Source organism: Mycobacterium bohemicum DSM 44277 (assembly GCF_001053185.1).
GTDB classification, from domain to species: domain Bacteria; phylum Actinomycetota; class Actinomycetes; order Mycobacteriales; family Mycobacteriaceae; genus Mycobacterium; species Mycobacterium bohemicum.
Genome location: NZ_CSTD01000003.1, coordinates 289,319 through 345,690 on the forward strand (window position 1 = coordinate 289,319; position 56,372 = coordinate 345,690).

Annotated in this window: 59 protein-coding genes and 10 pseudogenes (2 of these 69 running past the window's edge); 55 read left to right on the plus strand and 14 right to left on the minus strand. The window is 68.6% G+C overall.

The annotated features are described in order from the left end of the window. The 5 genes and pseudogenes from rpsL to BN971_RS25860 all read left to right on the plus strand — a co-directional run. Window positions 1-211 carry the 3' portion of a 30S ribosomal protein S12 gene (gene rpsL / locus BN971_RS15840; protein WP_007767794.1) on the plus strand. 164 nt of this gene lie to the left of the window's left edge, so 211 of the gene's 375 nt are visible here — the last part of the coding sequence; the start codon falls outside the window, past its left edge; the stop codon is at window positions 209-211. Then, complete coding sequence (gene rpsG / locus BN971_RS15845; RefSeq protein ID WP_085179213.1) at window positions 211-681, plus strand: 30S ribosomal protein S7; 471 nt, start codon at window positions 211-213, stop codon at window positions 679-681. The genes rpsL and rpsG overlap by 1 nt, the downstream gene beginning before the upstream one ends. 74 nt (window positions 682-755) lie before the next feature. Next, complete coding sequence (gene fusA, locus BN971_RS15850; RefSeq protein ID WP_085179212.1) at window positions 756-2,861, plus strand: elongation factor G; 2,106 nt, start codon at window positions 756-758, stop codon at window positions 2,859-2,861. Between the two features lie 110 nt (window positions 2,862-2,971). After that, window positions 2,972-4,162: an elongation factor Tu gene (gene tuf / locus BN971_RS15855; protein ID WP_085179211.1), complete on the plus strand. Its 1,191-nt coding sequence runs from the start codon at window positions 2,972-2,974 to the stop codon at window positions 4,160-4,162. Window positions 4,163-4,323: 161 nt separating this feature from the next. Continuing rightward, window positions 4,324-4,617, plus strand: a pseudogene (locus BN971_RS25860) (PE family protein); the annotation flags it as partial. Window positions 4,618-4,631: 14 nt separating this feature from the next. On the opposite strand, the pseudogene BN971_RS25865 reads toward BN971_RS25860, so the two are convergent. Then, a pseudogene (locus BN971_RS25865) lies at window positions 4,632-5,324 on the minus strand (cation:proton antiporter domain-containing protein); the annotation flags it as partial. Between BN971_RS25865 and BN971_RS25115 the strand changes: the two are divergent. From BN971_RS25115 to BN971_RS15885, 5 genes are all read left to right on the plus strand, one after another. Continuing rightward, window positions 5,265-5,564: a hypothetical protein gene (locus BN971_RS25115; RefSeq protein ID WP_170322166.1), complete on the plus strand. Its 300-nt coding sequence runs from the start codon at window positions 5,265-5,267 to the stop codon at window positions 5,562-5,564. The pseudogene BN971_RS25865 and the gene BN971_RS25115 overlap by 60 nt on opposite strands. A 48-nt stretch (window positions 5,565-5,612) precedes the next feature. Continuing rightward, window positions 5,613-6,446: a hypothetical protein gene (locus tag BN971_RS15870; protein ID WP_085179210.1), complete on the plus strand. Its 834-nt coding sequence runs from the start codon at window positions 5,613-5,615 to the stop codon at window positions 6,444-6,446. An 88-nt stretch (window positions 6,447-6,534) separates the two neighbouring features. Continuing rightward, complete coding sequence (locus tag BN971_RS15875) at window positions 6,535-7,362, plus strand: mycofactocin-coupled SDR family oxidoreductase (RefSeq protein ID WP_085179209.1); 828 nt, start codon at window positions 6,535-6,537, stop codon at window positions 7,360-7,362. Between the two features lie 9 nt (window positions 7,363-7,371). After that, window positions 7,372-8,583, plus strand: a complete 1,212-nt coding sequence (locus tag BN971_RS15880) for an NAD(P)/FAD-dependent oxidoreductase (protein WP_090350284.1) — start codon at window positions 7,372-7,374, stop codon at window positions 8,581-8,583. After that, window positions 8,580-9,566: a D-2-hydroxyacid dehydrogenase family protein gene (locus BN971_RS15885; protein ID WP_245836525.1), complete on the plus strand. Its 987-nt coding sequence runs from the start codon at window positions 8,580-8,582 to the stop codon at window positions 9,564-9,566. Before BN971_RS15880 ends, BN971_RS15885 begins: the two co-directional genes overlap by 4 nt. Window positions 9,567-9,577: 11 nt before the next feature. On the opposite strand, the gene BN971_RS15890 is transcribed toward BN971_RS15885, so the two are convergent. Continuing rightward, window positions 9,578-10,624: a DUF2332 domain-containing protein gene (locus tag BN971_RS15890; protein ID WP_085179207.1), complete on the minus strand. Its 1,047-nt coding sequence runs from the start codon at window positions 10,622-10,624 to the stop codon at window positions 9,578-9,580. Beyond that, on the minus strand, window positions 10,621-11,217 hold the full coding sequence (gene mftR / locus BN971_RS15895; RefSeq protein ID WP_169718542.1) for a mycofactocin system transcriptional regulator MftR: 597 nt from the start codon (window positions 11,215-11,217) through the stop codon (window positions 10,621-10,623). The genes BN971_RS15890 and mftR overlap by 4 nt, the downstream gene beginning before the upstream one ends. 95 nt (window positions 11,218-11,312) lie before the next feature. On the opposite strand from mftR, the gene mftA reads away from it, so the two are divergent. From mftA to mftG, 7 genes and pseudogenes are all read left to right on the plus strand, one after another. Further along, window positions 11,313-11,402 carry a mycofactocin precursor MftA gene (gene mftA / locus BN971_RS15900; protein ID WP_076061738.1) on the plus strand — a complete coding sequence of 30 codons (90 nt, stop codon included), beginning with the start codon at window positions 11,313-11,315 and terminating at the stop codon, window positions 11,400-11,402. A 16-nt stretch (window positions 11,403-11,418) separates the two neighbouring features. After that, the gene (mftB, locus tag BN971_RS15905) at window positions 11,419-11,691 is read left to right on the plus strand and encodes a mycofactocin biosynthesis chaperone MftB (RefSeq protein ID WP_085179206.1); all 273 of its coding nucleotides are present in this window, start codon (window positions 11,419-11,421) and stop codon (window positions 11,689-11,691) included. Beyond that, window positions 11,688-12,830, plus strand: a complete 1,143-nt coding sequence (gene mftC / locus BN971_RS15910; protein WP_428978062.1) for a mycofactocin radical SAM maturase — start codon at window positions 11,688-11,690, stop codon at window positions 12,828-12,830. Before mftB ends, mftC begins: the two co-directional genes overlap by 4 nt. Further along, window positions 12,754-13,836: pseudogene (mftD, locus tag BN971_RS15915) on the plus strand (pre-mycofactocin synthase MftD); the annotation flags it as partial. The gene mftC and the pseudogene mftD, both read left to right, overlap by 77 nt. A gap of 164 nt (window positions 13,837-14,000) precedes the next feature. Then, entirely contained in the window at window positions 14,001-14,732 is a 732-nt protein-coding gene (mftE, locus tag BN971_RS15920) for a mycofactocin biosynthesis peptidyl-dipeptidase MftE (RefSeq protein ID WP_085179203.1), read from the plus strand. Next, complete coding sequence (gene mftF, locus BN971_RS15925) at window positions 14,729-16,141, plus strand: mycofactocin biosynthesis glycosyltransferase MftF (protein WP_085179202.1); 1,413 nt, start codon at window positions 14,729-14,731, stop codon at window positions 16,139-16,141. The genes mftE and mftF overlap by 4 nt, the downstream gene beginning before the upstream one ends. Before the next feature lie 19 nt (window positions 16,142-16,160). Continuing rightward, complete coding sequence (gene mftG, locus BN971_RS15930; protein WP_085179201.1) at window positions 16,161-17,600, plus strand: mycofactocin dehydrogenase MftG; 1,440 nt, start codon at window positions 16,161-16,163, stop codon at window positions 17,598-17,600. Window positions 17,601-17,761: 161 nt separating this feature from the next. Here mftG and BN971_RS26475 read toward each other — a convergent pair. Together BN971_RS26475 and BN971_RS15940 are read right to left on the minus strand one after the other, a co-directional pair. Continuing rightward, window positions 17,762-18,136: pseudogene (locus BN971_RS26475) on the minus strand (PE family protein); the annotation flags it as partial. Window positions 18,137-18,713: 577 nt separating this feature from the next. Beyond that, complete coding sequence (locus tag BN971_RS15940; RefSeq protein ID WP_085179199.1) at window positions 18,714-20,300, minus strand: MFS transporter; 1,587 nt, start codon at window positions 20,298-20,300, stop codon at window positions 18,714-18,716. Between the two features lie 140 nt (window positions 20,301-20,440). On the opposite strand from BN971_RS15940, the gene BN971_RS15945 reads away from it, so the two are divergent. The 14 genes from BN971_RS15945 (at window position 20,441) to BN971_RS16010 (ending at window position 30,364) form a co-directional block, all read left to right on the plus strand. Beyond that, entirely contained in the window at window positions 20,441-21,049 is a 609-nt protein-coding gene (locus tag BN971_RS15945; protein WP_264027320.1) for a TetR/AcrR family transcriptional regulator, read from the plus strand. A 346-nt stretch (window positions 21,050-21,395) separates the two neighbouring features. Continuing rightward, window positions 21,396-21,701 carry a 30S ribosomal protein S10 gene (gene rpsJ, locus BN971_RS15950; RefSeq protein WP_085179197.1) on the plus strand — a complete coding sequence of 102 codons (306 nt, stop codon included), beginning with the start codon at window positions 21,396-21,398 and terminating at the stop codon, window positions 21,699-21,701. Window positions 21,702-21,716: 15 nt separating this feature from the next. Continuing rightward, complete coding sequence (gene rplC, locus BN971_RS15955; RefSeq protein WP_085179196.1) at window positions 21,717-22,370, plus strand: 50S ribosomal protein L3; 654 nt, start codon at window positions 21,717-21,719, stop codon at window positions 22,368-22,370. Continuing rightward, window positions 22,370-23,017: a 50S ribosomal protein L4 gene (gene rplD, locus BN971_RS15960; RefSeq protein WP_085179195.1), complete on the plus strand. Its 648-nt coding sequence runs from the start codon at window positions 22,370-22,372 to the stop codon at window positions 23,015-23,017. The genes rplC and rplD overlap by 1 nt, the downstream gene beginning before the upstream one ends. Then, the gene (rplW, locus tag BN971_RS15965) at window positions 23,017-23,319 is read left to right on the plus strand and encodes a 50S ribosomal protein L23 (protein ID WP_085179194.1); all 303 of its coding nucleotides are present in this window, start codon (window positions 23,017-23,019) and stop codon (window positions 23,317-23,319) included. Before rplD ends, rplW begins: the two co-directional genes overlap by 1 nt. Window positions 23,320-23,348: 29 nt before the next feature. Beyond that, on the plus strand, window positions 23,349-24,191 hold the full coding sequence (gene rplB, locus BN971_RS15970) for a 50S ribosomal protein L2 (protein WP_090350288.1): 843 nt from the start codon (window positions 23,349-23,351) through the stop codon (window positions 24,189-24,191). A gap of 18 nt (window positions 24,192-24,209) precedes the next feature. After that, window positions 24,210-24,491: a 30S ribosomal protein S19 gene (rpsS, locus tag BN971_RS15975; protein ID WP_010908582.1), complete on the plus strand. Its 282-nt coding sequence runs from the start codon at window positions 24,210-24,212 to the stop codon at window positions 24,489-24,491. Continuing rightward, the gene (gene rplV, locus BN971_RS15980) at window positions 24,488-25,036 is read left to right on the plus strand and encodes a 50S ribosomal protein L22 (protein ID WP_085179192.1); all 549 of its coding nucleotides are present in this window, start codon (window positions 24,488-24,490) and stop codon (window positions 25,034-25,036) included. The genes rpsS and rplV overlap by 4 nt, the downstream gene beginning before the upstream one ends. Next, complete coding sequence (gene rpsC / locus BN971_RS15985) at window positions 25,036-25,797, plus strand: 30S ribosomal protein S3 (RefSeq protein WP_090350289.1); 762 nt, start codon at window positions 25,036-25,038, stop codon at window positions 25,795-25,797. Before rplV ends, rpsC begins: the two co-directional genes overlap by 1 nt. A 3-nt stretch (window positions 25,798-25,800) precedes the next feature. Continuing rightward, complete coding sequence (gene rplP / locus BN971_RS15990; RefSeq protein WP_085179190.1) at window positions 25,801-26,217, plus strand: 50S ribosomal protein L16; 417 nt, start codon at window positions 25,801-25,803, stop codon at window positions 26,215-26,217. Then, window positions 26,217-26,450 (plus strand): 50S ribosomal protein L29, encoded by a 234-nt coding sequence (gene rpmC / locus BN971_RS15995; RefSeq protein ID WP_085179189.1) that lies wholly within the window; start codon window positions 26,217-26,219, stop codon window positions 26,448-26,450. The genes rplP and rpmC overlap by 1 nt, the downstream gene beginning before the upstream one ends. Continuing rightward, entirely contained in the window at window positions 26,450-26,821 is a 372-nt protein-coding gene (rpsQ, locus tag BN971_RS16000) for a 30S ribosomal protein S17 (protein ID WP_085179188.1), read from the plus strand. The genes rpmC and rpsQ overlap by 1 nt, the downstream gene beginning before the upstream one ends. 106 nt (window positions 26,822-26,927) lie before the next feature. Further along, window positions 26,928-29,288, plus strand: a complete 2,361-nt coding sequence (locus tag BN971_RS16005) for an arylsulfatase (RefSeq protein WP_085179187.1) — start codon at window positions 26,928-26,930, stop codon at window positions 29,286-29,288. A gap of 128 nt (window positions 29,289-29,416) precedes the next feature. Beyond that, on the plus strand, window positions 29,417-30,364 hold the full coding sequence (locus BN971_RS16010) for a DUF4436 domain-containing protein (protein WP_085179186.1): 948 nt from the start codon (window positions 29,417-29,419) through the stop codon (window positions 30,362-30,364). 76 nt (window positions 30,365-30,440) lie between these two features. Here BN971_RS16010 and pstS read toward each other — a convergent pair whose 3' ends face one another. Further along, window positions 30,441-31,565, minus strand: a complete 1,125-nt coding sequence (pstS, locus tag BN971_RS16015; protein WP_372511901.1) for a phosphate ABC transporter substrate-binding protein PstS — start codon at window positions 31,563-31,565, stop codon at window positions 30,441-30,443. A gap of 316 nt (window positions 31,566-31,881) precedes the next feature. Here pstS and BN971_RS16020 point away from each other — a divergent pair, with 316 nt between their 5' ends. From BN971_RS16020 to BN971_RS16090, 18 genes and pseudogenes are all read left to right on the plus strand, one after another. Further along, on the plus strand, window positions 31,882-32,829 hold the full coding sequence (locus BN971_RS16020; protein ID WP_085179184.1) for a DUF4436 domain-containing protein: 948 nt from the start codon (window positions 31,882-31,884) through the stop codon (window positions 32,827-32,829). A gap of 19 nt (window positions 32,830-32,848) precedes the next feature. Then, on the plus strand, window positions 32,849-33,739 hold the full coding sequence (locus BN971_RS16025; RefSeq protein WP_085179183.1) for a formylglycine-generating enzyme family protein: 891 nt from the start codon (window positions 32,849-32,851) through the stop codon (window positions 33,737-33,739). 253 nt (window positions 33,740-33,992) lie between these two features. Further along, entirely contained in the window at window positions 33,993-34,910 is a 918-nt protein-coding gene (locus tag BN971_RS16030; protein ID WP_372511903.1) for a DUF4436 domain-containing protein, read from the plus strand. 96 nt (window positions 34,911-35,006) lie between these two features. Then, window positions 35,007-36,143: pseudogene (locus BN971_RS16035) on the plus strand (HNH endonuclease signature motif containing protein); the annotation flags it as partial. Window positions 36,144-36,187: 44 nt separating this feature from the next. Further along, window positions 36,188-37,570 (plus strand): recombinase family protein, encoded by a 1,383-nt coding sequence (locus BN971_RS16040; protein ID WP_090350291.1) that lies wholly within the window; start codon window positions 36,188-36,190, stop codon window positions 37,568-37,570. Beyond that, window positions 37,567-37,908: a hypothetical protein gene (locus tag BN971_RS16045; protein ID WP_139027117.1), complete on the plus strand. Its 342-nt coding sequence runs from the start codon at window positions 37,567-37,569 to the stop codon at window positions 37,906-37,908. Before BN971_RS16040 ends, BN971_RS16045 begins: the two co-directional genes overlap by 4 nt. Before the next feature lie 125 nt (window positions 37,909-38,033). After that, window positions 38,034-38,279, plus strand: a complete 246-nt coding sequence (locus tag BN971_RS16050) for a hypothetical protein (protein WP_090350294.1) — start codon at window positions 38,034-38,036, stop codon at window positions 38,277-38,279. Beyond that, on the plus strand, window positions 38,279-38,551 hold the full coding sequence (locus tag BN971_RS26700; RefSeq protein ID WP_372511807.1) for a DUF6011 domain-containing protein: 273 nt from the start codon (window positions 38,279-38,281) through the stop codon (window positions 38,549-38,551). The genes BN971_RS16050 and BN971_RS26700 overlap by 1 nt, the downstream gene beginning before the upstream one ends. Then, window positions 38,548-40,653: a DUF3631 domain-containing protein gene (locus BN971_RS16055; protein WP_249262738.1), complete on the plus strand. Its 2,106-nt coding sequence runs from the start codon at window positions 38,548-38,550 to the stop codon at window positions 40,651-40,653. Before BN971_RS26700 ends, BN971_RS16055 begins: the two co-directional genes overlap by 4 nt. Then, window positions 40,650-40,847, plus strand: a complete 198-nt coding sequence (locus tag BN971_RS24710) for a hypothetical protein (protein ID WP_139027118.1) — start codon at window positions 40,650-40,652, stop codon at window positions 40,845-40,847. The genes BN971_RS16055 and BN971_RS24710 overlap by 4 nt, the downstream gene beginning before the upstream one ends. Continuing rightward, on the plus strand, window positions 40,844-41,095 hold the full coding sequence (locus BN971_RS16060) for a hypothetical protein (protein ID WP_090350296.1): 252 nt from the start codon (window positions 40,844-40,846) through the stop codon (window positions 41,093-41,095). Before BN971_RS24710 ends, BN971_RS16060 begins: the two co-directional genes overlap by 4 nt. Continuing rightward, window positions 41,092-41,451: a helix-turn-helix domain-containing protein gene (locus BN971_RS16065; RefSeq protein WP_090350297.1), complete on the plus strand. Its 360-nt coding sequence runs from the start codon at window positions 41,092-41,094 to the stop codon at window positions 41,449-41,451. Before BN971_RS16060 ends, BN971_RS16065 begins: the two co-directional genes overlap by 4 nt. Before the next feature lie 113 nt (window positions 41,452-41,564). After that, on the plus strand, window positions 41,565-41,876 hold the full coding sequence (locus BN971_RS16070; protein WP_139027119.1) for a hypothetical protein: 312 nt from the start codon (window positions 41,565-41,567) through the stop codon (window positions 41,874-41,876). Further along, a complete protein-coding gene (locus BN971_RS16075; RefSeq protein WP_139027120.1) occupies window positions 41,873-42,121 on the plus strand; it encodes a hypothetical protein in 249 nt (82 codons plus the stop codon). Before BN971_RS16070 ends, BN971_RS16075 begins: the two co-directional genes overlap by 4 nt. Window positions 42,122-42,131: 10 nt before the next feature. Further along, on the plus strand, window positions 42,132-42,446 hold the full coding sequence (locus BN971_RS16080) for a hypothetical protein (RefSeq protein WP_139027121.1): 315 nt from the start codon (window positions 42,132-42,134) through the stop codon (window positions 42,444-42,446). An 80-nt stretch (window positions 42,447-42,526) separates the two neighbouring features. Further along, complete coding sequence (locus BN971_RS24715) at window positions 42,527-42,844, plus strand: hypothetical protein (protein WP_139027122.1); 318 nt, start codon at window positions 42,527-42,529, stop codon at window positions 42,842-42,844. Then, window positions 42,837-44,348, plus strand: a complete 1,512-nt coding sequence (locus BN971_RS16085; RefSeq protein ID WP_170322174.1) for a terminase large subunit domain-containing protein — start codon at window positions 42,837-42,839, stop codon at window positions 44,346-44,348. The genes BN971_RS24715 and BN971_RS16085 overlap by 8 nt, the downstream gene beginning before the upstream one ends. A 9-nt stretch (window positions 44,349-44,357) precedes the next feature. Continuing rightward, a complete protein-coding gene (locus BN971_RS16090; RefSeq protein WP_090350305.1) occupies window positions 44,358-44,822 on the plus strand; it encodes a phage terminase small subunit P27 family in 465 nt (154 codons plus the stop codon). A 1,816-nt stretch (window positions 44,823-46,638) separates the two neighbouring features. On the opposite strand, the gene BN971_RS16100 is transcribed toward BN971_RS16090, so the two are convergent. The 5 genes from BN971_RS16100 to BN971_RS24725 form a co-directional block, all read right to left on the minus strand. Beyond that, complete coding sequence (locus tag BN971_RS16100) at window positions 46,639-46,884, minus strand: hypothetical protein (protein WP_090350307.1); 246 nt, start codon at window positions 46,882-46,884, stop codon at window positions 46,639-46,641. Window positions 46,885-46,964: 80 nt separating this feature from the next. Beyond that, entirely contained in the window at window positions 46,965-47,210 is a 246-nt protein-coding gene (locus BN971_RS16105; RefSeq protein ID WP_090350308.1) for a hypothetical protein, read from the minus strand. Between the two features lie 98 nt (window positions 47,211-47,308). Beyond that, a complete protein-coding gene (locus tag BN971_RS26705) occupies window positions 47,309-47,671 on the minus strand; it encodes a DUF6907 domain-containing protein (protein WP_372511810.1) in 363 nt (120 codons plus the stop codon). Next, the gene (locus tag BN971_RS16110; RefSeq protein ID WP_090350310.1) at window positions 47,668-48,177 is read right to left on the minus strand and encodes a hypothetical protein; all 510 of its coding nucleotides are present in this window, start codon (window positions 48,175-48,177) and stop codon (window positions 47,668-47,670) included. The genes BN971_RS26705 and BN971_RS16110 overlap by 4 nt, the downstream gene beginning before the upstream one ends. Beyond that, a complete protein-coding gene (locus BN971_RS24725; RefSeq protein ID WP_139027124.1) occupies window positions 48,174-48,611 on the minus strand; it encodes a hypothetical protein in 438 nt (145 codons plus the stop codon). Before BN971_RS24725 ends, BN971_RS16110 begins: the two co-directional genes overlap by 4 nt. A 47-nt stretch (window positions 48,612-48,658) precedes the next feature. Between BN971_RS24725 and BN971_RS16120 the strand changes: the two are divergent. The 4 genes and pseudogenes from BN971_RS16120 to BN971_RS16135 all read left to right on the plus strand — a co-directional run. Next, a pseudogene (locus BN971_RS16120) lies at window positions 48,659-49,024 on the plus strand (hypothetical protein); the annotation flags it as partial. Between the two features lie 215 nt (window positions 49,025-49,239). Then, window positions 49,240-50,394, plus strand: coding sequence for a PPE family protein (locus tag BN971_RS16125; RefSeq protein ID WP_085182112.1), 1,155 nt, complete (start codon window positions 49,240-49,242; stop codon window positions 50,392-50,394). Window positions 50,395-50,520: 126 nt separating this feature from the next. Further along, a pseudogene (locus BN971_RS25875) lies at window positions 50,521-50,928 on the plus strand (PPE family protein); the annotation flags it as partial. Window positions 50,929-51,210: 282 nt separating this feature from the next. Then, window positions 51,211-52,268, plus strand: a pseudogene (locus tag BN971_RS16135) (FMN-binding glutamate synthase family protein); the annotation flags it as partial. Here the strand turns inward: BN971_RS16135 and BN971_RS16140 are convergent. Both BN971_RS16140 and BN971_RS16145 read right to left on the minus strand, forming a co-directional pair. Continuing rightward, window positions 52,265-52,885 (minus strand): DUF5994 family protein, encoded by a 621-nt coding sequence (locus tag BN971_RS16140; protein WP_090350313.1) that lies wholly within the window; start codon window positions 52,883-52,885, stop codon window positions 52,265-52,267. The pseudogene BN971_RS16135 and the gene BN971_RS16140 overlap by 4 nt on opposite strands. 75 nt (window positions 52,886-52,960) lie before the next feature. After that, window positions 52,961-53,707 carry a cation transporting ATPase C-terminal domain-containing protein gene (locus tag BN971_RS16145; protein ID WP_090350315.1) on the minus strand — a complete coding sequence of 249 codons (747 nt, stop codon included), beginning with the start codon at window positions 53,705-53,707 and terminating at the stop codon, window positions 52,961-52,963. Here BN971_RS16145 and BN971_RS16150 point away from each other — a divergent pair. Both BN971_RS16150 and BN971_RS16155 read left to right on the plus strand, forming a co-directional pair. Beyond that, a pseudogene (locus BN971_RS16150) lies at window positions 53,627-54,181 on the plus strand (zinc-binding dehydrogenase); the annotation flags it as partial. The gene BN971_RS16145 and the pseudogene BN971_RS16150 overlap by 81 nt on opposite strands. 55 nt (window positions 54,182-54,236) lie before the next feature. Then, window positions 54,237-54,683, plus strand: coding sequence for an SRPBCC family protein (locus BN971_RS16155; RefSeq protein ID WP_085181160.1), 447 nt, complete (start codon window positions 54,237-54,239; stop codon window positions 54,681-54,683). A gap of 128 nt (window positions 54,684-54,811) precedes the next feature. On the opposite strand, the pseudogene BN971_RS16160 reads toward BN971_RS16155, so the two are convergent. Next, a pseudogene (locus BN971_RS16160) lies at window positions 54,812-56,372 on the minus strand (cation-translocating P-type ATPase); its annotated part runs 335 nt beyond the window's last position; the annotation flags it as partial.

The window sequence follows — 56,372 nt, forward strand, 5'->3', positions numbered from 1 at the left end:
GAAGCTGACCAGCCAGGTCGAGGTCACCGCCTACATCCCGGGCGAGGGGCACAACCTGCAGGAGCACTCGATGGTGCTGGTGCGCGGCGGCCGGGTGAAGGACCTGCCCGGCGTGCGGTACAAGATCATCCGCGGTTCCCTGGACACCCAGGGCGTCAAGAACCGCAAGCAGGCTCGCAGCCGTTACGGCGCCAAGAAGGAGAAGAGCTGATGCCACGCAAGGGACCCGCGCCCAAGCGTCCGTTGGTGAACGACCCGGTGTACGGGTCTCAGCTGGTCACCCAGCTGGTGAACAAGATTCTGCTCAAGGGGAAGAAATCGCTCGCCGAGCGCATTGTTTACGGTGCGCTCGAGAATGCCCGGGAAAAGACAGGTACCGATCCCGTCATCACGCTCAAGCGCGCGCTCGACAACGTCAAGCCCGCCCTGGAGGTCCGCAGCCGCCGCGTCGGCGGTGCGACGTACCAGGTGCCCGTGGAGGTGCGCCCGGACCGGTCCACCACGCTGGCGCTGCGCTGGCTTGTCAGCTTCTCGCGGCAGCGCCGGGAGAAGACCATGATCGAGCGGCTGGCGAACGAGATCCTGGACGCCAGCAACGGCCTCGGGGCCTCCGTCAAGCGGCGCGAGGACACCCACAAGATGGCCGAGGCCAACCGCGCCTTCGCCCATTACCGCTGGTGATTGCAGCCGGCGGTGACGGCCGGGCGCAACCAACAGCGAACTAACCAAGCAATCGAAAGAGTGGGAAGACTTCTGTGGCACAGAAGGACGTGCTGACCGACCTGACCAGGGTCCGCAACATCGGCATCATGGCGCACATCGACGCCGGCAAGACGACGACGACCGAGCGCATCCTCTACTACACCGGCATCAGCTACAAGATCGGTGAGGTCCACGACGGCGCGGCCACCATGGACTGGATGGAGCAGGAACAGGAGCGGGGAATCACCATCACCTCCGCGGCCACCACCTGCTTCTGGAACGACAACCAGATCAACATCATCGACACCCCGGGCCACGTCGACTTCACCGTCGAGGTGGAGCGCAGCCTGCGCGTGCTCGACGGCGCGGTCGCCGTCTTCGACGGCAAGGAAGGCGTCGAGCCGCAGTCCGAGCAGGTCTGGCGGCAGGCCGACAAGTACGACGTCCCGCGGATCTGCTTCGTCAACAAGATGGACAAGATCGGCGCCGACTTCTACTTCTCGGTGCGCACCATGGAGGAGCGCCTCGGCGCCAACGTCATCCCGATCCAGCTGCCGGTCGGCTCCGAGGGCGACTTCGAGGGCGTCGTCGACCTGGTCGAGATGAAGGCCAAGGTGTGGAGCGCCGAGGCCAAGCTCGGCGAGAAGTACGACGTCGTCGACATCCCCGCCGACCTGCGGGAGAAGGCCGACGAGTACCGCACCAAGCTGCTCGAGTCCGTCGCCGAGACCGACGAGGCGCTGCTGGAGAAGTACCTGGGCGGCGAGGAGCTCACCGTCGAGGAGATCAAGGGTGCGATCCGCAAGCTGACCATCAGTTCGGAGGCCTACCCGGTGCTGTGCGGCAGCGCCTTCAAGAACAAGGGCGTGCAGCCGATGCTGGACGCGGTCATCGACTACCTGCCCTCGCCGCTGGACGTGCCGCCGGCCGTCGGCCACGCTCCGGGCAAGGAGGACGTCGAGGTCGTGCGCAAGCCGTCGACCGACGAGCCGTTCTCGGCGCTGGCCTTCAAGGTCGCCACGCACCCGTTCTTCGGCAAGCTGACCTATGTCCGGGTGTACTCGGGCAAGGTCGATTCCGGCAGCCAGGTCATCAACTCCACCAAGGGCAAGAAGGAGCGGCTGGGCAAGCTGTTCCAGATGCACTCCAACAAGGAGAACCCGGTGGAGACCGCGTCGGCGGGTCACATCTACGCGGTGATCGGTCTGAAGGACACCACCACCGGCGACACCCTGAGTGACCCGAACGACCAGGTCGTACTCGAGTCGATGACCTTTCCCGACCCGGTCATCGAGGTGGCGATCGAGCCCAAGACCAAGAGCGACCAGGAGAAGCTGAGCCTGTCGATCCAGAAGCTCGCCGAGGAGGACCCGACGTTCAAGGTCCACCAGGACGCCGAGACCGGGCAGACCGTGATCGGTGGCATGGGCGAGCTGCACCTGGACATCCTGGTCGATCGCATGCGCCGCGAGTTCAAGGTCGAGGCCAACGTCGGCAAGCCGCAGGTCGCCTACAAGGAGACCATCAAGCGGCTGGTGGAAAAGGTCGAGTTCACCCACAAGAAGCAGACCGGTGGCTCGGGCCAGTTCGCCAAGGTGCTGATCAACCTCGAACCTTTCCACGGCGAGGACGGGGCGACCTACGAATTCGAGAACAAGGTCACCGGTGGCCGCATCCCGCGCGAGTACATCCCGTCGGTGGACGCCGGCGCCCAGGACGCCATGCAGTACGGCGTGCTGGCGGGCTACCCGCTGGTGAACCTGAAGGTCACCCTGCTCGACGGGGCCTTCCACGAGGTCGACTCGTCGGAGATGGCCTTCAAGATCGCCGGTTCTCAAGTGCTCAAAAAGGCTGCTGCGCAAGCGCAACCGGTGATCCTGGAACCGATCATGGCCGTTGAGGTCACCACGCCCGAGGACTACATGGGCGATGTGATCGGCGACCTGAACTCCCGCCGTGGCCAGATCCAGGCCATGGAGGAGCGGAGCGGTGCACGCGTGGTCAAGGCGCACGTGCCGCTGTCGGAGATGTTCGGCTACGTCGGCGACCTGCGGTCGAAGACCCAAGGCCGGGCGAACTACTCCATGGTGTTCGACTCGTACGCCGAAGTGCCGGCGAACGTGTCGAAGGAGATCATCGCGAAAGCGACGGGTCAGTAAGGGCCAGCAACAACGGAGTAATCTTGCCGGGTCATCAATGCCTTGGGCGCGGCACAACTGAAAACACCAACACTGCTTAAACAAGCACCAACAAGTCGGAGGACACAACAGTGGCGAAGGCGAAGTTTGAAAGGACCAAGCCCCACGTCAACATCGGGACCATTGGTCACGTTGACCACGGAAAGACCACACTGACGGCGGCGATCACCAAGGTCTTGCACGACAAGTACCCGACGTTGAACGAGTCGCGCGCATTCGACCAGATCGACAACGCGCCCGAGGAGCGCCAGCGTGGCATCACGATCAACATCTCCCACGTGGAGTACCAGACCGAGAAGCGCCACTACGCCCACGTCGATGCGCCGGGTCACGCCGACTACATCAAGAACATGATCACCGGCGCGGCCCAGATGGACGGCGCCATCCTGGTGGTGGCCGCGACGGACGGCCCGATGCCGCAGACCCGCGAGCACGTGCTGCTCGCGCGGCAGGTCGGCGTGCCCTACATCCTGGTCGCGCTGAACAAGGCCGACGCCGTGGACGACGAGGAGCTGCTGGAGCTCGTCGAGCTGGAGGTCCGCGAGCTGCTGGCCGCCCAGGAGTTCGACGAGGACGCCCCGGTGGTCCGGGTCTCGGCGCTCAAGGCGCTCGAGGGCGACGCGAAGTGGGTCGAGTCCGTCTCCGAACTGATGGACGCGGTCGACGAGTCGATCCCGGACCCGGTCCGTGACACGGAGAAGCCGTTCCTGATGCCCGTGGAGGACGTCTTCACCATCACCGGCCGTGGCACCGTGGTCACCGGCCGCGTGGAGCGTGGCGTCATCAACGTGAACGAGGAAGTCGAGATCGTCGGCATCAAGCCCACCAGCACCAAGACCACCGTCACCGGCGTGGAGATGTTCCGCAAGCTGCTCGATCAGGGCCAGGCCGGAGACAATGTCGGGCTGCTGCTGCGCGGCATCAAGCGCGAGGACGTCGAGCGCGGTCAGGTTGTCGTCAAGCCCGGCACCACCACGCCGCACACCGAGTTCGAGGGCCAGGTCTACATCCTGTCCAAGGACGAGGGCGGCCGGCACACGCCGTTCTTCAACAACTACCGTCCGCAGTTCTACTTCCGCACCACCGACGTGACCGGTGTGGTGACGCTGCCGGAGGGCACGGAGATGGTGATGCCAGGTGACAACACCAACATCTCGGTCAAGCTGATCCAGCCCGTCGCCATGGACGAGGGCCTGCGGTTCGCCATCCGCGAGGGTGGCCGCACCGTCGGCGCCGGCCGGGTCGTCAAGATCATCAAGTAGTCCAGCTCGAACACGAAGCCCGGATCGCCCGTAGGCGGTCCGGGCTTCGTGTTTGTTTACCCAAATTCCCGTGTGGGGGCGCCCCGCGGGACGGTAGGATCGTTTTCAATCGAGTCTTCGGACCGACCGGGGGGGCTAGTAGGCCGTGCTTGGAGGTTCGGATGTCGTATGTGGTCGCAGCGCCCGAGTTTGTGGCGGCTGCTGCGAATGACCTGGCGACCATCTTGTCCAATCTCAGCTCGGCGAACGCGGCGGCCCTGGCCCCGACCTCGGGGGTGATGGCCGCGGGCGCCGACGAGATTTCGGCGACCATCGCCGCCCTGTTCGGCGCCCACGCCCAGGCTTATCAGGCGCTCAGCGCGCAGGCCGCGATGTTCCATCAGCAATTCGTGCAGCTCATGACCGGCGGCGCTTCGCAGTACGGCCTCACCGAGGCCGCCAACGCCTCGCCGCTCGATTTCGCGCAGCCGGCCGCGACCAGCGCCAGGTGCAGGGGCTGGCCGAGCAGCCGGCCCACGCAATGCGCCAGCACGGCGCCAACCCCCAGTGCCAGGCCCAGCAGGATGAACTTCGGGTGCGATCCCAGGTCGCGCACCTGCAGTGAGGCGCCCAGCCAGACGAAGAACAGCGGGCTGAAAAATCCCTCGGTGACCCCGAACAGCTGACGCGCCAGCCGTCGGGGCTCGCCGACCATGGCGATCACCAGGCCCAGCGCGAAGCCCGCCAGCATGATCGACACGTGGGTGGCGACGGCGAACGCCGAGAGGGCGAACAAGAGAAGCAGGTTGTAGCGCAGTTCCAGGGCGAATCGCTGCTTCTTCGAATAGTCGTGCAGGCGCTGGCGCCAGCCCCGGCGGTCGACCGCGCGCAGCAGCACGAACAGCACCGTCGCGCAGCCGGTGAGCGCCAGCGCGCCCAGCGCCGTCGCCGGGGCGCGACGGATGTCAATCACCAAGGGCAGCAAGACAATACACGCCGTATCCGCGATCGCGATCTGCGCCGTCACGGATAGCACGGTCGGTCCCCGCAATCCCAGAGAGTCGATCACGGGCAGCGCCACCGCGGCCGACGACGACGCCATCAGGACCGCATACAGCGCGGGGTGGCCGGTACCGAAAGCCGTCGCCAGCCCGATGCCCAGGGCCACCGCGGCCGCGCCGCCCGGCTGTCTCCGGCATCGGGAACGGCGGTTGGCGCGGTTGCCCCGGCCGAACCGGCCGCTCCGGTCGAGGCGATCGAGGCCGAAGGCGCGGAGCTCGGACCCACAAACGCGATCCCGGCGAACGCGTTGCCGCTGTCGACCGGGACGCCGCTGGGGGCGGCCCCGGCGTCGCGCGCCTACACACCCGCGACGCCGGCCTATTCGCCGGGGTCCGCGGCCCAGGAAGAAGCGGGGGAGTGATCGCGCAGGGCCTGTCGCCGACCTCCTAGTCCGATTCGGAGGAACAACATGTTGGCCCGCTACCTCAAGGCCCAGTTGATCGTCCTGCTGTGCGGCGGCCTGGTGGGCCCGATCTTCCTGATCGTCTACTTCACCCTCGGCTTCGGCGACCTCCTGAAGTGGATGTTCTACGTCGGCCTGCTTATCACCGTCGCCGACGTGCTCATCGCGCTGGGACTGGCCAACTACGGCGCTAAGTCGTCGGCTAAGAACGCGGCGCTCGAGCAGAGCGGGGTGCTGGCGCTCGCCCAGATCACCGGGCTCACCGAGACGGGGACGTGGATCAACAACCAGCAGGTGGTCAAGGTGCACCTGCACATCGCCGGGCCCGGTTTGCTGCCCTTCGACAGCGAGGACCGGGTGATCGCCAGCGTCACCCGATTGGGCAACCTCAACGCCCGCAAGCTCGTGGTTCTGGTCAACCCCGCCACGCAGGAGCACCGCATCGACTGGGAGCGCAGCGCGTTGGTCAACGGCCTGGTGCCCGCGCAGTTCACCATCGCCGAGGACAACCGGACCTACGACCTCAGCGGACAGGCCGGACCGCTCATGGAGATTCTGCAGATCCTCAAGGCCAACAACGTCCCGCTGAACAACATGGTCGACATCCGGACCAACCCGGCCTTGCGGCAGCAGATCCAGGCGGTGGTGCGCCGGGCGGCCGAACAACAGCCCCAAGCGGCCGAGCCGGTGCCGGCGGTCGCGCAGGCGGCACCGGCGGTCCCGCCGCCCAAGCCGTCGATCGCCGAGCGGCTGCAAGAACTGGAAACGCTGCGCGCCACCGGCGCGCTGACCGACCAGGAGTACGGGAGCCGGCGCGCCCAGATCATCTCCGAAATCTGACTTCCCGCGGTAGCCGAGACCGCGTTAGAACACGTTCCAATTCCGCTGCTAGCCTGACGGGAATCGTAGGACGGCGAAGGGGCTGCGCGTGGCGGGACAGGCGGGATCACTGCACGGCCGGGTGGCGTTCGTCACCGGCGCGGCCCGGGGTCAGGGGCGCTCGCACGCGGTGCGGCTGGCGCGGGAGGGCGCCGACGTCATCGCCCTCGATATCTGCGCCCCGGTGTCGGACACCGTGTCCTACCGGGCGGCCACCCCCGAGGAGCTTGCCGAGACCGCCCGCCTGGTGGAGGGCGAGGGCCGCAAGGCCCTGACCCGCGAGGTCGACATCCGCGACGACGCGGCGCTGCGCCAGCTGGTGGCTGACGGTGTCGAACAGTTCGGCCGGCTCGACATCGTCGTGGCCAACGCGGGAGTGCTTGGCTGGGGCCGGGTTTGGGAGCTCACCGACGAGCAATGGGACACCGTCATCGGGGTCAACCTGACCGGCAGCTGGCGCACGCTGCGGGCCACGATCCCCGCGATGATCGACGCGGGCAACGGCGGCTCCATCGTGGTCGTCAGCTCGGCGGCCGGGGTGAAGGCCACACCGGGCAACGGCCACTACGCCGCCAGCAAGTTCGGCCTCACCGCGCTGACCAACACCCTCGCGATCGAGCTGGGCGAATACGGCATCCGGGTCAACTCCATCCACCCGTACTCCGTCGACACGCCGATGATCGAGCCGGAGGCCATGATGCGGATCTTCGCCGAGCATCCCGCCTTCGTGCACAGCTTCCCGCCGATGCCGTTGCAGCCCAAGAGCTTCATGTCGCCGGACGAGGTGGCCGACGTCGTCGCGTGGCTCGCCGGCGACGGCTCGGGAACGCTGTCGGGCACCCAGATCAACGTGGACAAGGGCGCCTTGAAGTACTGATCGGCCATCGTGTATGAACTCCACGTGACCAGTAACGATGGCGCCGGCCCGGGCGAGCGCGCAATTGTGATCGTCGGCGGCGGCCTGGCCGCCGCCCGGACCGCCGAGCAGTTGCGGCGGTCCGGCTTCCCCGGGCGCATCACGATCGTCAGCGACGAGGTGCACGTCCCCTACGACCGCCCGCCGCTGTCCAAGGAGGTGCTCCGCAAGGAGGCCGACGACGTGGCGCTCAAACCGCGCGAGTGGTACGACGAGCAGGGCATCACCCTGCGGCTGGGCGCGGCCGCCACCGGCCTCGACACCGCCAAGCGGACGGTCACTTTGGCCGACGGCAGCGTGCTCGGCTACGACGAGCTGGTCATCGCAACGGGTTTGGTGCCGCGGCGCATCCCGTCGTTCCCGGACCTGGAGGGCATCCGGGTGCTGCGCTCGTTCGACGAGAGCATGGCGCTGCGCGAGCACGCGTCCGCCGCACGGCACGCCGTGATCATCGGCGCCGGCTTCATCGGCTGCGAGGTGGCGGCCAGCCTGCGCACCCTGGGCGTGGACGTGGTGCTGGTGGAGCCGCAGCCGACCCCGCTGGCGGCGGTGCTGGGCGAACGGATCGGCGAGCTGGTGGCCCGGCTGCATCGCGCCGAGGGCGTCGACGTCCGCCTCGGCGTGGGCGTGGCCGAAGTACGCGGGCACGGGCACGTCGACACCGTGGTACTGACCGACGGCACCGAGCTGCCTGCCGACCTGGTCGTCATCGGCATCGGGTCGCACCCGGCGACCGACTGGCTACAGGGCAGCGGCGTCGAGGTGGACAACGGCGTCCTCTGCGACGAGGCCGGGCGCACGACCGCCCCCAACGTGTGGGCGCTCGGCGACGTCGCGTCCTGGCGGGACGCCACGGGACACCAAGCGCGCGTGGAGCATTGGAGCAACGTCGCCGATCAGGCCCGCGTCGTGGTGCCGGCGATGCTGGGCCAGGAGGCGCCGTCGGTCGTCGTCGTCCCGTATTTCTGGAGCGACCAGTACGACGTCAAGATTCAGTGCCTGGGCGAACCCGAGGCCACCGACACCGTGCACCTCGTCGAGGACGACGGCCGCAAGTTCCTGGCCTACTACGAACGCGACGGCGCCCTGGTCGGGGTGGTCGGCGGGGGCATGCCCGGCAAGGTGATGAAGACCCGCGCCAAAATCGCCGCCGCGGCGCCGATTGCCGAGGTGCTCGGCTGACGCGGCGGCCGGCCCGGGTCGCCATACTCGACGACTACGCCGGCGTGGCCCTCGAGGTGGCCGACTGGTCGCAGGTCCGGAGTCGTTCGGAGATAACGGTTTTCGACCGGCACCTGTCCGAGGCGGAGGCCGCCGAAGCGCTGCGCGGCTTCGACGTGGTCTGCACGATGCGCGAGCGGATGGCGTTCCCTCGCACGCTGATCGAGCGGCTGCCCGACCTCAAGCTGATCACGATCGTCGGCCGGGCCCTGCCCAACCTCGACATGGCCGCGGCCACCGAGCGCGGCGTGCTGGTGGCCCACTCGGACTTCACCGCCCCCCGGTTCCGGGCCCTGCGCGACGCGACGCCGGAGCTCGCGTGGGGGCTGATGATCGCCACGGTGCGCAACCTGGCCGAGGAGCACCGCCGCATGCGCGACGGCGGGTGGCAAACGGCGACGGGCGTGACGCTGGCCGGGAAGACGCTCGGGCTCTTGGGTCTCGGCAGGACCGGCAAACGCATGGCCGAATACGCCAAAGCCTTTGGCATGCCGGTGGTTGCGTGGAGCCAGAACCTCACCGAGGAGGCCGCGGCCGAATCCGGTGCCCGCCGCGTCGAGAAGACGGCGCTCTTCGAGGAATCCGACGTGGTGTCCATTCACCTCGTGCTCTCCGAGCGCACCCGCGGCCTCGTCGGCGCGCCCGAGCTGGCGCTGATGAAGCCGAGCGCCTACCTGATCAACACCTCGCGGGGGCCGATCGTCGACGAGGCCGCGCTGCAGGCTCGGCGCATCGCCGGCGCCGGGCTCGACGTGTTCGACGTCGAGCCGCTTCCGCCCGACCACCCGCTGCGGCGCCTGCCGAACGTGACGCTGTCTCCCCACCTCGGGTACGTCACCCGCGAGATGCTCGGCGCCTTCTACGCCGACACCATCGAGGCCGTGACGGCCTGGCTGGACGGAACGCCCGTCCGAGTCGCCAATCCCGAAGCGCTGCCCGGCTAGTGGCGATAGCGCTAATACCAGGTGACCGGCGGGCCGTGCGGGTGGCACTCGCCCAGCACGTCGAGTTCCCCACCGGGCCAGCTGCGGGCCCGGATCAGGAACCTGATCGGAGACCCGGGCCCGTCGCGGGCGGGCTCGAGCGTGAGGTGGGCAAACGGCGAGCGGGGACCGGCCCGGCGGGCCAGCTCCTCGACGCCGCCGCGGACCGCGACCCGCTCCTCGGCGGACAGGTACTGCCAGGTGATCGAGTGCCAGAGCACGGTCAGCGCCCCCTCGGCCAGGGTGAGGCCGGCGATCGCGTCGGCCGCCGTCCTGCGCTCCAGGTGCGCCGGGACGCCGCGGGCCACCGTGACGGCGCCGCGCAGCCGTTGCAGCCGCGCGTGCTGGTCGGGCCACACGTAGCTCAGCACGGTGAGCTCCCCGTCGTCGCCCATGACGTCGATGGGCGCGATGTCATACCCGCGGCGCTCGACGATGCGCACGGGGCCGTTCGGGGGCAACGCCCCGCGCCACGCGTCCGCGATGACCACGGGCGAGTCGGCCGGTCCCCACCGGGTATCGGCGAAGCGGTACTGGTAGTGATCGGCGCGCAGGTTCAGCCCCGCACTCGTCCCGATCTCGAAAAGCCTTATTGGCAAATTAAATTCGTGGTTGGCGCACAGCAGGCCGCCGATCAGGGCCGCCGACCGGCCCACCTCGTTGGTCTGCGGCGGGTGGTCCAGGGCCGCGCGCAGCGAATCGTGGTGGCGCTCGGCGACGAACAGAATCTCCGGCCAGGCGGCCTCGGCGTCCCACGCGCCGCCGCTGCTGGGATACCAGCGGCGCAGCCCCGCCGCCCGGCCGTCGAGCACGAGCCGGTGCAAGCCCCCGAGCAGCCGAAGCGGAACCGCGTGGCCGAACGGGTCGTCCTCGTGGCCGGACAGGATGGAAGCGAAGACACCGCCGGCCTCCACGTCCGCGGCCACCTGCTCGAGCAGCTCGCCGTACATGGGCGAGCCGGCGCCGGCGCAGAACAGTCCCTGCGACCGCAGCGAGTGCAGCAGGTGCTCGCTGCTCACCCGTCGAGCCCGTTCAGCCCGGCGCCGACGACGTCGAAGGCGATGCCCAGCGCCACCGGCAACGGGACGGACTCGTCGGCCAGCCAATGCTCGTAGGCGCTCAGCGCCACCCCGAGCATCGTCCACGCGACGGTTTGCGGCAGCAGGTCGGTGGTCTTGCCCTCGGTCCTGCGGGCCACGAATCCCGCGACGACCTCCCGCCAGCCCGCGTACATGGTCATCGAATAGGCCTGCAGCTCCGCGGTCTGCAGGATGACCCGCATCCGCTGGCGGTGCCGCACGGTCTCGGACTCGTCAAAGGTGTTGAACGCCAAGAGCGCCGCGCGCAGCGCCTCGCCCAGCGACACCCTCGGGTCGACGCCGTCGAGCAGGTCGCGCAGGTGCGCGAGGTGGGTGTCGAAGTCGCCCCACGGGATCGCGTTCTTCGACGCGTAGTAACGGAACAGGGTGCGGCGGGCGATGCCCGCGGCGTGTGCGACGTCGTCGACGCTGACGTCGGCGAAACCCCGGGCGGTGAACAACTCGATGGCCACGTCGGCGATGTGTTGGGGCGTGGTGGAGCGGCGCCGGCCAACTCGAGGCTGGGGCATCATCGGACCCGCCCTTCCGTTTCGGCACTCGATGCCATATTCTGACGACGATTGTGACCCACACCATCGTTGTCAAGACCTGACGAAAGGCAAGGCCCGTGGACCGCGAAACCGACACCGACACCGAACTCGTGACCGAGACCCTGGTCGAAGAGGTCTCCATCGACGGGATGTGCGGGGTCTACTGACCCCCCACCCGCACCCGTGTTCGACCCCGACCGCGGCTGGCGGTTGCACCCCCAGGTGGCCGTCCGTCCGGAACCTTTCGGCGCGCTGCTCTACCACTTCGGCACGCGCAAGCTCTCCTTCGTCAAGAACCGCACCCTCCTCACCGTGGTGCGGTCGCTGGACGAACATCCCGACGCCCACGCCGCCTGCCGCGCCGCCGGTGTCGACGACTCCGGGCAGGGCCCGTACCTGCACGCGCTGGGAGCGCTGGCCGATTCCCGAATGCTGATCCCGAAGGAGGCCCAATGACGGCTCCGGCCAAGGCGGCGGTGCCGCGGCTCATCGAGCAGTTCGAACGCGGGCTGGACGCGCCCATCTGCCTGACGTGGGAGCTGACGTACGCGTGCAATCTTGCTTGCGTGCATTGCCTTTCGTCATCGGGCCGGCGCGACCCACGGGAGCTGTCCACGCGGCAGTGCATGGACATCATCGACGAGCTGGAACGCATGCAGGTGTTCTACGTCAACATCGGGGGCGGCGAGCCCACGGTGCGCCCGGACTTCTGGGAGCTCGTCGACTACGCCACCGCGCATCACGTCGGGGTGAAGTTCTCCACGAACGGCATCCGGATCACGCCCGAGGTCGCCGAGCGGCTGGCCGCCAGTGACTACGTCGACGTCCAGATCTCGCTCGACGGCGCCACGCCGGAGGTCAACGACGCCGTCCGCGGGGCCGGGTCGTTCGCCATGGCGGTGCGTGCGCTGGAAAACCTCGCGGCGGCGGGATTCTCCCAGAACGGGGGAGCCAAGATCTCGGTCGTGGTGACCCGGCACAACGTCGACCAGCTCGACGAGTTCGCCGCGCTGGCCGACCGCTACAACGCCACACTGAGGATCACCCGGCTGCGTCCGTCGGGGCGCGGCGCCGACGTCTGGGACGACCTGCACCCCACCGCGGCCCAGCAGGTCCAGCTGTATGACTGGCTGGTGGCCAAGGGCGAGCGGGTGCTCACCGGTGACTCCTTCTTCCACCTGGCACCGCTCGGGCAGTCCGGCGCGCTGGCCGGCCTGAACATGTGCGGGGCCGGCCGGGTGGTATGCCTGATCGACCCGGTCGGGGACGTGTACGCCTGTCCGTTCGCCATCCACGACCGCTTCCTGGCCGGAAATGTGTTGACCGACACCGGCTTTGGAGTCGGCTTCGCCAACGTCTGGAAGAACGCGCCGCTGTTCCGCGAACTCCGCGAACCGCAGTCCGCGGGTGCCTGCGGCAGCTGCGGGCACTACGACAGCTGCCGGGGCGGCTGCATGGCGGCCAAGTTCTTCACCGGCCTGCCGCTCGACGGGCCGGACCCCGAGTGCGTCACGGGCCACGGTCTCCGACAACGTCGAGGCATTCGGCGAACTCGGGTTCGCCCCGCACGTCGTCGGTGCGCCGGAAAAACGTGACTTGTCCACCACCGTTATGGGACAAGACATTTCGCTGCCGGTGCTCATTTCGCCGACCGGTGTGCAGGCGGTCCACCCCGACGGCGAGGTGGCCGTCGCGCGGGCCGCGGCGGCACGCGGAACGGCGATGGGGCTCTCCTCGTTCGCCAGCAAGCCGATCGAGGAGGTCATCCCCGCCAACCCGAAGATCTTCTTCCAGGTGTACTGGCTCGGCGGGCGCGACGCCATCGCCGAACGCGTGGAGCGGGCGCGGCGGGCCGGGGCGGTGGGATTGATCGTCACCACCGACTGGACGTTCGCGCACGGCCGGGACTGGGGCAGCCCCAAGATCCCGGAGAAGATGAACCTGCCGACGTTCCTGCGCCTGTCCCCGGAGGCGATCGTCCGGCCGCGCTGGCTGTGGGAGTTCGGCAAGACCCTGCGGCCGCCGGAGCTGCGGGTGCCGAACCAGGGCCGCCGCGGCGAACCCGGTCCCCGCTTCTTCGACGCCTACGGGGAGTGGATGGGGACGCCGCCGCCGACCTGGGAGGACATCGCCTGGCTGCGCGAGCTGTGGGGCGGTCCGTTCATGCTCAAGGGCGTCATGCGCGTCGACGACGCGAAAAGGGCTGTGGATGCCGGGGTTTCGGCCATATCGGTGTCCAACCACGGCGGCAACAACCTGGACGGCACCCCGGCGTCCATCCGGGCCCTGCCGGCGATCGCGGCGGCCGTCGGCGACCAGGTCGAGGTGCTGCTCGACGGCGGCGTCCGGCGCGGCGGTGACGTCGTCAAGGCGTTGGCCCTGGGGGCGCGCGCGGTGATGATCGGCCGCGCATACCTGTGGGGCCTGGCGGCGGCCGGGCAGGCCGGCGTCGAGAACGTTCTGGACATCCTGCGCGGCGGCATCGACTCGGCGCTGATGGGCCTCGGGCGCGCGTCGGTGCACGACCTCGTCGAAGACGACGTGCTGGTTCCGGCGGGCTTCGCCCGGGCGCTCGGCGTGCCACCGGCCGGCGAGTCCTGACCGGATCTCTGTTATTTAGGTCATCTTTGCCCAGCTTTACGTTGGCACGGTCGCGCCCGCGTGGTACCCACGGGGCCCACGTGACGAACGAGCCGAATTTCTCACCCAGGATGAACGAGCCAGAAAAAATTCGTTTTCACCGGACAACAACTGGTGCACGCCAGGTGAATTCGGCCTACCATCACCGAGTGCCTGTACTCGGCGAATTGGGAGCGGCGACATCGGGCCAGCTCTCCGACCTCTCGCCGTCGGTGCTGATCCCGCTCGGTTCGACCGAACAGCACGGTCCGCACCTGCCGCTGGATACCGACACCCGGATCGCGACGGCGGTCGCGCGGGCCGCCCGGGCCCACCTCGGGTCGGAGTGGTTGGTGGCGCCGGCCATCGCCTACGGCGCCAGCGGCGAGCACCAAAGCTTCGCCGGGACGATCTCGATCGGCACCGGCGCCCTGACCGAGCTGCTGGTGGAATATGGCAGGTCGGCCGCCTGCTGGGCCCGGCGCCTCGTTTTCGTCAACGGCCACGGCGGCAACGTCGCCGCCCTTCACCGTGCCGTCGGCACGCTGCGGGCCGAGGGGCGCGATGCCGGATGGTGCCCGTGCTTCGCCGCCGACGGTGACGCCCACGCCGGCCATACCGAAACATCCGTGTTGCTGCATATTTCGCCCGCCGATGTCCTGACCGACCGATGGCTCGCGGGCAACCGCGCGCCCCTGCCCGAGCTGCTGCCGTCGATGCGCCGCGGGGGAGTCGCCGCGGTCAGCCCCGTCGGAGTCCTGGGGGACCCGACCACCGCGACCGCCGCGGAGGGCGCCCGCATCTTCGGCGCCATGGTCACCGAGTGTGCGCATCGGGTCACCCGGTGGCGGCCCCGCGCGGACGGAATGCTGACATGAGCCAGCCCCGCTTGCCGGACGGCTTCGCCGTCCAGGTGGATCGTCGCGTGCGGGTGCTCGGCGACGGCTCGGCCCTGCTCGGCGGTTCCCCGACCCGACTGCTGAAGCTGGCGCCGGCCGCCCAGGACATGCTCTGCGACGGCCGGCTGAAGGTGCGCGACGACGACAGCGCCCGGCTGGCCCGCGCCCTGCTGGACGCCACGGTGGCCCACCCCCGGCCCGCCGGCGGCCCGTCGCACCGCGACGTCACGGTGGTAATTCCCGTGCGGGACAACCTTTCCGGCGTGCGGCGCCTGGTCAGTTCCCTGCGTGGGCTGCGCGTCATCGTGGTCGACGACGGGTCGTGCCCACCGATAGAACCGGGTGACTTCGTCGGCGCGCACTGCGACGTGGAGGTGTTGCGCCACGCCCGCAGCAGGGGCCCGGCCGCCGCGCGCAACACGGGGCTGGCCGCCTGCACCACCGACTTCGTGGCGTTCCTCGACTCCGACGTCGCCCCGCGGCGCGGCTGGCTCGAGGCGTTGCTCGGGCACTTCTGTGACCCCACCGTCGCCCTGGTCGCGCCGCGCATCGTCGGGTTGTCGCAAAGCGAGAACGTGGTGGCGCGGTACGAGGCGGTCCACTCGTCGCTCGACCTCGGGGAGCGCGAAGCGCCGGTCCTGCCGCACAGCACCGTGTCCTACGTGCCGAGCGCGGCCATCATCTGCCGTTGCTCGGCCCTGCGGGAGATCGGCGGGTTCGACGAGACCATGACGTCCGGCGAGGATGTCGACCTGTGCTGGCGGCTGATCGAGACGGGCGCCCGCCTGCGCTACGAGCCGATCGCGCTGGTCGCGCACGACCACCGGACCGAACTGCGTGACTGGCTCGTCCGCAAGGCCTTTTACGGTGGCTCGGCGGCGCCGCTGTCGATTCGCCACCCGGACAAGACGGCGCCGGTGGTGATCTCCGGCTGGGCGCTGACGGCCTGGACTTTGATGGCGCTCGGGACCGGGCTTTCCCAACTGGCGTCGCTCCTGGTGGCGGTGCTGACGGGGCGCCGGGTCGCTCGGGCCATGCGCGATGCCGACACGTCGCTGGCCGATGTGCTGGCGATCGCCTCGCGCGGCCTGTGGTCGGCGGCGCTGCAGCTGGCCTCGGCGCTGTGCCGGCACTACTGGCCGCTGGCGCTACTCGCCGCCCTGCTCTCGCGCCACTTCAGACACGTCGTCCTGGTCGCCGCCGTCATGGACGGCGTGGTGGACTGGCTGCGCCGCCGGGATGCCGTCGGCGACGAGTCCGAGCCGCTCGGGCTGCTGGCCTACCTCCTGCTCAAACGCGTCGACGACCTGGCGTACGGTCTCGGGCTGTGGTGGGGGGTGGTGCGCGAACGCAACGCTCGCGCGCTCAAACCACAGATCCGCAGCTAGCCGGCGCCCCGACCCCGCCGTGAGTAACGCCGCTTCCCACAGCGACGTGCTGATCGTCGGCGCCGGCAGCGCCGGATCAGTTGTCGCCGAGCGCCTTTCCGCCGATCCAAGCCGCAGCGTGACCGTCCTGGAGGCCGGCCCCACGCTCGCCGACCCGGAGTTACTGGCCGCCACCGCCGATGGCTGCCGACTGCCCATCGGGGCCGACAGCCCGCTGGTCCGGCGTTACCAGACCCGGCTCACCGATCACCCGGTCCGCCTGCTGCCCATCGTGCGGGGCGCGACCCTCGGCGGCTCCGGCGCCGTCAACGGTGGGTACTTCTGCCGCGCGCTGCCGGACGACTTCGACCGCCTGGGCATACCCGGGTGGGCCTGGGTGGACGTCCTGCCGAGTTTCCGCGCCATCGAGACCGACCTGGACTTCGACGGCCCCGCGCACGGCGAGAGCGGACCCATCAGGGTCCGCAGGACCCGCGAGATGACCGGCACCACCGAGCGTTTCATCGCCGCGGCGCAGCGGGCCGGGTACCGATGGATCGCCGACGTCAACGACGTTGGCCCGCAACCCGTTTCGGGGGTAGGCGCCGTGCCGCTCAACATTGTCGACGGGGTCCGGGCCGGGTCGGGCGCGGCGTACCTGACGCCGGCGCTGGGCCGGCCGAACCTCACGCTGCGGGCGCTGACGCGGGCGGTGCGACTGCGGTTCGCCGGGGCCAGGGCGGTGGGGGTCGACGCGATCGGGCCGCACGGGCCCGTGTCCCTGACTGCCGATCGGATCGTGTTGTGCGGCGGTGCGATCCAGTCGGCGCAGCTGCTGATGCTGTCCGGGGTGGGCGAGGAGGAGATGTTGCGGGAGGCCGGGGTGCCGGCGGTGGCGCCCCTACCGGTGGGGACCGCGTTCAGTGATCACCCCGAATGGGTGTTGCCGACCAATTGGGCCGTCGCGCCCGGCCGGCCGGTGCTGGAGGTCATGCTCAGCACCGCAGACGGCCTCGAAATCCGGCCGTACACAGGCGGATTCGTCGCGATGACCGGCGATGGCACGGCCGGGCGCCCAGACTGGCCGCACATCGGGGCGGCGCTGATGCGGCCCCGGGCGCGCGGGCGGCTCACGCTGGTGTCCGCGGATCCCGATGTGCCACCGCTGATCGAGCACCACTACGACAGCGCGGCCGACGACGTGGCCGCGCTGCGGCGGGGCAGCGAACTGGCCCGCGAACTCGCCGGCGCCGCGGCGTCGGTCGGGCCGCCGGTGTGGTCGACGTCCCAACACCTCTGCGGGACAGCGCCGATGGGTGCCGAGGGTGACCCGCGAGCGGTGGTCGACCACCGGTGCCGCGTCCACGGCATCGAAAACCTCTGGGTGATAGACGGTTCCATCCTCCCGTCGATCCCCAGCCGCGGCCCGCACGCCACCATCGTCATGGTGGGGCACCGGGCCGCGGAATTCGTTGCGTGAGTTCAGTCAGCGGGGCTTGCCGTCGGCTGCTCGTCGGCGGCGCCGGTGGAGTAGGCCGGCGTTGCGGGCCGGTACGCGGAGGTCAACGGCGCGGCGGAGGTCAACGGCGTCGTCGACAGGGGCGTCGCGGCCGCCGGTGAAATCTCCGGTGTCGCCGCCGCTCCCGCGAGCGCCAGCGACGGCGCCGACGTCAGTGCCTGCCCGGCGGAGCCCGTGGGGCTGAGTGCGTGCTGGGTGGTCTGTAGCGGCGACGCGTTGGCGGCCTCGGTGAGCGCATACTGCTCCGCGCCGCCGTTCATGAGCTGGACGAACTGCGCATGAAACGCGGCGGCCTGGGCGCTGAGCTCCTGATAAGCCTGCGAGTGGGCGTCGAACAGGGCCGCGATGCTCGCCGAAACCTCGTCGGCGCCCGGGGGGAACACGCTCGAGGTCGGCCCCGCGGCGAACGAGTTGGCGAACTCCAGCGTGGAACCGACGTTCGCCAAATCCGCTGCGGCGGCGGCCACGTATTCGGGCGCCGCAATCACCCATGACACTGAAGAATCCCCCCAGCCAAGCCGGATAACGCCCGCCGACCCAAGGCGGGTGCTATGAGGGGAAGCCTAACGAGGCCGAGGTTTGGCCGCGGCGTTTTCGGCAGCCTCGCGGTGAACTTTCAGCGACGAGGGCGGGTCACGCATGTCGGCGTGACCCGCCCTCGGTTGGCGGCTTTCATGACGTCCACGTAGACGGCCACGACAGTGGCGGTGCGCGCGCAGATGGGCGTCAGGCGCGGACAGGGCGTCGCAATATTCGTGGACGGCACGACGGCCGCTTCACCGTTGCACTGCTGTTGCGATCCACCTCCCTTCAGTTTGCAGATCGGGTCCGGAAGTCTCCGGACCAGCGTCGTGCCGGGGGCGAACGCCGCCGCGAGGCCGGCGAAACCGGCCCGGGCGCAATCCCGGCATCTGCCTGAATCAACAACACATTCCACCTCACCGTCCGAGATGACCTGCAACTGTCGATATACATTTCTGATACCAGATCAGAAAGATGTTTTCAAGGATTTTTCCGCTTGTTTTTCGGGGATGGTAGTGCCGGACAACAACATTGGCGGGGCGGAGGTCCCCGTCAGGCCCGGTGCCGACGGGCGAGGGCCCGCCGCACCGGCCCAAGTTGACGGCCGTCGCGCCCCGGGGCCCACAACCCGATCAGGACCGCGGCGGCCGCGACGATCACGGCCAGCGCCGTCGTGGAGGCGTGCAGCGAGGCCATGAACGCGGTTTTGCTCAGCTCGGCCAGTGAGCGCCCCTGAGGCCCCAGCCGGTCGGCGATCTCGACGGCCTTGGCGAGCGAATCGGAGGCGGGGCCGCGGACCGGCGCGGGGAAGTGCGCCAGCCGGGGCGCCAGTTCCTGCGAGTAGCGTCCGGCCAGGATCGACCCGGCCACGGCGATGCCCAGCGCCCCGCCCATCTCCCGCGAGGCGTCGTTCACCGCGGACGCGACGCCCTGCTTCTCGTCGGGGACGGCCCCCATGATCGCCGAAGTCGTTGGTGCCGTGCAGAACCCGATGCCCGTGCTCAGTATCAGCGTGGGCCAGGCCAATTCGAGGTACGTGGTGTGCAGCCCGAGCACGTGCATGCTGGCGAAGCCCACCGCCATCAGCAGCGTGCCCGCGAAAATCACCAGCCGCAGGCCGAACTTCGGTACGTACCAGAACGACAGCGCCGAACATATGCCCAGGGGCACCATGAAGGGGGTGAACGCCACGGCCGTCATCAGCGGCGAGTAACCCATGATCTGCTGCACGTACTGCATGCCGAGATAGAAGAAGCCGAACGTCGCGCCGAACAGGATGACGATCGAGGCGACGCCGGTGGCGAACGCGGGATCGGTGAAGAGCCGGACGTCGAGGAGCGGTTGCCGGCGGCGCAGTTCGACCGCGCAGAACAGAAGGGCGAGCAGTCCGCCGACCACCAGGCCGCCCCAGATGAGCGGGTCGGCCCAGCCGCGAGTGGGCGCTTCCAGGATGGCGGCGACCGCGATCGCCAGCGCGGCCCCGATCAGCAGCGCGCCGGGCGCGTCGATGCGGGGGGCGGCGGCGTCGCGCGACGAGGACACCGTGCACGCCAGGGCGAAGATCACCAGGCCGGCGACGCCCAACGACCAGAAGATGGCGTGCCAGTCCCAAAACCGCAGCAGCACACCGGATCCGAGCATCCCGAGGACCGCGCCCGAGCCGGCCGTACCGGCCCAGATGCCGACGGCCTTGACCCGGTCCTCCTTCGGGTAGGCGACGGTCAGCAGCGACAGCGTGGCGGGCATGACGAATGCCGCACCCACGCCGGCCACCGCGCGTCCGGCGATGATCTGCACCGGGTGATGCAGCAGCGCGGGAGCCATCGAACCGGCCGAGAAGACCAGCAGACCGATCAGCAGCGCGCCGCGCCGGCCGTGCCGGTCACCGATCGCCCCGGCGGGCAGCAACAGGCACGCCAGGGCCACCGTGTAGCCGTCGACGACCCAGTTCAGCTGGGACTGGGTTGCCGACGTGGCGACCGCGAGGTCGCCCAGGGCGGTGTTCAGCGCGGTCATCGACGCAACGACCAGCCCGACGGCCATGCAGGCCACGGCCAGGGTCCAGAGCCGGGAGCGGGGGCTACCCCCGGGGCCCAGGTCATTACTACGCTGATCGGGCCGGGTGAGAATTTCGACCACGCGAGACGCCTCCTTAGGGGCCGGCGAGATTTTTAAGACTGTCCGTCTCGTAGATAGACCGATAGTCTCGTGGCCAAACAGGAGGTGGATCACAGTTGGCCGGGACGACCGATCCTCGTCCGGCGCGTTCCCGAGCTCGCTTGCTGGACGCCGCCGCCGCGCTGCTGCGTGCCGGGGGTCCCAGCGCTGTGACCGTCGACGCGGTCACCCGTACCGCCAACGTAGCCCGGGCCACTCTGTATCGCCACTTCTCCAGCGGTAACGACCTGCTGGCCGCGGCGTTCGGCACCTTGCTGCCGCCGGTGGCCATGCCGCCGGCCGACGGCACGCTGCGGGACCGGCTGGTCGCCCTGGTGCTGGCCCATGCGGAGTCGGTCGCTGAGGCCCCGACGCTGCTGACCGCGATGTCGTGGCTGGCGCTGGGGCCTGACCTCAGCGGTTTGCCGGAACCCCGTGGCAGCCGCGGCGCCGACAACTCGGCGATCACCACGCTTCGCGAACGCATCGCCCAGCAGTACGCCGCGCCCTTCGACGCGATCTTCGACAGTCCCGAGGCGGCCGAGCTGGGGGAGGTGGACCGGTCCCGGGCCATCGCGCTGCTGATCGGGCCGCTGGTGCTGGGACGGCTGTCCACCCTGCCCGATTTCGACTATCGGGAGTGCGCGCTTGCGGCCGTCGACGGCTTCCTGCACGTTCAGCGGGCGCAGCAGCGCGCCAGCGCCGCCAGTACCGATACGGCGGGCGCCTGAAATCCCTGACCAGGGCCCCTGAGGGGGATTCGGGTCGGAATTTTGAAGAACCCGGGATCTGAGGCATACTGTTCGGGTTGCCTTGAGCCGGGTTTGCGCCTGGCCGGGCATACGACCAGCGCCCAAACGGGCGCGTCCGGTCCCACCTCTGCCTCGCGGGCGAATTCGCTCGCGGACGAGGCTGCGCCAGGGTGACACGCCCGACCGCGGGGGCCGGTGGACCACGACAGGTAAACAGCGGCGCAGTATCCGGCGCGACGCTCGACCGGCCCACCCGGGCCGGCTCGACGGCGCGGCGGGGCCCGGTCCGGACACGGACCTCAAGTTCAGTGAGGGTAGGAGAAGCGTGGCGGGACAGAAGATCCGCATCAGGCTCAAGGCCTACGACCATGAGGCCATCGACGCCTCGGCGCGCAAGATCGTCGAGACCGTCGTCCGCACGGGTGCCAGCGTCGTAGGTCCGGTGCCGCTGCCGACCGAGAAAAACATATATTGCGTCATCCGCTCGCCGCACAAGTACAAGGACTCGCGGGAGCACTTCGAGATGCGCACCCACAAGCGTCTGATCGACATCCTCGACCCCACGCCGAAGACGGTCGACGCGCTCATGCGCATCGACCTGCCGGCCAGTGTCGACGTCAACATTCAGTAGGAGCCGACGAGAATCATGGCTAGAAAAGGCATTCTCGGCACCAAGCTGGGCATGACGCAGGTGTTCGACGAGAACAACCGAGTCGTCCCCGTGACGGTCGTCAAGGCCGGGCCGAACGTGGTGACGCGCATCCGCACGCCGGAGCGCGACGGTTACAGCGCCGTGCAGCTCGCCTACGGCGAGATCAGCCCGCGCAAGGTGAACAAGCCGGTGACCGGTCAGTACTCCGCCGCGGGGGTCAACCCACGCCGGCATCTGGCCGAGCTGCGCCTGGACAACCCCGACGCGGCGACCGAATACGAGGTCGGCCAGCAGCTGACGGCGGAGATCTTCGCCGACGGCAGCTACGTCGACGTGACCGGCACCTCCAAGGGCAAGGGCTTCGCCGGGACCATGAAGCGGCACGGCTTTCGCGGCCAGGGCGCCAGCCACGGCGCCCAGGCGGTGCACCGCCGCCCCGGGTCCATCGGCGGCTGCTCCACCCCCGCCCGCGTCTTCAAGGGCACCCGGATGTCCGGTCGGATGGGCAACGACCGGGTGACCGTGCAGAACCTGTTGGTGCACAAGGTCGATACCGAAAACGGCGTGCTGCTGATCAAGGGCGCGGTCCCCGGCCGCACCGGCGGGCTCGTGATGGTGCGCAGCGCGGTCAAACGAGGTGAGAACTAATGGCTCTCAAGATCGACGTCAAGACGCCGGACGGCAAGACCGAGGGCTCGGTCGAATTGCCGGCCGAGTTGTTCGACGCCCCGGCCAACATCGCGCTCATGCACCAGGTGGTCACCGCCCAGCGGGCGGCCGCCCGCCAGGGCACGCACTCGAGCAAGACGCGCGGCGAGGTCAGCGGCGGCGGCCGTAAGCCGTACCGGCAGAAGGGCACCGGGCGCGCCCGCCAGGGCTCGACGCGGGCGCCGCAGTTCACCGGCGGCGGTGTGGTCCACGGCCCCAAGCCGCGCGACTACAGCCAGCGCACTCCCAAGAAGATGATCGCCGCGGCGCTGCGCGGGGCGTTGTCCGACCGCGCCCGCAACGGCCGCATCCACGCGATCACCGAGCTGGTCGCGGGCCAGACCCCGTCGACCAAGAGCGCCAGGGAGTTCCTGGGCACCCTGACCGATCGCAAACAGGTGCTGGTGGTGATCGGCCGCAGCGACGAGACCGGCGTCCGCAGCGTGCGCAACCTGCCCGGCGTGCACGTGCTGACGCCCGACCAGCTCAACACCTACGACGTGCTGCGTTCCGATGACGTGGTGTTCAGCGTCGAGGCGCTGCGCGCCTACATCGCGGCCCACACCGGCGAGGAGGTTTCGGCCTGATGGCGACCATCGCTGACCCGCGCGACATCATCCTCGCGCCCGTCATTTCCGAGAAGTCCTACGGGCTGCTGGACGACAACGTGTACACGTTCGTCGTGCACCCGGACTCGAACAAGACGCAGATCAAGATCGCGGTGGAGAAGATCTTCTCGGTCAAGGTCGCGTCGGTGAACACCGCCAATCGGCAGGGTAAGCGCAAGCGCACCAGGACCGGATTCGGCAGGCGCAAGAGCACCAAACGCGCCATCGTCACCCTGGCCCCGGGCAGCAAGCCGATCGACCTGTTCGGAGCGCCGGCCTAGCCGCGCGCGAGAGAGAGACCTGATAAGACATGGCAATTCGCAAGTACAAGCCGACGACACCGGGTCGTCGCGGCGCCAGCGTGTCCGACTTCGCCGAGATCACCCGCTCGACGCCGGAGAAGTCGTTGGTGCGCCCGCTGCACGGTCACGGCGGCCGCAACGCCCACGGCCGCATCACCACCCGGCACAAGGGCGGCGGCCACAAGCGCGCCTACCGGCTGATCGACTTCCGCCGCAACGACAAGGACGGCGTCAACGCCAAGGTCGCGCACATCGAGTACGACCCGAACCGCACCGCCAACATCGCGCTGCTGCACTTCCTGGACGGCGACAAGCGTTACATCATTGCGCCGCAGGGGCTTTCGCAGGGCGATGTGGTGGAGTCGGGCGCCAACGCCGACATCAAGCCCGGTAACAACCTGCCGTTGCGCAACACCCCCGCCGGTACCGTGGTCCACGCCGTCGAACTGCGGCCGGGCGGTGGCGCCAAGCTCGCCCGGTCGGCCGGGTCGAGCATCCAGTTGCTCGGCAAGGAGGGCAGCTACGCGTCCCTGCGGATGCCCAGCGGGGAGATCCGCCGCGTCGACGTGCGCTGCCGCGCCACCGTCGGCGAGGTCGGCAACGCCGAGCAGGCGAACATCAACTGGGGCAAGGCCGGCCGCATGCGGTGGAAGGGCAAGCGCCCGTCCGTCCGTGGTGTGGTGATGAACCCGGTGGACCACCCGCACGGCGGTGGTGAGGGCAAGACCTCCGGCGGTCGGCACCCGGTCAGCCCCTGGGGCAAGCCGGAGGGTCGCACCCGCCAGCCGAACAAGGCCAGCAACAAACTCATCGTCCGACGTCGCCGCACCGGCAAGAAGCATTCGCGGTAAGAAGTTTCAGGAGCACTCATGCCACGCAGCCTGAAGAAGGGCCCCTTCGTCGACGACCACCTGCTCAAGAAGGTGGACGTCCAGAACGAGAAGAACACCAAGCAGGTGATCAAGACCTGGTCGCGGCGCTCGACGATCATTCCGGACTTCATCGGCCACACCTTCGCCGTCCACGACGGGCGCAAGCACGTTCCGGTTTTCGTCACCGAGGCGATGGTCGGCCACAAGCTCGGTGAGTTCGCGCCGACGCGCACCTTCAAGGGGCACATCAAGGACGACCGGAAGGCCAAACGGCGATGACGACAACGGAATTCCCGTCGGCCTTCCCGACGGCAATGGCCAAGGCGCGGTTCGTGCGGGTGTCGCCGACGAAGGCCCGCCGGGTGATCGACCTGGTGCGGGGCAAGTCGGTGGCCGACGCGCTGGACATCCTGCGCTGGGCGCCGCAAGCCGCCAGCGAGCCGGTGGCCAAGGTGATCGCCAGCGCCGCGGCCAACGCGCAGAACAACGACGGCCTGGACCCCGCGACCCTGGTGGTCGCCACGGTCTACGCCGACGAGGGGCCGACCGCCAAGCGCATCCGGCCGCGCGCCCAGGGGCGTGCCTTCCGGATTCGCCGGCGCACCAGCCACATCACCGTGGTGTTGGAGAGCCGGCCGGTGAAGGATGAGCGGTCGGCGAAGTCGACCAGGGCCCGGCGCGCCGAGGCCAGCAAGGCCGCCGCGAAAGCGCCGGCGAAAAAGGCACCCGCGAACAAGGCGCCCGCCAAGAAGGCGACCGCCAAGAAGGCGGCCCCGAAGGCGGCCGCAGCTGAGGCTTCTGAGGCGAAGGGAGGCTCAGAGTAGTGGGCCAGAAGATCAATCCGCACGGCTTCCGGCTCGGCATCACCACCGACTGGAAGTCCCGCTGGTACGCCGACAAGCAGTACGCCGAGTACGTCAAGGAAGACGTCGCGATCCGTCGGCTGCTGTCCACCGGACTGGAGCGCGCCGGCATCGCCGACGTGGAGATCGAGCGCACCCGCGACCGGGTGCGGGTCGACATCCACACCGCGCGTCCCGGGATCGTGATCGGCCGCCGCGGCACCGAGGCCGACCGGATCCGCGCGGACCTGGAGAAGCTGACCGGCAAGCAGGTGCAGCTGAACATCCTCGAGGTGAAAAACCCCGAGTCCCAGGCACAGTTGGTGGCCCAGGGCGTCGCCGAGCAGCTGAGCAACCGCGTGGCGTTCCGCCGCGCCATGCGCAAGGCGATCCAGTCGGCGATGCGTCAGCCCAACGTCAAGGGCATCCGGGTGCAGTGCTCGGGTCGCCTCGGCGGCGCGGAGATGAGCCGCTCGGAGTTCTACCGCGAGGGCCGGGTGCCGCTGCACACGCTGCGCGCCGACATCGACTACGGCCTGTACGAGGCCAAGACCACCTTCGGGCGGATCGGCGTGAAGGTGTGGATCTACAAGGGCGACATCGTCGGCGGCAAACGGGAATTGGCCGCCGCCGCCCCGGCGGGCGCCGACCGTCCCCGCCGCGAGCGGCCGTCGGAAGAGAGCGCTCCGCCGGCCCCGGCCGACGCGGCCCCTGCCGTCGAACCGCAGAGCACGGAGAGCTGAATCATGTTGATTCCCCGCAAGGTCAAGCACCGCAAGCAGCACCATCCCCGCCAGCGCGGCATCGCCAGCGGTGGCACGGAGGTGAACTTCGGCGACTACGGCATACAGGCCCTCGAGCACGCCTATGTGACCAACCGGCAGATCGAGTCGGCCCGTATCGCGATCAACCGGCACATCAAGCGTGGCGGCAAGGTGTGGATCAACGTCTTTCCCGACCGCCCGCTGACCAAGAAGCCCGCCGAGACCCGGATGGGTTCGGGCAAGGGCTCACCGGAGTGGTGGGTGGTCAACGTGAAGCCGGGCCGGGTGCTGTTCGAGCTGAGCTACCCCAACGAGCAGATCGCCCGGGCGGCGCTGACCCGAGCGATCCACAAGCTGCCGATCAAGGCACGCATCGTGACCCGAGAGGAACAGTTCTGATGGCAGTGGGAATTTCGCCTGGCGAACTGCGTGAGCTCACCGAGGACGAGCTCATCGAGCGCCTGCGCGAGTCGAAGGAGGAGCTGTTCAACCTGCGCTTCCAGATGGCGACGGGGCAGCTGACCAACAACCGCCGGCTGCGCGTCGTGCGCCGCGAGATCGCGCGCGTGTACACGGTGTTGCGGGAACGAGAGCTGGGCCTCGCGTCGGGGCCCGACGGTAAGGAATCGTGATGGCAGAAGCGAAGGCCACCAAAGCCGCGGCCAAGAAGGCCGCCCCGAAACAGGCCGCCACAGACTCGGCCAAGGGTGCCGCCGCCAAGGGGCCCCAGCACACCCCCGCGGCGCCGAGGACGCGCGGCAGGCGCAAGGTGCGCATCGGTTACGTGGTGAGCGACAAGATGCAGAAGACCATCGTGGTCGAGCTGGAAGACCGTGTGCGGCACCCGCTGTACGGCAAGATCATCCGCACCACCACGAAGGTGAAGGCTCACGACGAGAACAGCACCGCCGGCATCGGCGACCGCGTTTCGCTGATGGAGACGCGCCCGCTGTCGGCGACCAAACGCTGGCGGCTCGTCGAGATCCTCGAGAGGGCGAAGTAGCCCACAACAATTCACCCAACGCCCGGGACCTCACGGTCCCGGGCGTTTGTGTTTGGCGCTACGCTGGGCGCGGTCTGGTGCAGCCCCTAAGAGAGTGAGGCCGGCGATGGCGGCGGAGTCGCAAGAATTCAATGGCAAGATCGAACTCGACATTCGGGATTCCGAGCCGGACTGGGGGCCGTACGCCGCGCCGGCGGCGCCCAAGGACGCTCCCAATGTCCTGTATCTGGTCTGGGACGACACCGGCATCGCCACCTGGGACTGCTTCGGCGGGCTGGTCGAGATGCCCACCATGGGCCGCATCGCCGAGCGCGGGGTGCGGCTGTCGCAGTTTCACACCACCGCCCTGTGCTCCCCGACCAGGGCCTCGTTGCTGACCGGTCGCAACGCCACCACCGTGGGGATGGCCACCATCGAAGAGTTCACCGAGGGCTTCCCGAACGCCAACGGGCGCATCCCGGCGGACACCGCCTTGCTCTCCGAGGTGCTGGTCGAGCGGGGTTACAACGCCTATTGCGTCGGCAAGTGGCACCTGACGCCGATCGAGGAATCCAATCTGGCCGCGACGAAGCGGCACTGGCCCACGTCGCGCGGCTTCGAACGGTTCTACGGGTTCATGGGCGGCGAGACGGACCAGTGGTACCCGGACCTGGTGTACGACAACCACCCGGTGAACCCCCCGGGCACACCCGAGGACGGCTACCACCTGTCGAAGGACATCGCCGACAAGACAATCGAATTCATCCGCGACGCCAAGATGATCGCGCCGGACAAGCCGTGGTTCAGCTACGTGTGCCCGGGCGCCGGGCACGCACCCCATCACGTCTTCAAGGAGTGGGCGGACAAGTACGCCGGCCGGTTCGACATGGGCTACGAGCGCTACCGGGAGATCGTGCTGGAGAGGCAGAAGTCGCTGGGGATCGTTCCGCCGGACACCGAACTGTCGCCCGTCAACCCGTATCTCGACGTCAAGGGGCCCGGCGGTGAACCCTGGCCGATGCAGGACACCGTGCGGCCCTGGGATTCCCTCAACGACGACGAGAAGAAACTGTTCAGCCGGATGGCCGAGGTGTTCGCCGGGTTCCTGAGCTACACCGACGCCCAGATCGGCCGGATCCTGGACTACCTCGAAGATTCCGGCCAGCTGGACAACACCATCATCGTGGTGATCTCCGACAACGGCGCCAGCGGCGAGGGCGGGCCGAACGGGTCGGTGAACGAAGGCAAGTTCTTCAACGGCTACATCGACACCGTCGAGGAGAGCATGAAGCTCTTCGATCAGCTCGGTGGGCCGCAGACCTACAACCACTACCCGATCGGCTGGGCGATGGCCTTCAACACGCCCTACAAGCTGTACAAGCGCTACGCCTCACACGAGGGGGGCATCGCCGACACCGCAATCATCTCCTGGCCGAACGGCATTGCCGCGCACGGCGAGGTGCGCGACAACTACGTCAACGTCTGCGACATCACTCCCACCGTGTACGACCTGATGGGTGTCACGCCGCCCGGCACCGTGAAGGGCATCCCGCAAAAGCCCTTAGACGGCGTGAGTTTCAAAGCGGCGCTTGAGGATCCGGGGGCAGACACCGGTAAGCAGACCCAGTTCTACTCCATGCTGGGCACCCGCGGCATCTGGCATCGGGGGTGGTTCGCCAACACCGTGCACGCCGCGTCGCCCGCCGGCTGGTCGCATTTCGACGCCGATCGCTGGGAGCTGTTCCACATCGAGGCCGACCGCAGCCAGTGCCGCGACCTGGCCGGTGAACACCCGGACAAGCTCGAGGAGCTCAAGGCGCTGTGGTTCGCCGAGGCCGACAAGTACAACGGCCTGCCGCTCGGGGATCTCAACATCATCGAAACCATGACCCGGTCGCGGCCGTACCTGGTCGGCGAGCGCGACACCTACACGTACTATCCCGGCTGCTCTGACGTCGGTCTGGGCGCCGCCGCCGAAATTCGCGGCCGCTCCTTCGCGGTGCTGGCGGAGGTGGCCGTGGACACCACCGGGGCCGAAGGCGTGCTGTTCAAGCAGGGCGGGGCCCATGGCGGGCACGTGCTGTTCCTCCAGGACGGGCGGCTGCACTACGCCTACAACTTCCTCGGTGAGCGCGAACAGCTCATCACGTCTTCCGTCCCCGTGCCGTTGGGCGCGCACGTGTTCGGCGTCAGCTATGCGCGCACCGGCACCGTGCAGAACAGCCACACGCCCGTCGGCGAAGCCACGCTATTCATCGATGGGACCGCGGTTGGCTCGTTCGCGGACATGGTCACTCATCCCGGCACGTTCGGGCTCGCCGGCGCGGGCATCACCGTCGGGCGCAACGGCGGATCGGGGGTGTCACGGCGCTTCAAGGCACCGTTCGTTTTCACCGGCGGCACCATCGCCCTGGTCACCGTCGACCTGTCGGGCAAGCCATACGAGGACCTGGAAAAGGACTTTGCCCTTGCCTTTTCGCGCGACTGAGCTCGCTGGTGTCCTCCGCCCGGGGCGACGGGGCAAGGCTCTCGGCGCGACGGCGTGCAAGCGGCCGGGTGAAGAAATCGTCGCTTTGACGGCCCGCCGGTTGTAGCATCTGGCAGCGTGATGACTCAATGACCGCCGGACCGTCGGCCCCGCCCGCCCCGCCTCCCGCGCAGCCCGCGCCGTCCGCGCCGCGAGGACGACAACTGGCGATCGCATTCGGCGTCGTCGTCGCCATCATCGTCATCTACGTCCTGTCGCTGATCGCAGTGCACCTGCTGGCCAAGTCCGCTCCCCCCTTGCCCGCCGTGGACTTCAGCAAGCTCGAGGCCGAGGACAGCGTGGTGCAGGTTCACCTCGAGAAACTTGACACCGTCGCCAACCGCTTGACGGTGAATGTGCTTGTTTACCCGAAAGATTCGCTGTACGACAAGAACTTCGGGGTGCTGACCACGGACGCCGCCGTGCGGCTGTACCCCGACAACGACCTGGGCGACCTGCAGTACCCGGTGGGGAAGGCGCCTGGGCAGGTGAGCACCTCCATCGTCGCGCACGGGGACCCGGGCAACTGGCCGTTCGACTCCTACAGCACCGAAACCATTGCGGCGGACGTGTTCACCGGGACCGGCACGAACCGCGAGAAGTCCCCCGCCCGCGTGGAGGTGACCGGCAAGCTGGACGGCTGGGACGCGACCGCCACCCGCGTCCACGACCCGGACGACGCCAATCCGGACCTGAAGGACAACGTCATCATCACCCTGCACCGGTCCAAGGGCCCGTTGATCTTCGACGTCGGGCTGTGTCTGATCCTGATCGCCCTGCCGATCTTGGCACTGTGGGTGGCCATTCCGATGGTATTGGGCAGGACATCATTTCTGCCGCCGTTCGGGACGTGGTACGCCGGTATGTTGTTCGCGGTGGTTCCCCTGCGCAACTTCTTCCCCGGCTCTCCGCCGCCGGGCTCGTGGGTGGACCAGGCGCTGGTGCTATGGGTGTTGATAGCGCTGGTTGTCGCGATGACGTTGTTCATCTATGCCTGGTGGCGCCAACGAGATCGAAAGACGCCCAAGAAAGCCTGATTTCGGGGTCGGGATCGCCACTAGGCCCGATGGTGGCGACCCGCCTCGCCCGGCTACGCCGCGCTCGCGATCGCCACTAGTCCGGAATCGGTGCGCCCACCGCGCCGATGGCGTCGACGGCGCCGGAGACCCTGGCCTGGAATTCGGGCGACAGCGGGATGTAGCCGTTGCGCGCGAGATCGATCTGGCCGGGCCCGATCGCCGCCTGCAGGAAAGCCTTGACCGCCTTGGCCTCCGCGCTGGGATACCGCGAGCAGACGATCTCGTAGGTGGCCATGACGATCGGGTAGACGTCGGGCTGAGCCGGGTTGTAGAACGACGAGATGTCGAGCACCAGGTTGTTGCCGTCGCCGACGATCTTGGCGCCGGCGATGGTCTTGCCGACCGTATCGTTGCCGATGCGCACGGGCCGCAGCGACCGGCGGCTCGCCGGGGTTTTGATCTCGGCGGCGTAGAGCCCTTGCTGCAGCGCGAACGACAATTCGTTGTAGCTGATCGCACCCTCGGTCGCCTTGACCGCCGCCGAGGTGCCCTTGTTGCCGACGGCGCCGGTGCCGACGCCACCGTTGAACGTCTTGCCCGTGCCCTTGGTCCAGGCGCCCCCGGAAGCGGCCTGCAGATAGGCCTGGAAGTTGTCGGTGGTGCCGGATGCGTCGCTGCGGTAGACGACGTGGATGTCCTCCGCGGGCATGGATGCGTTCAGCGCGGTGAGCGCCGGGTCGTCCCACCGGGTGATGGTGCCGTTGAAGATCTTGGCGAGCGTGGGCCCATCGAGGACCAGGCTGTCGACGGCCTTGAGGTTGTAGGTGATGGCCAGCGGGCCGAACACCACGGGCAGGTTCCAGGCGTCGGCGCCGGCGCACCGCTGCTTGGCGGCCGCGGCTTGATCGCCGTCGAGGGGCACATCCGATCCGCCGAAATCGGTCTTGCCGGCGAGGAAGTCGGCGATCCCGGCGCCCGAGCCGTTCGCGGTGTAGCTGAGGGTCTGCCCGGAGCAGGCCTTGCTGTAGGCCTCGACGAACTTCGTCATCGCATTGACCTGGGCGGTCGAACCGCTGGCGACCAAAGTTTGCTTGCCGCCGCAGTCCACCTTCGCTCCGGCCGTGTACGGCAGGGTCGCATGGGCGTTGCTGCAGGCCGGCAGCGCCAATGCGCCGGCAGTCAGCAGTCGCATAGCGAGCGCTGATCGATTGGGCTTCACGATGGTCGTCTCCTGGGAAGCGGCGCCCGGCACCGGCGGCGGGCATTCGGGGATTCGCGACGCACCCCTACTTAGGCACATGTCGAGAATTACCGCCCGGGGAACAGCAGGCAATGAAACATCAGGTGAACGTATCGGCGTGACCGGATCACGGCGGGCCGGCCCACCGATTTCGCTGCCGCGGGACGGTCGGCGGGCATTTCGGCGGAAAGTGCCTCATCCGCCCTTGGCTTCGCTGTCGTGGCGCGTGGGGGGTCAGTTCGCTACGATCTCCCCGCGAGGGCGCACCGATCGATCCACCCGGAGGTAGCGACAGATGACCCACCAAGCTCCGCCGGCACCGCCGCCCGAGACGCCCCAGACCCCCTCTTCCCCGACGTCCGCGCCCCCAGCGGCGCCGCGGGCGAAGTCCAAGCGGCGTTTGGTCATCGGCCTGGGCATCCTGCTCGCCGTCGTTGTCGTCTACGGCCTGTCACTGTTCGGTTTTCACCTGTTGGCCACGTCCGGGGGACCGCTCAAGGCGCCGGACCTGAACGCGACGAACGACACCGTCGTGCTGGTACGCCTGGAGAAGCTGGATACCGTCGCGAACCGCCTGACGGTGAAAGTGCTTGTCATTCCAGAGGATTCGATGTTCGACAAGCGCCTCGACGTGCTGAAGACCGACACCGCGGTGCGCATGGACCCGCCCAACGACCTCGGGGACCTGCAATACCCGGCCGGGAAGTCGCCGGCGCAGGTTGCCACCACCATCGAGTCGCACGGTGATCCCAACAACTGGCCGTTCGACTCGTACAGCACCGACACCCTCTCGGCCGACGTCCTCGTCGGACAGGGGGATGCACGCCAGTACGTGCCCGCGCGAGTCGAGGTCACCGGGGCATTGGAGGGCTGGGACGTGAGCGTCAAGCGCGTCGGCGAAGCCAGCCAGGAATCGGACCGCCCCGACAACGTGATCATCACCCTGCACCGGGCCAAGGGTCCGCTGATCTTCGATCTCGGGATCTGCCTGGTCCTCTTCGCCCTGCCCGCGCTGGCGTTTGCGGTGGCCATTCAGATCGCCTTGGGCAAGCGAAAATTCGTCCCGCCCTTCGTGACATGGTTCGCCGCGATGCTGTTCGCGGTCATCCCGATCCGTAACTTCCTGCCCGGCTCGCCGCCACCGGGCGCCTGGATCGACCAGGCCCTGGTCATCTGGGTGCTCATCGCGCTGGTCGGGGCGATGGGCCTCTACATGGTCACGTGGTATCGGCAGTCGGAGTGACCGCTCGTACCCTGGTGGGGTGCTCACCGAGCTAGTCGACCTCCCGGGCGGAACATTCCGCATGGGCTCGACCAGCTTCTATCCGGAAGAGGCCCCGATCCACACCGTGACCGTCGGGCCCTTCGCGGTCGAGCGGCACCCGGTGACCAACGCGCAGTTCGCCGAATTCGTCGCCGCCACAGGGTATGTGACCGTCGCCGAGCAGGGCATCGACCCCGCGCTGTACCCGGGTGCGGACCCCGCGGATCTGGTTCCCGGCGCCATGGTCTTCCGCCCGACGTCCGGGCCGGTGGACCTGCGCGACTGGCGCCGGTGGTGGGACTGGGTGCCGGGCGCGAGCTGGCGGCACCCCTTCGGGCCGGAGAGCGACGTCGCCGACCGCGGCGACCATCCCGTGGTGCAGGTCGCCTACCCCGACGCGGCGGCCTACGCGCGCTGGGCCGGGCGGCGGCTGCCCACCGAGGCCGAGTGGGAATACGCGGCCCGCGCGGGAAGCACGACGACCTACGCGTGGGGCGACGAGGCGAATCCCGGTGGCCGGCTGATGGCCAACACCTGGCAGGGCCTCTTCCCGTACCGCAACGACGGGGCGCTCGGCTGGGTCGGAACGTCGCCCGTCGGGACCTTCCCGCCCAACGGGTTTGGTCTGCTCGACATGATCGGCAACGTCTGGGAGTGGACGGTCACCGAGTTTTTCGCGCATCACCGGCTCGCGACGCCGCCGAAGTCGTGCTGCACGCCGACGGGCCCGGCCGATCCGGCCGTCAACCAAGCGCTGAAGGGCGGCTCGCACTTGTGCGCACCGGAGTACTGCCACCGCTACCGTCCGGCGGCGCGCTCGCCCCAGTCGCAGGATTCCGCGACCACCCACATCGGTTTTCGGTGCGTCGCGGGACCGGTTTCGGCCTAGGTGTCCCCGCACGCACCGCCGCGGATGAACGGCCGGTGGCCGACGGGTGACGGGTGACCATATCCACGCGTTGCCGGGGATTTTCGCTGCGCGAGCGGCATCACGGTTAGCTAGCATCTCAACACGTGTCGCCCCGACGAGCCCGATGGCGCCGGCCGGACGCGGTCCGGTGCCGGCAGGCGATCGAGTGCCACGCGACCGCGTGGGGCGGCGACCGGTGACCGCCGAGGTCGGATCGGCTCCGTCGCCGCCGCTGGCCGCGGAAGAGCCGACATCGCCGCCGAGATTGAAGCCGCCAAAGCTGCGCCGCTCGCAAATCGAAATCGGCGTGGCCATTCTGCTGAGCGTCATCATCACCTACGCGCTGTCGCTGCTGGGCATCCACATGCTGCAGAGCGAAGGAACTCCGCTTCCGCCGCTGAACCTGAGCCAGGGCGGGGGGAATGCGACCATCGTGCAGTTGCGGGTCGAGGAGCTGAAGACCGTCGCCAATCGCCTCACGGTGAACGTGCTGGTTTATCCCGGGATCGAGCAGTACGACAACCGTTTCGACGTTCTGGGCAACGACGTCGCGGTGCGCCTGTACCCGACGAACGACCTGGGCGACCTGCAATATCCGAAAGGGCGGGCGCCGGCCCAACTCAGCACCACCATCGAGGCGCACGGCGATCCCCGCAACTGGCCGTTCGACAAGTACAAGACCGAGCCACTCGCGGCCGATGCGTTCGTGGGGTCCGCAGACAACCGAAAGAAGTTGCCCGCCATCGTCCAGGTAACCGGATCGCTGGATGGTTGGCAGCTCAAGGTGGACCATGTCACCAGCGCGCTCCCGACCTCCCGGTCCGCCGACACCGGCGACGTGGTCATCACCCTTGAGCGCGCCGAGGGCCCACTGGTCTTCGACCTGGTGATCTGCCTCGTTCTGGTGGCTTTGCCCACGCTAGCCCTGTTGGTCGCCGTTCCCATGGCGATGGGACGGCGAAAGTTCGTGCCGCCGTTCGGAACCTGGTACGCCGCAATGCTCTTCGCGGTGGTCCCGCTGCGCAACATCCTTCCGGGTGCGCCGCCGCCGGGATCCTGGATCGACCAGGCCGTCGTGCAGTGGGTGCTGATCGCGCTCGTGACGGCGATGAGCCTGTACATCTTCGCCTGGGTCCGGCAGGGGGACTGAACGGCCAGCGTGGATCCGGTGTTCGCTGCCGAACCGGACATGACGTTGGTGTTGGTGCGTGGGGACTTGTCGTACCTGGGTGGCATGATCGCACGCATGTTCGATGATGTTCGGGCGCGGTTCGATGAGCTGATCGAGCGGTGCTATCCGTCGAGGACGGCGGAGTCGGCGGCGTTGGTGGGGCGTATCGGGGTGGCGGCGCGGGTGGAGAATCGGGCGGCGGCTGCGCAGTTGGTGGTGATGGGGGAGTTGTTCGCCTATCGGTTGTCGCGGTGTGCCGAGACCGAGGACTGGGCGATCGACACGATGGAGGCGGTGGCGGCCGAGGTGGCCGCCGAGCTGCGGATCTCCCAGGCGTTGGCGGCCTCGCGGCTGCGGTATGCCCGGGCGCTGCGGGAGCGGCTGCCCAAGGTGGGGGCGGTGTTTTGCGCCGGGGACATCGATTTTCGGTTGTTCGCCACGATCGTGTATCGCACGGATTTGATCGAGGATCCCGAGGTGTTGGCGGCAGTCGATGCACGGTTGGCGGCGAATGTGGGGCGGTGGCCGTCGATGACGCGCCATCGGTTGGCCGGGCAGGTCGACAAGGTGGTGGCCATGCTCGATGCCGATGCGGTGCGCCGGCGGCAGCGGTTGCGCAGCGACCGGGAGGTGGCCCTCGATGATGTGGTGGGCGGGACCTCGCTGATCCGCGGCAGCCTGTTGACCCCCGACGCCCACGCCCTGGACCGGCGGCTGGACGCGCTGGCCGCCACGGTGTGTGCGCATGACCCGCGCACCCGCGCCCAACGCCGCGCGGATGCCCTGGGGGCGCTGGCGGCCGGGGCTGATCGGCTCGGTTGCCGCTGCGGGCGTCCCGATTGCAGTGCGGGTGCCCGTAGACCGGCCTCACCGGTGGTGATTCATGTGATCGCCGAGCAGGCCACGATCGAGGGCAGCGGCACCGCGCCGGGCTCGTTCGTCGGTGCCGACGGCCTGATCACCGCCGACCTGCTCACCGAGCTGGCCGGCTCGGCCAGGCGGGTGCCGCTGGTGCATCCCGGTGATGCCCTGCCCGAGCCGCGCTATACCCCGTCAAAGGCGTTGGCCGAGTTCGTGCGGTGCCGGGATCTGACGTGTCGCTGGCCCGGCTGTGACGTGCCCGCCCATGCTTGCGAGATCGACCACACGATCCCCTACGCCCGCGGTGGGCCCACCCATGCGGGCAACCTCAAGTGCTACTGCTCCACACATTAGCTGCTGGCTAGATAACCCTCAATACCCTACGATAAGTTTTTGTGACCACTGCCCTGTATCTGCGCCAGTCGTTCGACCGCAGCCGCGATGAGGCCGCCATTGACCGCCAGCGCGCCGAATGCCGTGCTCTCGCCGAGCGCAAGGGCTGGAAGAAGCTTGTCGAGTATGTCGACAACGACCGCAGCGCCACCAACGTCAGGAAACCGCGGCCCGCGTATGAGCAGATGCTTGCCGACATGGCGGCCGGGCGCATCACCGCCGTGGTGGCCTGGGACCTCGACCGGCTGCACCGCCGGCCCATCGAGCTGGAGGCGTTCATGCCGCTGGCCGACAGCATGAAAATCAAGCTGGCGACCGTCAGCGGTGAGACTGACCTGTCAACGGCACAGGGGCGCCTGACGGCCCGCATCAAGGGCGACGTGGCCGCCCACGAGTGTGAGCATAAGGCGGCCCGCCAGCGCGCCGCGGCTAAGCAGATGGCCGAGCGCGGCATACCCAAGTGGCCGGTGGTCCCGTTCGGCTACACCGCCGACTGCCAGCCTCACCCGGTGGAGGCCGAGTTGGTCCGCAAGGGCTACGAGACCATCCTGGGCGGTGGCTCACTGTCCGGGCTGGCGCGGGAATGGAACAAAGGCGGCTACTACGGGCGCAACGGCAAGCCCTGGACCGCATCAACCATGTCACTGTTCATCCGCGCACCGCGTAACGCGGCGTTGCGCGCCCATAACAACGTCATCGTCGGACCCGGCACCTGGCCGCCGCTGGTCGACGAAACGACCTGGCGGGCCACGCAATCCCTGCTCGACGACCCGGCCCGCAAGCCGGGACCCAAGACGGTGCGCCGGCATTTCCTGACCGGGGTGCTGCGCTGCGGCAAGTGCGAGGACGGCGGCCGCATCTCGGGCTACCACGGGCCCAAAGGTCAAGAGCGATACCGCTGCTGGAAGTGCTTGGGGGTGGCGATCTCCAAGCCTGAAACCGAAGAGACAATCCGCGGTATTGTGTGCGCCCGCCTGGCCCGACCCGACGCCACGAAGCTGCTCATCGACCGCGACGCGCCCAACCTGGACAAGCTGACCGCCGAGGCCAACACGATCCGCGCCCGCCGTATCGAGCTGGCGACCGTGTTCGCCGATGGGGAGTTGACCGCGGCCGAGTTGCGCGCCGCGCGGGAACGGCTCAACGCCAAACTCGATGCCATCGAGGCCAAGATGTCGGATGCCGCCGCCAAGCGGGTGTTCGCCGACGTTCCGCTCGGAACCGACCGGGTGCAGGCCGCGTTGGACAAGCTCGACCTCGACCGCCAGCGCGTCATCATCAACGTGATGATGACGGCGACGATAATGCCGGTCGGGAAGGGCCACCGCCCCCGCGACGGGGAGCGGTTCGACCCCGAGCGGATTGCGATTGAGTGGCGGCGGTGAGTAATTCCGTGCGGGACAACGAGATTAAGCTTGTGGACGCCGTTGGTCGCACGGTGCTGTCCTTTGTCCAACGCGCCTATTGTGACGACGGGGTGTGGACCTCAGATGAGTGGGGTGTCGCAGTCAAGCCGCGGAGTCGGAAAGCGTTGGCCCATGAGCGGCGCCAGCCGACGGACACCCCGGCCCACTACCTCAAACAGCTTTCCGATGGCAGGGCGGTTCTCGAATTGCCGGGCCTGACGCTGCGGTGGGAGAGGGTGACTCCGGTGCTCGACAAGCTGATTGAGCACGGCGTGCCGACACTCACTATCGACGGGTTACGGGACTGCGTCCGCTAGTACTGCTAGTCTTAGCCTTAGCGTAACGAGCACGCTCCGTATCGTGTAGCTGCCGCACTCCGCGCCGGCTTCTCAGAGCCACCCCCACAAGGTGGCTCAATCCTCATTCCCGAGGTGAGAAGCTGTTGCCCACTACGACCTGGAAACAGAAGCGCGGCAAGCTCGCGCGGCTGTCCCAAGACCTCCCCGCCGACCATCCGCAACTGGTCGCGCTGCGCCGCGACCTCTACGCCGACCGGCTCGCCGAACACATCAAGAACATCGTGGACCAGGCGCCACCGTTCACTCAGGAGCAGGTCGACCAGCTCCGGGTGTTGTTGGAGCCGACCCGGCGTGAACTTGCCGAGCTGGGCGGCGGTGACGCGGCCTGATGACCAAAAACGAAAGCCGCCCGAAGGCGGCTCCCGTATCCCATTGTGAGCCCCAGTCTATCGCACCCTGGCGACAACACTGGAACGAACCGCCGAGCGAGGAGGACCGCGCCGACATTGACGTGTTGGTTGCGGCGGCCGAGCGAGGTTTCCGGCTTGCGACGCGCTGCACGCGCTGTGGGCAATGGGTGGTCGCGCCGTCGTCGGTGCGCGCCCACATGGGGCCGGTGTGCCGGGCCAAGGTGGCGAGCGCCAGCGGGGTGCAGCGGTGACGGCATACGAGCGGCTTGTCGACGTGCTGCGCGGCCAGGGCCGCGACGTCAACGACGGGGGCCATGGCAAGGCGCAGGCGCAGTGTCCGGCGCACGATGATGGCCGCTCGTCGCTGTCGATAGGGCCGCGCAAGGACGGCAAAGGCGTTGTGGTGCACTGCCACGCCGGGTGCGAATACCAGGCGGTGCTCGCGGCGGTGGGCATGTCCACGCGCGACCTGTTCGACGACGACGGCATGCGCAACATCTACGCGCCGAAGCGCGACTACCGCTATCCCGACGGCCGCGTCGTGCACCGCAAGCCCGACAAGAGCTTTCCGCAGTCGGGCAACACCAAGGGCACCAGCCTATTTCATGCCGACCACATCGGCGCCGCCAAAATTGTCTACTGGCCCGAGGGTGAGAAAGACGTCGAGGCGATAGAGGCTGCCGGCGGTGTCGCGGTCTGTTCGGCGATGGGCGCCGGGAAATCCCCCCACGCGGACATCTCACCGCTGCGCGGTAGACATGTCCGCGTCGTAGCCGACAAAGACGAACCCGGACGCAAGCATGCCCGCGACGTCGCCAAGCTACTCGAGGGTGTTGCCGCATCGGTCCGCATCTTCGAGGCCGCCGTTGGAAAGGATGCAGCCGACCACATCGCCGCGGGCAAGACGCTCGAAGAGCTACGGCCCTTTGTGGACGCAACCCCCATCGACGGCGCCGAGCTGCTCGACGACATCGAGCGATTCGTCGGCCCGTTTCTCGCGCTGCCGACCGCGCATCATTTGGTGGTGTTGTGCCTGTGGGTATTGCACACATGGTGTGTCGGCGCGTTTTACGTGACGCCCCGGCTGGTACTCGACTCACCCGAGCCCGGCTCTGGCAAAACCCGGGTGTTGGAGGTGCTCGCGCTGTTGTGTCACGGCGCGAAGCTGACCCTATCGACGACCACGGCGGCCCTATATCGGCGGATTGCGGCGGCCGGCGATAACCCGCCGACCATTTTGCAGGACGAGGCCGACGCCGTTTGGGGTCGCACGGCCAGCCCGCAAGCGGAAGACTTGCGGGCCCTCTATAACGCCGGATACAAGCGCGGCGCGACGGTCGACCGCTGCGAGGGCGATGCGAAGAACATGCGTGTGGCGGAGTTCCGGGTGTTCGCTCCGGTTACCCTGGCGGGCTTGGCCGGGAAGATGCCGAAAACGATCATCGACCGGGCCGCCGCGGTCTTCCATATGCGCCGCCGTGCACCTGATGAGCACATTGCCGATTTCCGAGAGCGTGACGCCGCGGTTGCCGCTGCGCCGTTGCGTGACCGCATGGAGCGCTGGGCCACCGCCAGTTTCGACGCCCTGGCGGCGGCTCGGCCCGTGATGCCCGAGGGGGTGCGGGACCGCCCCGCTGAATGCTGGGAGGCGTTATTGGCGATTGCCGACGTGGCCGGCGGTGGTTGGCCGGCACGCGCCCGCGCTGCCTGCCGGCATTTTGTGCTCGACAGCGACCCTGACGAGCTGTCATTCGGCGCGCGACTACTGCGCGACGTGCGAACCGTGGTCGGCGACTGCGACCGGATGTTCTCGGCTGACATCGTGGCCGCGCTGGTCGCCGACGACGAATCAGAGTGGTCCGACCTCTGGGGCAAGCCGCTCGACCAGAAGCGTCTAGCAAAGGAGTTGAAGCGGTACGGCGTGCGGTCGAACACCATCCGGATCGGCGAAGGACGCGCCAAGGGATACCAGGTCGACGGCGATGACGGTCTAGGCCAAGCGTGGCGACGGTACCTACCCGACGCAGCTATGCGTGACAACCGTGACTACCGTGACATTGCAGGTCAGCGCGTCACGGATGAATCCGGCGACCGTGACAACCGTGCCATCCGTGACGCATCCGTGACAACAGAAATGCCATTTGACCAGCCATTAGCCGATGCCGTCACGGTTGTCACGCATGTCACGCACAAGGACGGAACGCGAAACGGAGCGCTCTTCGACGACTCGTCGCCCACCGGCGGCGAGGTCCGCCGCTGCGCCTGCGGGAACCGGCTCAGCACCCCTGAGGCGAAAGCCGCCAGCAAATGCAAACCGTGCCGCGACCGCGCGATGGCGGGGTATGAACAGTGAGGGCCAACGATAACCGCGGCACCGTGCTCCACACTCGCCAACTGCGCGATGGCCGCCAGCTCGCCGAGATCCGTTGCCCGCACTGCGCCGGCTCGCACTGGTACCTCAACCCGGGCCATCTCGTCGACTGCCTAGCTTTCCCGAACCGCCCGCTGTGGGTTGACGGGCTCGGCGCGAAGGTGGCCGACCGATGATGGCCGCCGACCTGTTCGACGCGCTCGGCGTGATTCCGGCCTTACCCGGTGCCCGCTGCCGGGGGCGGCATCATCTTTTCGACGGCCCGGCGCCCGGCGAGGACGAGCAGGCCGTGCGGGACCGGCACGCCCAGGCGCTCGGGCTGTGCGTGGGTTGCCCTGCCGCCGCGCGGTGCCGGGAGTGGTTTGACACCCTGCCGCCGCGGAAGCGACCCGCCGGAGTCATCGCCGGGACGGTGGTCCGATGAACGCCGAACAGGTCGCGTCCGACGAGCACCTGAGGGCCTGCTTGTATTGCTCTGCTGAACTGATCAGATCTCGCCAACGCGGCGGGCAGCCCATCCCTGCGTGGCTCCGCCGCCACCACGGTCGCCTCGAAGCCGAGTTCCGCATGGCGCAGTCAGGACATGGAATGACAAGCAGTATCGGACAATTGGAAGACGAACTGATTACCGCGAAGGAGGCAGCCGAGGTGCTGGGTCTGTCCAAGCGTCAATGCCAGCGCATTGCCGCCGACCTCGGCGGCCGGATCGTCGGCGGCAGATGGCTTTTCGGTCGGGCCGCCGTCAGTGAATACGCAGAAGGGAGACGCGACGATGCCTGATTTACAGGCGGCCGTGGAGGATTGGCTCGCCGCCATGCCCGACGACGAATTTCGCACGCTGGTCGCGCGAACAAGGCCACCCGACGAACCGATGCCAGCTAGGAGCGATGAGCGTGAGTAAAAAGACCGAGTTTGCGAGTACCGGCAGGCGCGGCGTGTCCGCATTCGAGGGCCTCGCGTCCCGCACGGGACGCCCGCTGTACGAGATCGCCACGCTGGCCGCAGAGAACCGCTTGGGCGAGCTGTTCGACCGGAATGGGTTTGTAGGGCACCCCCTGACCCCGGGCGAAGCGTTGCGGCGCCTCGAGCGAATCAAGGACGGCCCGCCGCCGATGTCGCCGGGATTCGCCCTGGCCGAACTGCGACGCCGCCGCGATCCCCGTTCCCTCCCGGCCGAGCGGGACGCCCAGCGGGCGGGCTGGTGATGGCCGCCCAGGTTAAACGCTGCGGCCGCTGTGATCGCCGCTTGCGTGGAGCCGCCGTCGAGTGGGTGTGTGATATCGAGCTCGACGAGGAGGGGCTGGGCACGGTGGCCGAGGTTTACTGCCCCGACTGTGCAACAGCCACCGAGCACCTGGCGCGCGAAGTCAACGACGCCACTGTTCGCTATGTCTGGTACGGCGACAAGCTGGCGCGATTCCCCAGAGTCCTTGAAGCCCAAAGTAATTAGGAGATCCACAGTGAAAGTGCGAGTTCTGCAAGACGTGTCTGGCACCGTCTTCAACGACCCCAACGGCCTCCGGCGTGGCCAGCTCGTGGACTGGCCGGACGAGATCGCCCTGCGTTATATGCATCACCACCTGGTCGAGCACCCGGACACCGCCGATCAGTCCCCCGAAGAGCGGAAAGCCTGGGCGGACAAGGCGCATGCGGCGATGCTTGCTTTCGCGCTGCCGCATCTCGAGGAGATCAAAAAGGTGCAGGAAGAAGCGCACCGCGCGAATGTAAGGGCGACGACGGCGGACGCCAAACGTCGTCGCGGCGGCTGGCACTGACCGGCATCCGGCGGCCGGGGTTTTTCCTCGTGGGTCCTTTCACCCCGGCCGCCGGCATGCCTCAACTGTCAGGAGACAATGTGACCTCACCCGACGACTTCGACTGGGAAGCACTGGCCGACCGGTATGAGCTTCTGGAGCATGGAATCCAATGTCACCACGCCATGCTGCGGCATGTCCTAGACACGATGCAGGAGCGGCTGCCCACCGCACCGGAGAATGACGAATTGTGGTGGCAATGCGAGAATATGCGACTCGGCCTGGACCGGGTACTGCGTGACGTAGATGAGGTTAACGAGTCGCTGGGCGAACTGTTCATCCGGTCGGCTGCCAAGATCAAGAACAATGTTCGGTGGCGCGAAGGACCGAGGTACGCGCTGGTGCCCAAGCATGACTGAGGTGATCGGCTGGCCGGCCGAGGTCCCCGAGCCGCTCTCGGCGCCGCCGCTGACCAACGCGGCCTCGGATGGGCCTGAGGTGATTTCGTGGATCGAGGAGCACTGTTGCTTTGGCGAGGGTGACCACTACGGCCAGCCGGCCCGACTCGAGCTGTTCGAAAAGCTGTTCCTCTACTGGCTTTTCGCCAAACGGCCCGACGGCCAGCATCGCTTCAGGCGTGCCCTGCTGGAAGTCCCCAAGGGCAATGGGAAATCGGCGCTGTCATCCTGGGTCGGGCTGTACCTGCTGTGCAACCGGTTCTCCCCGGTTATCCCCGTGGCCGCGGCATCATATGAGCAGGCCGGCTTGGTTTTTCGCGACATGCAGATCAACGTCGAAGAGTCACCCAAGCTGCGCGCCATGCTCATCGCCTACGAGGGCGAGATCAGGGTCAAAGACGGTCCCGGCCGCGCCTACAAGGTGTATGCCACCGATAACACCAACGACGGCGCCCGGCCCACCGCGGTGCTCGCCGATGAGATCCACGCGTGGGTGTCCCCTAAGCAGGAACGATCCCATCTGGTGCTGACCAACGGCCTATCCAAGCGCGCCGCGTCGCTCGAGCTGAACGTCACCACGCCGGGATTCAACCGCGACACCCTCGCCGGGCGCCTGCACGACTACGGCTGCCGGGTCAACTCCGGCGAGGTCAAAGACGACGGATTCCTGTTCGTGTGGTGGGGCGTCGAGCCCGAGCGCTACGACCTGGCCGACGACGAGCAGCGCGCCCAGGCCGTCCGCGACGCCAACCCCGCGGCCGATCTGTTCCTCAACGTCGCCGACGTGTCGGCGCGCTATTTCCAGATCCCGGAGAACGACTGGCTGCGCTACCACGGCGGTGTCTGGACGACCAGCGTCGACTCATGGCTACCGCCGGGCGCCTGGGACGCCTGCGCCGATGCGGGCAAGACCATCCCCGACGGGGCACGGATCTGCCTGGGCTTCGACGGGTCGTTCTCCCGCGACTCCACGGCCCTGATCGCGGTCACCTGCGAGACGGTCCCGCATGTCGGCGTGATCGGCTGCTGGGAACGCCCGGCGAATGCGTGGAACGGCTGGCGGGTGCCCACCGCCGAGGTCGAGCAGACCATCCGGGACGCCTGCGCGCGGTTCGACGTCGCCGAACTCGCCGTGGACATGTACGGGTGGCGTCACGTCTTCGAAGTCCTCGAGGACGACGGGCTGCCGGTGGTCGACTTCCCACAGCTGCGCTCGCACATGGTGCCGGCCACCGAGCGCGCCTACGACGCGATCCGCAACCAGGAGCTCACCCACAGCGGCGATGCGCGGCTCACCCGCCATGTCGCCAACGCCAGAGCCAAAACGACCCCCCGCGGGCGCACGGTATGCAAGGACCATCCCGACTCACCGGACAAGATCGACCTCTGTGTGGCGATGGTGATGGCCCTCGACCGTGCCTCCTCGCAGTCACAGCCCTATGACGTGTTGTCTTCAGTGTGGTGAGGAGCCCCCGTGAGCAGACGCCCCAGCCCGAATCGTGAAGCACCCCGGGGCAAGACCCGCCGGGCACCGGTGGCACCCGCGGGCCTGGGCGCCGACGGGCTCGCGGCCTGGAAGTGGGTCTGGGCGCCGAGCCACCCGTGGATCACCGAACGCCACCGCGGCCTCGTCGAGCGGTACTGCCGGCTACGCGATGTCGCCGACGGGTTGTTCCGCCAGATCGACACCGACGGAATCATGTCGACCGGCAGCCAGAAACAGCTCCGCACCAACCCCGCGCTGGCGCAGCTGAAGAACCTCTCCACCGAGTTGCGGCTGTGTGAAACCGAGCTTGGATTGACCCCGGCAGCGGAGTCGAAGACGGCGCCGACCCCGGCAGGCGCGTTCGCCGACACACCTCGGGCACGCGCCAAGGCCCGCCGCCCCGATGACACGTTGGTGACCCTGCTCGACGACCACCGCCGACGCGACGCCTGACCAACCCGGACCCCGACGGCCCCGATAGCCTCGATTCGCACCGATCCGGCGCTCTCGGCGGGCACCGGGCCTTTTTTGTGGCGATTCGCCCCGGAGAGACTTCGACTGATGGCAGGGTCGACGTGGCTCGCAGCTAAAAAACGGGATCTCAGGGGCAGCCTGCCTAGATGGTGTCCAGCACGCTGGGCGGGGGTGGTGCCGGCGGCTGAGGTGGCCCTGCCGGTGGTCGACGCCGGGGTCCGCGGGTTGCTCGGTTACAGGCCCGGTGTTCGGGTCCACGGTAGCTGCGGTCGGGGTTGTGACCCAGGTCCCAAAGCTGTCCGGGGGTGATGATCTGGCCGCACTCGGGGCGTGCGCAGACGACGGTGCCTGTGGCGATGCGCCGTTCCCACTGTTCGCGGAGTTGGCGATGCTCGGGCCCGTAGCCGCGGTCGGTCGGGCTTGGCCGGTCGAGGTCGCGGAGCTTCTGATGCTCGCGCCGGCAGGCGTCGCAGCGGCCAGAGGCGTCGCGGGTCAACGCCGGGCAGCGGGCGCCGCGCACCCCCAGGCAGGGGCGCGGGTGTCGGGCCATGGTCCCTAGTATGCCTCCGCGGCCCGTGCTGCCGCGGGCCCGCACGGAGCCGCCGGGCGTACAGGCGTGGCGCTGAGGTGTGGTTAGTTACGCTGCTCGCCAGCCCAAGCCTCACGGTATTTGCGGGCAGCTTTCGCGTTGTCCCACAAGTCCCAGAAGTCCAGGCGGCCCGAGACGGATCCTCTGGGACTTGTGGGCGGCCCTCTGGGACGCCCTGATGCTGCGGCAGTCGCCAGAACCACGGCCCGTTGGCGGTGTCGCGTTCGGATTCGACACCGAGTTTGCGCTTTGCTGTCTTGATTGCCTTTTCAGAGAATCCGGCCTTGTCGCGCGCGGTGTGGGCGTCGGCTGCCCAGCGAGGGCCCGCGGCGAGATAAGTCGCCAGCCACCCGATCGCGTCACCCTTGGCGCTGTCATGCTCGGCCGCGTAGTTCTCTGCCAAATGTTCGCGCGCCGTCTGGTCGGAGTCGCCGGCGTAGGCGAGCCGGGGCACGGTGCCGTCATGGTCGTCGGTGGGATCAAAGTGCTGTACCGCCGTGATGGCGAACTTGGTGGCGTTGGCGATGGCCGCACCGTTGGCTTTCTCGGGCCCGACGGTCAGTTTTCCGTCGTCAGCGGTTTGGGCGTAGAGGGTCATGCGAGCCTTCTTGCGCAGCTCGCCTGTTGCGCCGTAGCGATCGCGGTCATCGGTTACCACCGGGCGGCGCGGGCGTTACGCACTATCTGTTGGACGCGGTCAGTCATTCCGGGTGTTGCAGCAGTGATACCGCCCGGCGGTTCGTGGTGACCGTTTGCGATTGTGGAACCACGAATTAACGACTTTGACGAACTGTGCAGCCCAGAGCATGTTTCGTACAACGAACCGTCTACGAATTCCGACGAACTAACCTCCGCCGCGGAGGGGGGGTCGATGACTGAATTCGTTCCTGATTCGTCTGAGTTCGTAACCGAATTTGTGCCCTGAACTGCGTGTTTCGTAGATTCGTTACTTCGTAGGCTCCGATGTACATAGCGAGTGATTGGCCGAGAGCCGGTCTCTTCGCGGATCTCGAACACCACCCCGTCGTGCACCAGGGGTGCCAGCTCGGCGCTGATTTCTGCGGCGGTTTTGTTGCGCTTGAAGTAGTCCCGGTTAATCTCCGTGCGGGTGCGGCCGGCATCCCCGCCGCCAAGAATGAAATTAGCTAGACCGCCGGCGGATTCGCGCTCCGCTTCGAGTTCATGGCACTCATTCCGTCGGCGAACTTAGCCGCGCCAGTAGCCGCTCGGCCGGCTCTGGGCGGCGCAGTAGTTCGGATCGTAGGCCGGCCCGAACGGGTCGCAGCTGTAGCCGCCGCCGGGGGACTCGTCGGCGCAGACCGTCGGGTCAAACAGCGGTGAGGCCGGATCGCACCACTGGATCGGCCCCGCGTGGGTGGGCGGGCTGACCGCGACCATGGCAGCGGACAGCGCGCAGCCGATGACCGCGGCGGCGATGAACGTGCGGATCATGGTGTGTCCTCCTTTGCTGTGTCTGCAGTGTGCTCCCGGGGGCCGACAACGGTCCACGGACTGCGCGGATGGCGCGGCGGTCATCGCGTCCGCGATCGAGGTCGCCGACCCGCCAGCTGAATCACATTGCCGACCACAGCCGGGGCGCGGTCGGCGGCGCCCTCGACCACAGCCAGCACCACGCGTAGTTCTTCCACCGTCAGATCCTCGGGCGGCGCGTCGGCCATGGCGGTCCTGACGCGGCGGATGAGTTCGGCACGTTCCAATGTGGGCACCGCCCGTCCGGTAAGGACCCGGATGCGCGCCTCCCCGAGCAACAGTGCCACCGCAGCTCGAAGATCAGAAGGTCGTTCAGGCCGACGGCCTGGGCGCAGCGCTCGACCTCCTGTACAAGCCTCTCGCGGTGCCTGCCTGGTGGCGGTGGTCATTCCGCGCTCCACCCGTCGATCACGCCGGCGACCGCGACGAGCCGCGCCGCCAACTGGCGCGCTTCGTTGGCGGTCAGATGCAACGAGATGTCGGCGTGCGGGTCGTAACGCTCGACGTGTACGTACACGACCGCATCCTTGGCGAATCCGCGGTAGGCCATCGCTCCGACTTGCGTTAACCACACGCCGTTGCCATCTAGCGCGGCCGGTTCGTGTATCGGGCACACATAGGAACCGGTCTCGCCCCAGCACACCTGATCGCCTTCGGAAACTGCCTGGGTGTGTCCGTCGCCGTCCGTGCACCACGGCGCGCACACGATGGGCGGTAGGCCTGGACGCGCCGGGCGGTCGCTAGTCATGCGCCCGTCCACCCATCCAGCTTGGCGGGAGCCGCGCTGATAGCCGCGTTGATAGCCGCGGCCAGCTCGCCGGCTTCGTCGAGGCTCAATATCGTGTCGCCGGGAAGGCGAATCTGATACTCAACGCTCCCGTCTAGGGTCTGCACGCCCCCCAGTTCGACGCTGATCTCCTCATACTGCGTCTTCACAAGGGCTGAGCAGACATCGACGCGGCGGAACGCATCAGGGGTGTCGGCGTCGTCCCAGTCGTACACCTTCACGGCGGCGGGAGGGGGAGCGACGTCGCCGATCATCGCGACGGCGATGTTGTGGGCAGAGCGTTGCCGGGCCAGCTCGATCAGCAGCCGAGCGATGTCGGTATCGGACCGCGGGGCGGTCGACCACCAGGGCTTGGGCAGCGTCGCACGGCGGCGGTAGCCGTTTTCACTGTCCTCAAGCTCTGTGACCTGCTCGGGCGTGAGCTGGTCGGCCAGGTCGCGCCAGTTGGAGGCGTTTTCGGGTGTCATCGGTTCACCCGCGCCCGGATCGCCGCGGCCCGCTCGGGAGCAGGCGAGAGCAGCGGAGTGATACCTGACCGCTGCCGGCCATCCGCCAACGCCCGGCACCCCGGGCACGTGAACAGCGTGCCGTGCGAGCCGTCCCGGTGCTCGACGTCGACCGGGTACGGGGCACTTGACCATCCCGGTAGGTCCCAGGTGGGGCGCCCGTCCGGCATCGACTCGACGGGCCGCGAGCGGCGCCCGCAGTGCTCACAGATCGCCCGGACCTTCCCAGCGCCGGCGGCCACCCAATTGCTGCTCATTTCCCGGCTCACCCGTCGATCTCGGTGGCCGCCGCGGTCCTCGGTGAGCTGGTCCCAGGTGGGCAGCGTGCCCGGTTCACACCAGGCAGGCGGCGTCGGGGCGGGGCCGACGTCGGTGAGGTTGACGGTTGTGTTCATGGCGGGTCACCTTCCGGCTGGTAATGGGTTATCTAGCCAGTCGGTAACATCATTTGCTGAAGACGTTTTGGGGCTGGTCCGAGAAACAGCTGCCCGACGCGACCCTGATCCTGACTTCCCCGGCCGGGCGCACCTACGTGACCACCCCGGGCAGCGCGCTGCTGTTCCCCAGCCTGTGCCACGCGGTGGGCGGCATGCCCGGACCCGAGGCCGACCCCGCACCGCAGGACTACTGCGGCCAGCGCACCGCCATGATGCCCCGACGCCGGCGCACCCGCACCCAACAGCGCACAGAGCGGGTTGCGGCCGAACGCCGACGAAACCACAACACCCGCACCCGCCGCCAGGCCCAAACCGTGAACCCCACCGGACCCGCCCCACCCCACACCGACGACGACCCACCACCCTTCTGACGACGTTCGACCCGCAACGTCGGGACCAAAGCCCTCGTGAGCGAAAACTCGTTGGCCAACTATCGTCACAGGTATATCGTTCGTCACATCCGGCAATCGACGGGAACGGTCCTGGCTGCAACGGAGGCGTCGATGAACAATGTTCCAGGGCTCGACGCGGCCTAGTCGACGCGATTTCTCAGTGGTGTTACCTGGGCAGGGGAGGTAATTGAGTCATGGATTTGTTCGCGCCTCCCGAGGTTATTTCGGCGCAAATCCACACCGGGCCCGGCGCGGGTTCGATGATCGAGGCCTCGGGCGCATGGCAGCAAGTGGCCGTGGAGCTGGAGAACTCCGTGTCGGTCTACGCGTCGGCGGTGTCGGGGCTCATCGAGACCTGGGCCGGTCCGTCCGCGATGGCGATGGTCCAGGCGGTCCAGCCGTACCTCATCTGGCTGGGCGCCACCGCGCAGCAGTCCCAGCAGATGGGCGCCTCGGCCGAGGCCGCGGCGCTTGCATTCTCGGCCGTCCGCGCGGCGGTGGTCACTCCCGCGCAGGTCGCCGCCAACCGGACCCGGCTGGCGCAGTTGCTGGCCACCAACCGGTTCGGGAGCAACACCGCGGCAATCGCGCAGACCGAAGCCGAATACCAGACCATGTGGGCGAACAACTCCGCGGCGATGACCCAGTACCAGGCGGCCTCCGCGCAAGCCACCGCGCTGCCGCAGTTCACCTCGCCCCTGACGATCGCCAACCCGACCGGGATGGCCACCCAGGCCGCCGCGGTGCCGGCGGCGACCGGGCCCACGTCGGCGCAGTCGGTCATCGACCAGATCGGCTCGTTCTTCTCGTCGTTCCTGACCACCCCGGGCGGCTTCGACCCCAACGCCGGTTGGTTCGGCTACGCGAGCACCTGGGGCAACCAGTTCCTGTCGTCCGGGTTTCCCATCAACCTCCTCGGCGTCGAGGCGCAGTTGGCGACCGCCCAGGGCGTTCAGTCGGTGGGCGGCGAAGTCGGCCAGGGCCTGGCCGAGGGAGAGGCCGCGCTGAGCTCATCGGAGGCGAACTTCGCCAGTGCGATCAAGTCGGTCGGATCTGCGCCGACGGCCGCGCTGGGCGTGGGAGTCACCGTCGGCAAGCTGACCGCCCCGCCGGCGATCGTGGGCCTGTTGCCGGCCGCGCAGACGCCCGTGCAACTCGCCTCGGCGGCGTCGCCGCTGCCCGCGGGCACCTCCGGGCTGTCCGCCATCCCGATGATGCCGATGATGGTGCCGCCGCCGACGTCGGCGGGCAGCGGCTGGCGCAAGAGGAAGCAGCAGAACGCCGAAGACCTCGAGTACAGCACGGAGCTCCCGAAAAGGGTGGTGCAAAGACCTCCAAGCGGGGGATGAGGGCCGATCATGGTGCCCCGCCAAAGCGAACGCAGCAGTAGGACACCGAGAACTCTCGCGGTGTCCGAGCTGCCGCGCCCGCCCTACGCCGGACGTTCAGTGGGGTAGCCCATGATGGATTTCGGCATGCTCCCCCCGGAGATCAGCTCGGCGCTGATCCACTCCGGGCCCGGTTCGGGCTCGCTGGTCGCGGCGTCGGACGTGTGGCAACAGCTCAGCATCGAACTCGAGCAGTCGGTCGCCGGCTACACCTCGACGCTGTCCCTGCTGGGCGCGGACTGGCGCGGCCCGTCCTCGCTGGCGATGGCCGACGCGGCCCAGCCCTACCTGGACTGGCTGACCGCGACCGCGGCGCAGTGCGAGCGCGTCGCCGCGTCGATGGAGGCCGTGGTGTCGGCGTTCGAGCTGACCCATTTCACGGTCGTGCATCCCGCGGTGGTCGCCGCCAACCGGGCGCGGCTCGCCGTCCTGCTCGCCACCAACTTCTTCGGGATCAACCTGCCGGCGATCGCCGAAACCGAGGCCGAATACATGGCCATGTGGGTCAACAACGCCGCCGCGATGTATCGGTACGCGGCCACGTCCGCGAGCGCCGTTGTGCCGCAGCAATTCTCGCCCCCACCCCCGATCGTGGACCCGGCGGGGACGGCCACCCAGGTCGCCGCGGTGCAGGCGGCGGCGGCCTCCCCGACGCCGGCGCAGTCGGTCATCGATCAAATCGGGTCGTTCTTCGAGTCTTTCCTCGGCACCCCGGGCGGCTTCAACCCCCAAGCCGGTTGGTTCCAATGGGCCAGCACCTGGGCAAACCAGGCGATCGCCGCCGGCGGATACCCGGTCAACATTCTCGGTGTCCTGGCGCAATTGCAGACCGCCGGCGGCTTCCAGTCGCTGGGAGGCGAGGTCGGCACGGGCCTGGCGGATGCCGGGGCCGACGCGGCGGCCACCGCAGCAACGACGACGGCACCTTCAGCCTCGATCGCCTCATCGACCGGGTCGCGGCCACGCCCGCCATCCGGGCCATCGAGATCAAGCTCAGCCAGGGCGCCAAGCCGGGCCTGGGCGGCATGCTGCCCGGCGCCAAGGTCACCCCGGAGATCGCCGCGATCCGCGGCATCGAGGTGGGGGTGGACTGCAAGAGCCCGGCCGGTCACTCCGCTTTCCGCGATGTGGACGGGCTGCTGGACCTGGTCGAGACCATCGCGGCCGAGACGGGACTGCCGGTGGGCATCAAGTCGGCGGTCGGGGAGGCGGCGTTCTGGCCCGAGCTGGCCGCGCGGATGGCGCGCACCGGCACCGGCGTCGACTTCGTGACGGTCGACGGCGGCGAGGGCGGCACCGGCGCGGCCCCGCTCGTCTTCACCGACCACGTGGCCCTGCCGTTCAAGTGGGCCTTCCCGCGCGTCTACGCCGCCTTCGCCGAGGAGGGCCTGCACCACGACGTGGTGTTCATCGGCTCGGCCAAGCTCGGCATCCCAGAGAACGCCCTGCTGGCGCTGGCCATGGGCTGCGACATGGTCAACGTCGCGCGCACGGCCATGTTCTCCATCGGCTGCATCCAGGCCCAGCGTTGCCACACCGGCCGCTGCCCGTCGGGCGTCGCCACCCAGTCGGTGTGGCTGCAGCACGGCCTCGACCCGGCGCTGAAGTCGGTGCGCTGCGCCAACTACCTGGCCACCCTGCGCTTCGAGCTGCTGTCCCTGGCCCGCGCCTGCGGGCATGTCCATCCGGCGCTGGTGCCGCTCGAGGCCATCGAGCTGCTCGACGTCGACCTGCGCACCGTGCAGGCAGACGACGTATTCGACTACAAGCCGGACTGGGGCTTGCCCGGCCCGGCGGACGTCGAGGCGATCACGGCGCTGATGGCGGCCGGCTAAGCCGTCATCGACTCGGGCGGCCGATGGCGCTCGCCCTGGCGGGACTCCGATATCCGGTTGCGCACGATGTGTTCGACCAGGATCGGGACGAACGCCTGCACGGGCGCGTCGACGAACTGCAGGGCGGCCTCCTCGCACCAGCGCTTGATCTGGGCGATCCGCTGCTCGTCGTCCAGTCCCTCGTGGGCGGCCAGCTTCGCGGCGACGTCGTCCACGGACCGGGCGACCCGCGTCGGACCGGCCGGCTCGGAGTCGGGCGCGCTCGACGCGGCCTGCTCCAGAGCCCGGCGGGCGACCTCCTGGCCGGCGTCGGCGCGGATGACGTGCAGGGTGAGATGCCGGCCGTCCTCCCCGATCAGGATGACGCTGGTGGGCTCGTCACTGGTGAAGGCGAGCAGTTCGACCGGCCGACCGTCGACGTCGGCCATCGGCGGGGTCTGCTCCCAGCCGTTGCGGCGGTAGCCCACCATCACCACCGGCGCCAGCCGGTCGGCCACCGACGTCAGCAGGGCCGGCAGCTCGGCGACCAGGTTGCTCGACCGCGGCCACCAGGCCCCGTCGACGTGCTCCGACGCGGTGCGATAAGGCTTGAGCCGCAAACGGTTTTCGTGTTCCATCTCTCCACCTGCTCGTCGGGGTACGCGCCAACGCTACGGTTATCACGGCCAGCCCGCGACCCGAGCGCCGCTCGGTTACGGCCCGGTTGACGGAACGTGAACAGTGTTCGCGGCCAACGGGTTTGGCAGGGCCCGCCGCCGCAGCGTTTCGGACGCGCGCAGCACCAGGCCGGGCGCCACCGCCGACACCGAAGTGGCCACCCCCGCCGCCAGCAGCCCCTGCCCCCACGCCAGCGGGTCCACCGGGGTGCAGCCGAACACCTGGCTGAGTCCCGGCGTGCTGACGACGACCACCAACGCCCCCAGCGAGCCGACCGTCGTCAGCACCACCAGCGGGGCGTGCGAGTCGACCAGCGTCTGGGCGAGCTGGGTGCTGACCAGCGCGATGAGCCCGACGGTCGCGGCGCGGCGCGGCGTCCCGGTGACGCTGGCCATCGCCCAGCCCAGCGTGGCGCCCATCGTGGTCGACGCGCCCCGGATCCCGATCGCCCGCCACATCGCCGCCTCGTCGCGGTCGACCTCGGCGGTGCCCGCCTGGGGGCTGACGGCCAGCGCGGCGGCGGGCAGCGCGTCGGTGAGCATGTTGACCAGCAGCATCTGGCGGGCGTTGAGCACCGAGTTGCCGGTCACGATCGTGGTGAGCAGCGCGAAGCAGACCTCACCGAGGTTGCCGCCCAGCAGCACCGACACCGCCGACTGCACGCGCCGCCACAGCTGCTGGCCCTCGTCGAGGGCGTCGAGCAGGGCGTCGGGATCGCGGCCATCCAGTTCGCCAAGGCCGCCGGGGCCCAGGTGCACGGCACCGCGTCGCCGGGCAAGCACGCCAAACTGGCGGAGCTGGGCGTCGACCGCGCCATCGACTACCGGCGCGCCGGCTGGTGGAAGGGCCTCGAGCCCTACGACATCGTGCTCGACGCGCTCGGCGGCACATCGCTGCGCCGGTCCTATCGCCTGCTTCGGCCGGGCGGAAGGCTTGTGGCGTACGGGATTTCGAACCTCCAGCAGGGCGAGACGCGGTCGCTGCGCACGGCGGCACCGCACGCCCTGGCGATGCTGCGCGGATTCAACCTGATGGACCAGCTCTCGGACTCCAAGGCCGTGATCGGAATCAACATGCTCCGGCTGTGGGACGACCGCGGCACCCTCGGGCCGTGGATCGCGCCGCTGGCCGAGGCCATGCACGACGGCACCGCCTCCCCCATCGTGCACGCGGCGGTGCCGTTCGCCGAGGCGCCCGAGGCGCACCGGATCCTGGCGGCGCGGGAAAACGTCGGCAAGGTCGTGCTGGTGCCGTAGCGCGACCGGCATTCGGGTCCGTTTCGGGCGCGGCGCAACGGCTATGTTCAGTCGCATGGCTGTCACCGAGTCCCGCGAGGTCGTCATCGAGGCGACCCCCACCGAGGTCATGGATGTGCTGTTCGATCTCGAGTCGCTGCCCGAGTGGTCCTCGGTGCACCAAAAGGTCGACATCCTCGAGCGGGACGACGAGGGGCACCCGACCAAGTCCCGGCAGGTCGTCAAGCTCGTGGGCTTCACCGAAGAGCAGGTGCTGTCCTACACCGTGCACGACGACGGGGTGAGCTGGACGCTGGACCACGCCAAACAGCAACGGGCGCAAGAGGGTAAGTACACGCTGACCCCCGACGGGGACTCCACCCGCGTCCGGTTCGACCTGACCGTCGACCTCCTGATGCCGGTCCCGGGCTTTCTGGTCAAGCGCGGCGCGAAGAGCCTGATGGACACCGCCACCAAGGGCCTGCGCAAGCGGGTTCTGGAAGTGAGCAAGGGCGCGAGTTAGCGGGTCGGCAAACCGCCCTTTCGTCGGGCTGTGCGGTGGGCGACACTTTTCTCATGGACACCCGGATACGTGTGCTCGGCTCTGCCGCGGCGCTCGCCCTGGCGCTGGTCGCGGCCGGCTGCGGCGGTGGCGAAAATCCTTCTGCCCGTTGCCACCCCGGTGGCGAGCACACCGAGGTCCTTCTCCAGCAACACCACGTCGGCCGCGTCCTTGGCCACGTCGGCGGCGGTGTCGACGGAGATGCCGACGTCGGCAGCGTGCAGCGCGAGCGCGTCGTTGACCCCGTCGCCGAGGAATCCCACCGATCTCCCGGTGCGGCGGGCGGCGGTGACCAGGCGCGCCTTCTGCTCCGGCGAGATGCGGGCGAAGATGCTGTTGTGCTGCGCGGCGTCAGCGAATTCCTCGTCGCCGAGAAGCTCCAGCTGCGCGCCGGTGATCGTCCCTTTGGAGGCCAAACCCAGATCCGCGCAGACCTTTTCGGCGACCTGCGGGTTGTCTCCGGTGGCGATCTTCACCTCGATGGCCAGATCGGCGAGCCTGGCGAGGGATTGCCGGGCGGCGGATTTCGGTTCGTCGGCGAAGACGCAGAACCCGGTCAGCGTCAATTCGGCCTCGTCGTCGGGGGTGATGGTGGCGAGCTGCGGCGCGGGCTTGACCGCCACCGCGATCACCCGGCGCCCGGCCGCGAACAGGGCGCTCAGGGTCTGTCGCGCGTCCTGCGGCGTGTCCGGGCAGCGGGCCAGGACCTGCTCGGGCGCGCCCTTGACCACCAGAAGCCGTTTCCCGCGGTCGTCGACCAGTGCCGAGGTCGCTCGGCGGGTGTGGTCGAACGGTAGAAACGCCAGTCGGGTGGCATCGTCGCCGACGAGATGCCGCGCATCCGCGTGGTCCCAGAGCGCGACATCCAACGCGTTGGTTGCCGCACCGCCGGCGGCGAGATCGCCGTCGGACGCCAGCAGCGCCAGGCGCAGCACCGAGTCGGCGTGTTCGCCGGACGGGTTGACGGCGTCGACCAGGCTGATGCGGCCCTCGGTCAGGGTGCCGGTTTTGTCGGTGATCAGGATGTCGATGTCGCCGAAGTCCTCGATGCACACCAGCCGTTTCACCAGCACCTTGGCCTTGGCCAGCTGCCGGGAGCCCGTCGCCAGGCTGGTGCTGACCACGGCGGGCAGCAGCTGAGGCGTGATGCTCACCGCGATGGCGAGCGCGAACAGCGCCGAGTTGATCAGCGGCCGGTGCAGCATCAGGTTGGTGACCAGGATCAGGACGGTCAGGGCGACCGCGACCCGCAGCAACAGATACGAGAACCGGCGAAGACCGGCCTGAAAGTCGGTCTCGGGCTGCCGTTCACCCAACCCGGCGGCGATGCGGCCGAATTCTGCGCGGTCGCCGGTGGCATAGGCGACTGCCAGGCCCTCGCCCGCGCTCACGACCGTGCCCATGAACGCGAGGTCGGTCATGTCGGTCAGGGCTGCGTCGGCCGGTACCGGCTCCGGTGACTTCTCCGAGCCGGTGGATTCCCCGGACAGGATGCTTTCGTCGCATTCCAGCGCCGCGGTCTCGATCAAGCGGACGTCGGCGGGCACCGCCTGGCCGAGCGAGAGGCGAATGACATCACCGGGCACGACGTCGCGGACGTCGATATCGGCGAAGCTCCCGTCGCGCCGAACGATCGCGGTGTGGCGGATG

Bases quoted from the DNA above. Each gene is read 5' to 3' on its own strand.
- rpsG (WP_085179213.1), top strand. From the start codon at position 211: ATGCCACGCAAGGGACCCGCGCCCAAGCGTCCGTTGGTGAACGACCCG.
- BN971_RS15870 (WP_085179210.1), top strand. From the start codon at position 5,613: ATGTTGGCCCGCTACCTCAAGGCCCAGTTGATCGTCCTGCTGTGCGGC.
- mftR (WP_169718542.1), bottom strand. From the start codon at position 11,217: ATGATGCCCCAGCCTCGAGTTGGCCGGCGCCGCTCCACCACGCCCCAA.
- mftC (WP_428978062.1), top strand. From the start codon at position 11,688: ATGACGGCTCCGGCCAAGGCGGCGGTGCCGCGGCTCATCGAGCAGTTC.
- mftF (WP_085179202.1), top strand. From the start codon at position 14,729: ATGAGCCAGCCCCGCTTGCCGGACGGCTTCGCCGTCCAGGTGGATCGT.
- rplC (WP_085179196.1), top strand. From the start codon at position 21,717: ATGGCTAGAAAAGGCATTCTCGGCACCAAGCTGGGCATGACGCAGGTG.
- rplD (WP_085179195.1), top strand. From the start codon at position 22,370: ATGGCTCTCAAGATCGACGTCAAGACGCCGGACGGCAAGACCGAGGGC.
- rplW (WP_085179194.1), top strand. From the start codon at position 23,017: ATGGCGACCATCGCTGACCCGCGCGACATCATCCTCGCGCCCGTCATT.
- rplB (WP_090350288.1), top strand. From the start codon at position 23,349: ATGGCAATTCGCAAGTACAAGCCGACGACACCGGGTCGTCGCGGCGCC.
- rpsS (WP_010908582.1), top strand. From the start codon at position 24,210: ATGCCACGCAGCCTGAAGAAGGGCCCCTTCGTCGACGACCACCTGCTC.
- rplV (WP_085179192.1), top strand. From the start codon at position 24,488: ATGACGACAACGGAATTCCCGTCGGCCTTCCCGACGGCAATGGCCAAG.
- rplP (WP_085179190.1), top strand. From the start codon at position 25,801: ATGTTGATTCCCCGCAAGGTCAAGCACCGCAAGCAGCACCATCCCCGC.
- rpmC (WP_085179189.1), top strand. From the start codon at position 26,217: ATGGCAGTGGGAATTTCGCCTGGCGAACTGCGTGAGCTCACCGAGGAC.
- rpsQ (WP_085179188.1), top strand. From the start codon at position 26,450: ATGGCAGAAGCGAAGGCCACCAAAGCCGCGGCCAAGAAGGCCGCCCCG.
- BN971_RS16005 (WP_085179187.1), top strand. From the start codon at position 26,928: ATGGCGGCGGAGTCGCAAGAATTCAATGGCAAGATCGAACTCGACATT.
- BN971_RS16010 (WP_085179186.1), top strand. From the start codon at position 29,417: ATGACCGCCGGACCGTCGGCCCCGCCCGCCCCGCCTCCCGCGCAGCCC.
- BN971_RS16020 (WP_085179184.1), top strand. From the start codon at position 31,882: ATGACCCACCAAGCTCCGCCGGCACCGCCGCCCGAGACGCCCCAGACC.
- BN971_RS26700 (WP_372511807.1), top strand. From the start codon at position 38,279: ATGACCAAAAACGAAAGCCGCCCGAAGGCGGCTCCCGTATCCCATTGT.
- BN971_RS16060 (WP_090350296.1), top strand. From the start codon at position 40,844: ATGATGGCCGCCGACCTGTTCGACGCGCTCGGCGTGATTCCGGCCTTA.
- BN971_RS16065 (WP_090350297.1), top strand. From the start codon at position 41,092: ATGAACGCCGAACAGGTCGCGTCCGACGAGCACCTGAGGGCCTGCTTG.
- BN971_RS16085 (WP_170322174.1), top strand. From the start codon at position 42,837: ATGACTGAGGTGATCGGCTGGCCGGCCGAGGTCCCCGAGCCGCTCTCG.
- BN971_RS16100 (WP_090350307.1), bottom strand. From the start codon at position 46,884: ATGATCCGCACGTTCATCGCCGCCGCGGTCATCGGCTGCGCGCTGTCC.
- BN971_RS26705 (WP_372511810.1), bottom strand. From the start codon at position 47,671: ATGACTAGCGACCGCCCGGCGCGTCCAGGCCTACCGCCCATCGTGTGC.
- BN971_RS16110 (WP_090350310.1), bottom strand. From the start codon at position 48,177: ATGACACCCGAAAACGCCTCCAACTGGCGCGACCTGGCCGACCAGCTC.
- BN971_RS24725 (WP_139027124.1), bottom strand. From the start codon at position 48,611: ATGAACACAACCGTCAACCTCACCGACGTCGGCCCCGCCCCGACGCCG.
- BN971_RS16125 (WP_085182112.1), top strand. From the start codon at position 49,240: ATGGATTTGTTCGCGCCTCCCGAGGTTATTTCGGCGCAAATCCACACC.
- BN971_RS16140 (WP_090350313.1), bottom strand. From the start codon at position 52,885: ATGGAACACGAAAACCGTTTGCGGCTCAAGCCTTATCGCACCGCGTCG.
- BN971_RS16155 (WP_085181160.1), top strand. From the start codon at position 54,237: ATGGCTGTCACCGAGTCCCGCGAGGTCGTCATCGAGGCGACCCCCACC.